This window comes from uncultured Chitinophaga sp., assembly GCF_937898475.1.
Taxonomy (GTDB): Bacteria; Bacteroidota; Bacteroidia; order Chitinophagales; family Chitinophagaceae; genus Chitinophaga.
Genome location: NZ_CALEJS010000025.1, coordinates 230,686 through 275,356, shown reverse-complemented (window position 1 = coordinate 275,356; position 44,671 = coordinate 230,686). Strand labels below are relative to the sequence as shown.

At 49.9% G+C, this 44,671-nt stretch carries 27 protein-coding genes; 18 read left to right on the top strand and 9 right to left on the bottom strand.

The window, feature by feature from the left end; translation table 11 throughout:
• Window positions 1-142: 142 nt before the first annotated feature.
• The 5 genes from Q0577_RS17255 to Q0577_RS17235 form a co-directional block, all read right to left on the bottom strand.
• Complete coding sequence (locus Q0577_RS17255; protein ID WP_298738370.1) at window positions 143-1,483, bottom strand: tachylectin-related carbohydrate-binding protein; 1,341 nt, start codon at window positions 1,481-1,483, stop codon at window positions 143-145.
• Window positions 1,484-1,578: 95 nt separating this feature from the next.
• A complete protein-coding gene (locus Q0577_RS17250) occupies window positions 1,579-3,099 on the bottom strand; it encodes a glycoside hydrolase family 30 protein (protein WP_298738369.1) in 1,521 nt (506 codons plus the stop codon).
• A gap of 102 nt (window positions 3,100-3,201) precedes the next feature.
• Window positions 3,202-4,875, bottom strand: coding sequence for a RagB/SusD family nutrient uptake outer membrane protein (locus tag Q0577_RS17245; protein WP_298738368.1), 1,674 nt, complete (start codon window positions 4,873-4,875; stop codon window positions 3,202-3,204).
• Window positions 4,876-4,893: 18 nt separating this feature from the next.
• Complete coding sequence (locus Q0577_RS17240) at window positions 4,894-7,995, bottom strand: TonB-dependent receptor (protein WP_298738367.1); 3,102 nt, start codon at window positions 7,993-7,995, stop codon at window positions 4,894-4,896.
• 111 nt (window positions 7,996-8,106) lie between these two features.
• Window positions 8,107-12,195, bottom strand: coding sequence for a two-component regulator propeller domain-containing protein (locus tag Q0577_RS17235; RefSeq protein WP_298738366.1), 4,089 nt, complete (start codon window positions 12,193-12,195; stop codon window positions 8,107-8,109).
• A gap of 169 nt (window positions 12,196-12,364) precedes the next feature.
• Between Q0577_RS17235 and Q0577_RS17230 the strand changes: the two genes are divergently transcribed.
• Both Q0577_RS17230 and Q0577_RS17225 read left to right on the top strand, forming a co-directional pair.
• A complete protein-coding gene (locus Q0577_RS17230) occupies window positions 12,365-12,745 on the top strand; it encodes a family 43 glycosylhydrolase (RefSeq protein ID WP_298738365.1) in 381 nt (126 codons plus the stop codon).
• A 492-nt stretch (window positions 12,746-13,237) separates the two neighbouring features.
• Window positions 13,238-13,777, top strand: coding sequence for a hypothetical protein (locus tag Q0577_RS17225; protein ID WP_298738364.1), 540 nt, complete (start codon window positions 13,238-13,240; stop codon window positions 13,775-13,777).
• Here Q0577_RS17225 and Q0577_RS17220 read toward each other — a convergent pair.
• On the bottom strand, window positions 13,762-16,089 hold the full coding sequence (locus tag Q0577_RS17220; RefSeq protein WP_298738363.1) for a DUF5703 domain-containing protein: 2,328 nt from the start codon (window positions 16,087-16,089) through the stop codon (window positions 13,762-13,764). The two genes, Q0577_RS17225 and Q0577_RS17220, sit on opposite strands and share 16 nt — an antisense overlap.
• A 68-nt stretch (window positions 16,090-16,157) precedes the next feature.
• Between Q0577_RS17220 and Q0577_RS17215 the strand changes: the two genes are divergently transcribed.
• From Q0577_RS17215 to Q0577_RS17155, 13 genes are all read left to right on the top strand, one after another.
• Window positions 16,158-16,748: a Crp/Fnr family transcriptional regulator gene (locus Q0577_RS17215; RefSeq protein ID WP_298738362.1), complete on the top strand. Its 591-nt coding sequence runs from the start codon at window positions 16,158-16,160 to the stop codon at window positions 16,746-16,748.
• A gap of 123 nt (window positions 16,749-16,871) precedes the next feature.
• Complete coding sequence (locus Q0577_RS17210; protein WP_298738361.1) at window positions 16,872-18,329, top strand: hypothetical protein; 1,458 nt, start codon at window positions 16,872-16,874, stop codon at window positions 18,327-18,329.
• Window positions 18,330-18,389: 60 nt separating this feature from the next.
• Window positions 18,390-18,881 carry a hypothetical protein gene (locus Q0577_RS17205; protein WP_298738360.1) on the top strand — a complete coding sequence of 164 codons (492 nt, stop codon included), beginning with the start codon at window positions 18,390-18,392 and terminating at the stop codon, window positions 18,879-18,881.
• A gap of 536 nt (window positions 18,882-19,417) precedes the next feature.
• Window positions 19,418-20,395 carry a pectinesterase family protein gene (locus Q0577_RS17200; RefSeq protein WP_298738359.1) on the top strand — a complete coding sequence of 326 codons (978 nt, stop codon included), beginning with the start codon at window positions 19,418-19,420 and terminating at the stop codon, window positions 20,393-20,395.
• Between the two features lie 53 nt (window positions 20,396-20,448).
• On the top strand, window positions 20,449-22,440 hold the full coding sequence (locus Q0577_RS17195) for an acetylxylan esterase (protein ID WP_298738358.1): 1,992 nt from the start codon (window positions 20,449-20,451) through the stop codon (window positions 22,438-22,440).
• A gap of 79 nt (window positions 22,441-22,519) precedes the next feature.
• Window positions 22,520-24,304, top strand: a complete 1,785-nt coding sequence (locus Q0577_RS17190; RefSeq protein ID WP_298738357.1) for a family 16 glycoside hydrolase — start codon at window positions 22,520-22,522, stop codon at window positions 24,302-24,304.
• A 9-nt stretch (window positions 24,305-24,313) separates the two neighbouring features.
• Window positions 24,314-26,296: a plastocyanin/azurin family copper-binding protein gene (locus tag Q0577_RS17185; RefSeq protein ID WP_298738356.1), complete on the top strand. Its 1,983-nt coding sequence runs from the start codon at window positions 24,314-24,316 to the stop codon at window positions 26,294-26,296.
• 88 nt (window positions 26,297-26,384) lie between these two features.
• The gene (locus Q0577_RS17180) at window positions 26,385-30,191 is read left to right on the top strand and encodes a glycoside hydrolase family 95 protein (protein ID WP_298738355.1); all 3,807 of its coding nucleotides are present in this window, start codon (window positions 26,385-26,387) and stop codon (window positions 30,189-30,191) included.
• Window positions 30,192-30,195: 4 nt separating this feature from the next.
• Window positions 30,196-30,939, top strand: a complete 744-nt coding sequence (locus tag Q0577_RS17175; RefSeq protein WP_298738354.1) for a DUF1080 domain-containing protein — start codon at window positions 30,196-30,198, stop codon at window positions 30,937-30,939.
• A 46-nt stretch (window positions 30,940-30,985) separates the two neighbouring features.
• Complete coding sequence (locus tag Q0577_RS17170) at window positions 30,986-31,492, top strand: hypothetical protein (protein ID WP_298738352.1); 507 nt, start codon at window positions 30,986-30,988, stop codon at window positions 31,490-31,492.
• Window positions 31,489-32,322, top strand: coding sequence for a hypothetical protein (locus Q0577_RS17165; RefSeq protein ID WP_298738351.1), 834 nt, complete (start codon window positions 31,489-31,491; stop codon window positions 32,320-32,322). The genes Q0577_RS17170 and Q0577_RS17165 overlap by 4 nt, the downstream gene beginning before the upstream one ends.
• Before the next feature lie 49 nt (window positions 32,323-32,371).
• Window positions 32,372-33,076, top strand: a complete 705-nt coding sequence (locus Q0577_RS17160) for a FecR domain-containing protein (RefSeq protein WP_298738350.1) — start codon at window positions 32,372-32,374, stop codon at window positions 33,074-33,076.
• Between the two features lie 25 nt (window positions 33,077-33,101).
• On the top strand, window positions 33,102-35,951 hold the full coding sequence (locus tag Q0577_RS17155; protein ID WP_298738349.1) for a glycosyl hydrolase: 2,850 nt from the start codon (window positions 33,102-33,104) through the stop codon (window positions 35,949-35,951).
• Here Q0577_RS17155 and Q0577_RS17150 read toward each other — a convergent pair.
• From Q0577_RS17150 to Q0577_RS17140, 3 genes are all read right to left on the bottom strand, one after another.
• Window positions 35,948-36,490 carry a sigma-70 family RNA polymerase sigma factor gene (locus Q0577_RS17150; protein WP_298738348.1) on the bottom strand — a complete coding sequence of 181 codons (543 nt, stop codon included), beginning with the start codon at window positions 36,488-36,490 and terminating at the stop codon, window positions 35,948-35,950. The two genes, Q0577_RS17155 and Q0577_RS17150, sit on opposite strands and share 4 nt — an antisense overlap.
• 345 nt (window positions 36,491-36,835) lie before the next feature.
• The gene (locus tag Q0577_RS17145; RefSeq protein ID WP_298738346.1) at window positions 36,836-37,993 is read right to left on the bottom strand and encodes a FecR domain-containing protein; all 1,158 of its coding nucleotides are present in this window, start codon (window positions 37,991-37,993) and stop codon (window positions 36,836-36,838) included.
• A gap of 84 nt (window positions 37,994-38,077) precedes the next feature.
• Complete coding sequence (locus tag Q0577_RS17140; RefSeq protein ID WP_298738344.1) at window positions 38,078-38,392, bottom strand: hypothetical protein; 315 nt, start codon at window positions 38,390-38,392, stop codon at window positions 38,078-38,080.
• A gap of 306 nt (window positions 38,393-38,698) precedes the next feature.
• Here Q0577_RS17140 and Q0577_RS17135 point away from each other — a divergent pair, with 306 nt between their 5' ends.
• Genes Q0577_RS17135 through bglX form a run of 3 tightly spaced genes read left to right on the top strand, consistent with a single transcriptional unit; the run spans window position 38,699 to window position 44,658 of the window.
• The gene (locus Q0577_RS17135) at window positions 38,699-41,077 is read left to right on the top strand and encodes a TonB-dependent receptor (RefSeq protein ID WP_298738342.1); all 2,379 of its coding nucleotides are present in this window, start codon (window positions 38,699-38,701) and stop codon (window positions 41,075-41,077) included.
• A 47-nt stretch (window positions 41,078-41,124) separates the two neighbouring features.
• Entirely contained in the window at window positions 41,125-42,300 is a 1,176-nt protein-coding gene (locus Q0577_RS17130; RefSeq protein ID WP_298738340.1) for a PepSY-associated TM helix domain-containing protein, read from the top strand.
• A gap of 48 nt (window positions 42,301-42,348) precedes the next feature.
• A complete protein-coding gene (gene bglX / locus Q0577_RS17125) occupies window positions 42,349-44,658 on the top strand; it encodes a beta-glucosidase BglX (RefSeq protein WP_298738338.1) in 2,310 nt (769 codons plus the stop codon).
• The last annotated feature ends 13 nt before the right edge of the window (window positions 44,659-44,671 follow it).

The following is a 44,671-nucleotide window of genomic DNA, read 5'->3' as shown; positions in this document are numbered from 1 at the left end:
AAACATAAATCCAAATAGCCGAATCTTGAAGATGCTGTCTACCGGGAGCTTACAGGACAAAGATCATTACAGACAACCTGAAACAAATATTCAGTGAAATAAAATCAAGATCCGGAAGAACCTAAGCCGGATATAAAACATATCAGCGCGCAAACACTGTCTTAAACCCCCATCCTTCCCCTACCTTTTTAGGCTGGGGAGCGGCCCAGTTACTCCCGCCATCAAGATATCCGTCATGGCGGGACCACAACAGCTCATTCTTGGGATTAACCGCGTAGATCACGCCGCCTCCATCAGAGAATACCTGTTTGAAACCCCAGCCCGTACCGATGGTCTTCCCTGAACCTGCCGCCCAGTTGAAAGAACCGTTACCGCGCCCGGTATGGCGGTACCAAAGCAATTCGTCATTGTCTTTGACCAGGTAGATCACGCCGTCGCCGCCGGAGAAAACATGTTTGGCGGTCCAGCCTGTACCAACAACGTTCCCTGATCCTGCCGCCCAGTTCGCGCTGCCGTCTTTGTGCCCGGTATGTTTGTACCACAGGAGATCGCCGTTGTCTTTAACAGCGTAGATCACGCCATCACCGCCTGAAAACACATGAGGGAAGTCCCATCCTATTCCCACCACATTACCTGATCCTGCCACCCAGGCATTACTGCCGTTCCCATGTCCTGCATGACCGTACCACAGCAGGTCGCCATTTTCTTTGATGGCATAGATCACGCCATTTTCACCGGGGAATACCTGTTTGAAATCCCACCCTACGCCTACGGCCCTGCCATCAGTGGCCCAGCTGATGGCGTCGTTATCACGACCGGTATGATGGTACCACATCAGGTTTTTATTATCTGCCACTGCGTAAATTATGCCATTGGAAGCGCCCGAACCAGCGGGCAGATTTGCCACGGGCGCATTATTATTTTGGTTGCTCATCACCCGGTCTCCGGCGGAGGCCGCTTTGAGCGGATACTCCATTACTGCGGATGTAAGCACAAGCTCACCCGGATCGATCTGGCTATCAATACCTGTTGGGAATATCACCTCCAGCTGCAGTAAAGTTCCGGGAGCCACGGCGCCGGGTGGGTTCCAGCTCCACCTGTTGTTGGAATTTGCGCTTTTAGTGAAATCGCCGCTGAGATGGGTTTGAATGCGTAACCGGGTGGATGATCCGTAGCGCAGCTCCACTTTGCGCAGGGAAGGACCGGATCTGCTGGTGCGGAAGTGCAGGGTAAGTTGCTGCATATTGGGCGCTGCTTTAGCCGCCGGGGGCAGCGGCACTTTCGCACTCAATACCAGCTTTGCCGCCGGCTTGCCGCGAAAGCGCCTGCCATCGGCCACATCGTCGATAACCGCCTGGCTGGCGGATCCGACCAGTGAAAACGAACGGCCGGGAATCGTTACCTTGAAAAGAGATTGAGCGTACAACAGCGGCTGGATGAAAGGAAGGATCATGAAAAGCGCTGTTAACAACATCTTTTTCATAATGGGGTTTTTACAAATGGAGAACAAAAGTATATAACAAACTATGCAGTCATACTGTCTGTCTGGTGTTGTTAAAGTTAAACAATTCCCCCGGACTAAAGTACCAGCGTAACCACCGACCTGCCCGGAATATTGACCGGCTGGTCAGCATTTGCATACGTACCCGGTTGCAGGCTGCCTGCTGCAGATGTGGTATAACTGCGTACCTGTTTTCCTTTTGCATGCTGATAGTTCAGCTTAATATCTACCGCCTCTGCTTTGCTGTTCACCACTACCAGGTTCACTGAATTGTCTGTGTTCCGGTAACCGGATACCAGCAGGCCGTTATGTGCAGCGCTGTCCTTTACAGTGGCCTGTATACGTTTGGCGCCCGGGCGGATAAACCGGCTGTAGTTGCCCAGCACCCATAGCATCTTGCTGTCCTGCAGCTGGCCGTCTGTTGCCTGTTTATCGATGTATATGAGGGCGTCTTTGTAATCATAGGGAGAGATAGCCAGCCAGTATTGCCAGGCAGCTGCGTTGGCTACGGTGAGATCGTAATGGATCACACGTGCCAGGTAGAGAGCCGCTGTCATTCCCAGGTCTTTTCCGCTGCCGTTGATCTCACCGTCATTGTCGCCCAGAATGCAGTATTCTGACTGCCAGAATTCGAGCCCCGGTATGGTGGCAATGCTGGCAGCCAGCCGGCGTCTCATGGCTACCTGGTCTTTTTCGGGAGAGGTAGTGAAGTAGCTGTGCGCCGCAATGCTGTGTTGTACATTGGGCAGATTGCCCAGGTAATTGGCAGAGCCTTTGCCGAAGAAGTTTTTTACCTGTTCACCTTTATCCTTTTTATCGTGCAGCTCATAGAGGTAATTGATTTTTCCGGCTTCAGCAACAAGTATGCGGGTAGACAGTTGCTTAGCTGCAAAAGTGGCGCTGAGCGATTTTACCAGGCCTGCCAGCTGTTCATTGTTATAGGGGCATCCTTCCTGTCCGCCATCGCTCCAGTCCCATTGCGGCTCATTTACCGGGCTGATATAGTTGAACTGTACGCCCGTGGCCGCTTTTACTTTTTGGATGGCTTGTACCAGGTAGGCGGAAAGATCTGCATACCTGTCTGCACTGATGTTACAATTGCCATTGGTAGCAAATGCTTTTCCATTCGTGGTAAACTGTACGGGAGGGCTGTTCAGGAAACCGAGGAACTGCTGCACTCCTCTTTGTAGTGCCGCCTGCAAAAACCAATACTGGCCTTCCAGTTTCTTTTTACTGCTGTTATCAGCTGCTTCCAGGGAAGGTGCGCGGCGCCATTCGTCTTTGATACCGCTGGCTGCTCCCTGTTCAGCGCTGCCTGCACCAATGTTGAAACGCCACATCGAAAGACCAATGCCTGCAGGCTGTCCCGTAGCGCTGGTGTCTGTGCTGAACAGCCAGTCGGCCATCCTGTTGCGTTTACTATCCGGCCAGTTGCCGGCAAACTGGCAGGACCATGCGTCAGAGGCGGCGAAATTATGAATGGTCTGATAACTGATGGCCGGGTCAATATCTACGGTAACGCTTGTACGATGTTGCTGCTGTGCCACAACTGATTGTAGGGCCAGCGCGCCGCACAGTAATAATATAACATGCTTCATAGCCTGCATTCAATTTTAGGATCTGTTGCTATAAACCGCCTGCACTGAAAAACAGCAGTGCAGGCGGTGATCACTGTACTATACTTAGAAGATAAAGGAAGATCAGTAACCGGTGTTCTGGTCGAGGTTGCCATTGGAAGACAATATCTCAGAACGGGGGATGGGCAGCCAGTAGTGCTTCTCTGCAAATGCACGGCCGCTCAATGCTACTTTACGTGTGTACGTAGTGGTGGCGCCACTCCGGGTAACGTCTACGCCATAAGCAGGTACGTTCTCCGTTACATTGGCAATCTTCCAGCGGCGTACATCGTAGAAGCGGTGTTCTTCAAAGGCCAGTTCTACCTGGCGTTCCCTGCGGATAGCCTCTCTCATCTGTGCCTGTGTAAGACCCGTCGGTAGCGCCGGTTGCATTACACTGGATCTTTGCCTTACCTGGTTAACGGCGTTGTATACACTGGCATCCGGACCAGCGGCTTCATTCTGTGCTTCTGCATAGTTGAGCAGCACTTCTGCATAGCGCAGGTAGATCCAGGGTTGCAGCCCTGCAACGTCCCAGGGATTATCGATCGGGTTGTTATCATCCATGAACTTGCGCAGGTAGTAGCCTGTTTTAGTAGTGTTCCAGTTGGAAGGACCATCTTTACTGTCCTTTCCGCCGGGGGTGTAGATGTCTACGGTACTGCCCCTGTAGGAAGCGCCATTATACAGGATGGTGGCATAGAAGCGGGCATCCCTGTTAAGGTAAGGCGTTTGCTCATTATAACCTGATGTGGCGTCGGTGATCACTTTACCGTTGTTCATCTCATAGGCATCAACCAGGTTTTGCAGGGGTGTATTACCTGCCCAGCCGCCGTAACCATTGGGCGCATTGGAGATCTCCAGGCAAACGTGCCGGGCGCCGATGGCGTACAGCCTTTCAAAAATGATCTCGTTGCTGGTGGGTGTGAGGAACAGTTTGGCGTAATCGGGCGCCAGTGAATAAAGGTTCAGGTCTATCACTGCTTTGGCGGCAGCAGCGGCATCTGCCCAGCTGCCTGCATTATACAGCGGACTGGCAGCATACAGCAGCAGGCGGGCTTTCAGGGCTAATGCAGCGCCTTTGGTAGCGCGGCCCAGGTCCCAGCTCTTATCTGCATTGGCCAGGGGAAGGTCTCTTGCAGCAGCGTCCAGCTCAGCGATGGCATAGTCAAGTGATTCCTTGATAGTGGCGCGTTTGAACAGCGCCTCATCGGTAAGGTTGTCTTGCAGGTTGTATACTTTTTCGCCTGCCAGTACAACGCCGCCGTAGTTGCGGATCAGGTCATGATAGCGGTAAGCGCGGATAAAGCGGAGCTCTGCACGCAGCAGGGTGCGTTTGGCATCGCTCATCTGTACGCTGTCTATATGAGTGAGTGCATAGTTACATTCACGGATGCTGCGGTAGCTTCTTCCCCAGATGGTACCGGCAATACCGAGGTTTTCCGGGGCCAGTTGCCCGCGTTGTATTACCCAGGTATTATCGTCATTGTTATAGATAGACTCGTCGGTGAGCGAGCTCCATAAGCCGTATTCAAAGCCGCGGCCAAAGCCGGGAGGCGTGCCCTCCGCTTCTTTGTCCTGCAGCCTGACACCCATGTAGCGGTTGATCACAAAGTCTTCAAAAAGCGCGGAGTCTGCCAATAAGGCCACATCTGATATACGGTCTGTAGGTACGATGTCCAGGTAGTTCTTTTTACAGGAAGATAAAATTCCCGCGGCTACGAACACCAGGATATATAGTAGGTTGCTTGTCTTCATTGCTTAGGTCTTTACGGTTTAAAACTTAACATTTGCGCCAACATTGATGATGCGTTGCTGCGGGTAGAATTGTCCGCTGCCCTGGATGCCTTCCGGATCATAATCTTTTACAGGCGTGATGGTGAACAGGTTGAAGGCGCTTGCGTAGATGCGGAGCCCTGCAATTTTGATCCTGGATAAAATATCTGCATTGATCGTATAACCCAGTTCTATGTTCTTAAGGCGGAAGAAGGAGGCATTGTTCAGCCAGAAATTGTTCCTGTAAAGACCACCATTGATGGAAGAGGAAGCACGTTCATCCACACGGGGATAAGAGCCGTTTGGATTGGTAGGGCTCCAGCGGTTATCTGCCCAGCTGCTGTAAAAGTTGCCTATCGTACCGGATTCCGGCAATACATACTGGCTTACGTTTGTTTGCCCGGCAAATACGGCAGACAGGTCAAATCCTTTATAGTCGGCGCCTAATACGATACCGTAGGTGATCTCCGGAATGTTGCCGTATTTGGTCCTTACCTGGTCGTCAGCCGTGATCTGTCCGTCGCCATTGTAGTCGCGGTAGATCAGATCGCCCAACTGGGCCTGTGGCAGGTGTGCGTATTTGTTAAGGTCATCCGCTGTTCTGAAGATGCCGATTACATCATACAGCAGGTCGGTGTTCAGCGGACGGCCTGTCTGGCGTTGATGTGCCAGTGTACCGGATGCTTCATCGATATCTATGATCTTGCTTTTTGCATAGGTGAAGTTGCCGCTGATACGGTAACCAATACCGCTTTTGGTGCTGTTGCTATATCCCAAAGAGGCTTCTATACCGTTGCTGTTGATCTTGCCGATATTTTCAGCGGGCACCAGCGGATCGCTGTCGTAAGGATTTACGATGCCGGAGCTTTGCGGGATGGAAGCATTACGCTGTGCCAGGATGTCTGAACGTTTCTGCTGGAAGTAGATAACCTCCAGGTTAAAATGGTTAAGGAACAGCGCATTGATACCCACATCAAGTTTCCTGGCCCTTTCCCAGCCGATGTTAGCGTTCGCCAGTTTGGTAATATCAATACCGGGGCGTATGGTGCCGTTGCTTCCCAATACATACCGGTTATTGAAAGAGTAGTTGTCAAAATACTGGAACAGTTTCACGTTATCGTTACCCAGGGTACCGTATGAACCGCGCAGTTTCAGGTCGTTGATGAATGAAACGGAGCCGAACCATTCTTCTTTTGAGATACGCCAGCCTGCAGATACAGAGGGGAAGAAACCATACTGATTGCCCGGCGGGAAGGTAGACGATCCGTCAATACGGGCCTGCAGTTCCAGCAGGTATTTCTCTTCGAAGTTATAGGCTACCCTGCCGATGTAGCTTTTGCGTGTAAAAGTATAGCTCTTGCCTTCGCTGCCCTTGTCTGCCGCAGCAGGACCACCTTGTGACAGCTCCGGTGTTTGTGTGGACGGGAAGTTGAGCCTTGAAGCGCTCAGGCTGTCCATCACTGTTTTGCTTTGTTCGTAGGCAACAAATGCATCTACATTATGGCTGCCGAACTGGCGGTTAAAATTCAGCTTGATATTGGATACGCGCATCTCCTGGTTCTGTTGTGTTTGAAACAGGGTAGCCGCCTGGTTGGAGCCGCCTACCACCACCTTGTTGTACGCATTACCGGTGGGATCGTAGTTATAGAGTATATAAGGCTGGGAGAAGGATTTGCTGAAGGACCAGGATTTATCTACCGACAGGAAACCATCCAGTGAGAGGCCATCAATGCCCGGGATGGCGTAGCTGCCTTTCAGGATGCCGTTGAAAACCTGGGTAGGGTTACGGTTGGTACCGCCAATATCTGTTACCTGCATGGCCGGGTTATTATTTTCTATACCGCTGGTAGGCAGGCCGTTCGGATAAAATGCTGCCACGGTAGGATAGGCGCGGTAAATGGAACGGAAGATATCACCGGCGCTGGTTTGCGGATAGATACGGTCTTCCTGCCTGCCCGACAGGTAAAGGCTCACTTTCAGGCGTTTGGTCACATCCGCATCGATATTTGACCTGAAATTGTACTGGTCATACTGGGTTACCCCCCTTTTGTACAAGCCATCCTGGCCAATAATGCCCAGGGAAAGGAAATACCTTACATTGTCACTGCCCCCGCTGATAGAAAGGTTGTGCTGATGCTGCCGCGCCGTATTTTTCAGCGTGGCTTTCTGCCAGTCGGTGTTCGGGTAGTTCAGCGGGTCAGACCCATCCCGGAATTTTTGTACCTGGTCTTCAGTATATACCTGGTTAAGGCCACCTGCCTGGTTATTATAATATTGTATCTCATTTCTGAGGGTGGCATACAATGCAGCGTCCGCCATATCGGGCAGGCGGGTAGGAGAGGTGAATCCCTGGTTGAAGCTGTAGCTGATGGAAGGTTTACCGGTCTTACCCCTTTTGGTGGTGATCAGTATAACCCCATTGGCCGCCCTGCTGCCATATACGGCGGCGGAGGCGTCTTTCAGTACGGTCATGCTCTCAATATCATTGGGATCCAGTCTTTGCAGGCCGCCTATCTGGCCGGGCACCCCATCTACCACCACCAGTACATCATTATTACCTGTGGTGGCAAGGCCCCTGATCAGGAGGTTGGAGCCGTCAAAGCCCGGTTCACCGGACCGGTTATTGGCTATCAGGCCGGAGAAGCGTCCTGCCAGGGAGTTGGATACGTTGGGCTGCGGACTTTTTACGATCTCCGCACCTTTCAGCGTGGAAATGGAACCGGTGAGGGTAGCCTTTTTCTGGGTACCATATCCTACTACCACTACTTCGCCCACGTTCTGGGTATTAGGTGCCAGCGAGATATCCAGCCTGTCGTTCCCGGTAACCGGCACCTCCCGCGAGATATAAGAAATGTGGTTGAATACCAGGGTATCCCCGATGGCTGCCTGTAAGGAGAACTGTCCGTTCACATCGGTGGTGGCTCCCTGGCTGCCATGTTTCACCCGAACGGTTACGCCGGGCACCAGCTCACCGGCAGCACTTACCTTTCCGCTGATGGTGGTACGCTGTTGCGCCCGGGAACTTACTGATAAAACAAGGAAGAAAAGGAAAAAGGACAAAATAGACCTGTATTGTCCCGACAATGGTCGATTTTCTTTCATAACGAGAATTTGTTGGTTGAATGTATGCAATTTAGGCCGCCTGAACAGAGCGGTAGAGGGGGTAAATCGTTTAAAAAAGGGGGTAGAATCGTATTTGGCAACAGCTGGGAGCTAGCAGCTGTTTTTAATTACATTGTAGTCTGCGTTAAAGGAGTGGCGGTATTTCCTGATGTAGTCGGAAGGGTTCATGCCGAATAGTTTGACGAACTGCTCCCGGAAATACTTGATATCCCCGATGCCTACCTGCATGGCTGCCTGGTTAATGGTATAATTCTCTTTCAGCATTAACATGGCGGCTTTTCTTAAACGGATAGACCGGATAAAGGAGTTGATGGTTTGGCCGGAGACCGCTTTTACCTTTTTATAGAGGCTGGAATGGCTCATACCGATGGCCTGGGTGAATGCTTTAATGGAAAACTCATCGTTATCCAGGTTCTCCTCTACGATGGAGATACACTTTTTCAGGAAATCCTGGTATTCGGCAGGTACACGTATACCACTGTTCTTTAATGTGATCTGGTCCAGGAAGAATTGGCGCAGCAGGTTCCTGGTTTTCAGGATGTGCTCCACTTTGGCCAGGAGGAGATCCTTTTCAAAAGGCTTGGTGATATAATCATCTGCTCCGCCTTCGATCCCCTTGATCTGGACATCGGGGGAGGAGCTGGATGTCAGCAGGATGACAGGAATATGGCTCAGGTGATCCGTTTTACGGATACGGCTGCAGAGCTCCATGCCGTCCATCCCATCCATATGCACGTCGCTGATCACGAGGTCGGGCATGCATTTGTTGACCATGGCAAAGCCGGCGTTCCCGTTATCGGCTTCGTAAATGATGTATTTATGTCCGAAGATCTGGTGGAGGTATTTCCGGATCTCCTGGTTATCATCCACCAGCAGGATAGACCATTTACCGGTGACCAGCTCCTCTGCCGCCGGTTCGCGTTTGATCCAGTCTTCCTTTTCTTCTTCCTGTGGCTGCGGACCCGTTTCGGTGTTCAGCTCTTCGAGGATGGCTGATTTGGGGGCAGCATCCGCCACTATCCAGGCGGCAGGCAGGTGGGCCGTTCCCTTCTTCAGCCGGATAAAAAAGGTAGTGCCTTCCTGCAGGCGGCTTTCATAGCTAACCGTGCCCCGGTGGCCTTCGATGAAATGTTTTACCAGGTAAAGACCGATACCAAAACCGGTTTGCAGGCGTTCAGCGCTGCCGTTGGCACGTTTGAACTTCTCGAACACCGCGGCCCCTGCTTTCTCATCGATGCCGCAGCCGGTATCCCGGATGCTGATCAGCACTTCTTCGTCCTGGTTTTCCAGCCGGAAGGTAATGGCGCCGCCTTCGGGTGTGAACTTGAAAGCGTTTGAGAGGAGGTTGAAGAGCGCTATCTCGATCTTCTCATAATCCGCATAGATATAGTTTTCTGTATCCGTGCTTTCGAATTCATAGCGGATATGTTTTGCTTTGGCCTGCTGGCTGAAGCAGAGGTAAACTTCGTTGCAGAGCTCTACGATGTTGGTACGGGCAATCTTCAGCTGATCGCCGCCTGCATCCGCTTTGCGGAATAGCAGCAGCTGGTCTACCAGGCTCAGTAAGCGGCGGGAGTTGCGGTATACCACGTTAAGATCGGTATGCCTGATCTGTTCATCCTTGTTGGCAATAAATTCTTTCAGGGGGTTGATGATGAGGGTGAGCGGCGTTCGCAGCTCATGCGAAACGTTGGTAAAGAAGCTCAGTTTTCTTTCGTTCAGCTCTTTCTCTTTTTCATTTTCCAGGTGAGCGATCTTTATCTCGTACTTCAGGCGTTCCTGGCGTGTTTTGTATTGTATATAAAAATAGATGGCGGCTGCGAGGGCGGAAATATACAGCAGGTAGGCCCACCAGGTTCTGTACCAGGGCGGGAGGATGATGATCCTTACCGTGTCGGCTTCCTGGCCCCAGGTACCGTCTGTATTGGTGGCTTTGATTTTAAACAGGTAATCGCCTTCCTGCAGGCGGGTATAGTTGGCAGTGCGTGCTTCGCCAACATAGTTCCAGTCTTTGTCCCACCCTTCCAGGTGATAGGCATAGCTGATCTTGTCTGGCGAGGTATATTCCAGCGCTACGAAATCCAGTGAAACGGAGGCTTTGTCATATGGTATCCGCAGCTCGGTCACATCTTCCCCGGTACGCCCGGAAACGTAGGAGGGATCCTGTTCTATGGGTGCGTTTACCACCTTGATACCGGTGAGCAACACAGCCGGGGTGTTGGCCTGTTCATATACGCTGTCTGGATGGAAGATGTTAAAGCCTTTGATGCCGCCTACCATCATTTCGCCGTTGCGCAGTTTCATCGCTGCGTTGTAGGTGAACTGGTTGCTTTGCAAACCGTCTGACTGGGAGAAGTTGCGGCAGGTGCTGTTTACCGGGTCAAAGCGCGACAAGCCGTTGTAAGTGCAAAGCCAGAGATACCCGCTGTTATCTTCCAGGATGCGGAGAATGGAATTGTTGGGTAATCCGTCTGCTTCGGAAAAGCGGGTAAAGCGCCCGCTCTCTACATCAAAAAGCAGCAGGCCGCCTGCATCGGTGCCCAGCCAGTAATTGCCCCGTTTATCTTCATGAATGGCGCGTATGGTGTAGCCGATGTTATACACCTTATGATGTTTCCTGTTGCGGTCTATCCTGATCAGGGAAGAATAGTTGCCGCCCCAGAAATTGCCTTTACGATCTTCCAGCAGGCATTGTATGTTGGAGATGGTATTGTCGAATATCTCGAATCGGTTGGCAGCCCGGTTAAAGGTGTATAACGTACCGTTGTTGGTGGTACTGGCCCAGAGGGTTTGCCGTGCGTCTTCATACAGTAGCCATACATTGTTCTCTTCTGCCTTGGTGTAAGGATTGAAACAGGTGAAATGTTCAAAAGTACCCGTGCTTTTGTTGAAGCGGTTGATGCCGCCAAACCAGGTAGAGAGCCAGGTATCTTCCTGCTTGTCTTTTAAGATGGTGGTGATGAAATTACTGCTGACGCCTTTGTTGTTCTTTGGATCGTAGGTATAATCTTTCCAGGTATTGGTTTCGCGGTTCCAGTATTTGAGTCCGCCGCCGTCGGTACCTATCCAGAAATAACCGTCTTTGTCTTCACAGAAAGAGAAGATAAAATTATTGGTAGGGCTGTGAGAGCGGTTGTTGTTGAAAGCGTAAAGCTGGAAGGGCGCCCGTTTAGGTTCAATGATGTTTACGCCGCCGCGTAAGGTGCCGATCCATTTTCGCCCGTTCTTATCTTCATAAATAGAGTAGACCACATTACTGCTGAGCGGATGTTTATCATCCGGGAAAGTAAAAGCAGCAGCCTTGCTTTCACCCGGGTGGAGCAGAAATACACCATTGCCATCGGTACCTATCCAGAGTACGCCTTTATTATCTATACAGAGGTTCACTACTTTTAAATTCTCTTCCATGTAGCTGGAAGAAAAAGTATTGGTATGGGGGTTGTATTTGAAAAGACCGTTATTGGCGGCCAGCCATACGTCGCCATGGCTATCTGTTTTCAGGGAATTGCAGCGGGTAATGCTGTTGTTAACCATGGTGAGGGTTTTGCTGCGGACATGGTAGCGGCAAAGGCCTTTGTTTTGTACGAATACCCATGCATACTGTTTGGCGGCATCGAAGTCTATGCCCATTACCTCGTAGTCTGCCAGTTTCTCTGCGCCGTTATAGAGAATGATCTGGCGGCCGGTTCCGCCACCGGGACCAAACAGCACGAGGCCGTTATTCTCGGTACCGGCGAGGATGATGTCAGCCTTGTCTGATCTGATCACATGGATGTTGCCGCTCAGTTTTTTGGCTGTGGCAGCGCCGGCGGGGATGTAATTAACGGCAGAGAACCGGTCGTTAACAGGATTGAGCACGCAAACACCTTTCCGTCCGCCTACCCAGAGGCGGTTGGTTCCATCCTGTTCTATGGTCCATATCCCGTTATCGATCAGGGAGGTGCTGTCACCTATTTTATTGCGGTAGATCTTAAACCGGTAACCATCGTACCTGTTTAATCCATCGTAGGTGCCAAACCACATAAAACCTTTATTGTCCTGGTATATGTTCACAACGGCATTATTGGAAAGGCCGTTCTCTATTCCCAGGTACCTGATCGGATAGTCGGCAGCGGATAGGGTTTTAGTTAATATCAGTAATACCGGGAATAACCATAGTTTTCTTGTCCACGCACACATACATCGATTTTAGATGCTGTAAAAATATTGAAAAAGCAACAATTGAAATACGAAGCTGCTTTTGTCCCCTTTTTTATTAAACTGTCAATTTAACACTTTTTGTTATTATTTCAGAGCACGTTTTAGCAGTGAATTTATTTAAATCTTCCAATAAAAAAATAAGTACGTTATGGTAAAGAGAGGGCTTTGCTTACAGCTGCTGGTAGTGATAGCAGTCAGCGCTTTTGCGCAGCAGCGGCGAAACCCCGTATTAAAGGGGTATTTTGCAGATCCTGATATCATTTATGCGGAGCAGACCCGGAAATTTAATATCTATCCAACCAGCGACGGGTTTACCAACTGGAGCGGTACTTATTTTAAAGCATTTTCCTCTCCCGGCCTGGTTCACTGGAAGGATGAAGGCGTGATACTGGATATTGGCAAAGAAGTGAGCTGGGCTAAGAGAAATGCCTGGGCGCCCTGTATCATTGAAAAGAAGATCAACGGGAAGTACCGGTATATGGAATTAAGATGGGCGACGCCGTGGGGTATAACCGCGAAGTGTGTATAGATCAACTGGAGTTTGACAGGCTGGGCAGGATTGTACGTGTAAAACCTACACATGAGGGAGTTGTAAAAGCAGTAGTTCCGCATTAAATTATCATCGTTCAGATAAGGCAGTTAATTCCGAAGCATGAAAAGTGTATGCGCTTTTCACTCAGCTTGCCTGCGCCTATACCTAACTATGTATGCGCTTTTACCATAGATAACACTAAGGTAGCACTAAGCACCCACCCGGTGTTTACTAAGATACCATGCGGGAAGGTTGCGGATAACATACGGTAACAACAAGGTTCACACATGGACTCACTGCGGATAAACTGTGGTATTCACAGCCTGCTGATGTGGTAAAAACGCTCATTTCTGATGATTCAGGTGAAAATGTATCATCTTGTATATAAACGTACTTTTAGTGACGTTTTAGGTTGTAATATTTGGATGATATTGCCTGTCGTAAATACCTTTGTTCCGTTAATTAATTCTTTACTTTAAAAACAAGTTTATGAGTAAACAATGTGGGCCGGTGTATATCACCGGCACGGTAAAAGGCATCTGCTATTACCGGATGAACGGGAAGTATTATGCCCGAAGAAAAAGCACCTTAAGCAGGAAACGGGTAAAGCGCGACAGGGCTTTTGCACTCACACGCAAGTATGCGGCATTACTGGGACAGGCATCGGCTATAGCGGCGCAGGTGTACCGCTTGTTACCGAAGGCGCAGAAGAAACTGGACTTATACCGGGCGATGACGGGCCAGGCAATCGGGATGCTGAAACAGGGGATGAATGAGGGTGAAATTAAGGCGCGGCTGGAACAGGATATGAACGGGACGAAGGTGACGGTTGCTGCAAAGCCGTTGGTACGGATGCATAGTAAGACGGAAGGGATGCATGTGGTAAGAACGGTATGGAGAAAGGGTGGGAAGGGATTGGTGGATGAGGGAAAAGGAAGGAAGGTGCCGCCGCCGGTATGGCGGGTGATGACGGGGAAAAGGGAGTATGAGGTGAAAGTAGGGTCGATAAGCAACTACAACTGGTTGTAGTTAACCACCTCAACATCCTTCGCTCTTTCTTCCGGAATCACTTTTAGGGAGATAACTTTTCCATCTTTCAATACCCCTTCCACCGTCGTATTATAAGGCGCATGCAGTTTGAAATGTACATTCCAGTTATGCGGCCATGCAGGGAAAAGATAGATCTTCTTTCCATCGGTCTGCATCAGCATTTCCTGCAGACCAATCATGCCTGAACCTCCCTGGTTATGATCCGGTGTCCAGTCAAATCCCGGGCCCCAGAATGCGGGGAACCTGGTGGCGGCATTTTTCAGTTTTTCAACGGTGTAATGGGCGGCGGTATCGGTGAGGCCTAATCGTGCACAGAAGATATTGTCCTGTTTCCAACCAATATAGCTCCGGTGTTTAACAGCGGTGGTATCATACAGCCAGGTATTGCGGGCGGTGTCCAGTCCGGGTTTACCGATGCCGAATATTCCGTAGGGGAATACGGGGTAGAGCTGCGGCGTTTCAACGTTGTTGATCCGTTCCCATGTCCTGGCGGGAGCAATGGTGGTATGTCCCTGCACCTGGCGATAGGAAAGCGGCGGAATGCGTTTCAATAAACCAGTCAGCCGGGTGCGCGTGCTATCAGGTAGATAATGTGCAGGCAGTTCCAGCATCCTGGAGGTAACGGTATATAGTCCCGCAACAGTGGTAACGGAGTTGTACGTCATTTTGTAAGTCTCGCAGGCGGAGCCGGGATATAGCACCAGGTGGCCATCCCCGTCCAGGGCTTTGGAACCGCGACGTTTGGCCAGGTATTGATAATGTTCATCGAAGAAGGTGAGGCTGCTTTCGATGAGCGGGAGGTAAGCGGAGATATTGGTTCCGGAGAAGCGTTCCATGTCGAGTATCATCAGGCAGAATTCCAGTACGGTATCCCATTCATATTCCAGCCAGCTATTATACTCTACCCCGGGATCTGCGTAAGGCGGGCGTTTCCAGCCGTATTCACTGGCAGCGGGCAGGCCAAAGTTTTCCATTTGTTCGGCAAAGCAGGCGCCGTGATGGCCCCAGTAAAACTGGCTGCGGATCTCCGCGTTTCGCAGCAGGCGAAGGTAGAAATCAAACTGTGACCGCATCAGGTCAAAATCACCGTTTTTGAGCATGGGCCAGTATACTAGCCGCTGATTCTGTGCGGTGAAGGTACCGCCGCCCCAGTTGCGATGATCGGGGGTGAAGGGATATTTCGGGTTAACGAATACAGGATCGTAGGTGAAAAGTCCGCCGTTGAATTTCGTAGGGTAGGCACCGTAGGCATTACAGCCCAGCATATACCTGAAGAGCTGGTAGTTCCGCCCGGTTTGCCATGCAGCAGATGCAGTATCGTTGCCGATGAAGATATAGCTTCTGCTCCAGTATTGCCGCCACCAGGATTTGGTTTGCTGAAAGGCTGTTCTTCCGGCAGCTTTGGTAGCTTGCTGTTGTTGATCGAGGCCATGTGTCCATGCGGCATAAGAGGGCGCCTGTGCGGTATACAGCAGCACCTGTATGTGGTGTTGCCGTGCAGGACGGACGCTTTGCAACTGCCAACCCGTATAGGGTGTATTGATATACTGACCGGAGGAAGTGCCGGCGGGTTGCATATTATCGCCCCACATCATCCCCCCGGAAGTAAGTCCCTGCAGCGGGTTCCATAGTTGAGACGCTACCTGTTGCAGACCCTGTTGCTGTACGGTAAAGTTAAATATAAGCGCTTCGTTCCTGTTGCGATGACAGAACAAAACCGCTTTATCACGGAAGGCGATGCTGTCGCGGTAAGCCGTTACGGTTACCGGCGCTCCTTTGTATCCTGCGCAGGCCACCAGTTCGGCTTTCGCCAGGCGGCGGTCTGCCGTTCTCCAGCTTTCGTAGGTGGCGGTAGCACTGAGAGGAATATTGCTGTTCACTTCTATATGGGACAGGGGATGGTGAACATCTGTCCATACCCTGATGTCTGTACGTAGTTTACCTTTTTGTGCGGAGATAGTGATATAACCTTCTTCGAGGTGCAGTGTCTGGCGGAAAGTAGCGCCTGTTTCAAAAGGGTTAGGCGACAGTTTCACCCTGATGCGGCCGGCTTTCAGGAAAGTATTGTTTTCGTCAAACGAACCGCTGCGGGAGAGATAACAGAGCAGTTCTCCGTTCTCCATCCATACATTCATACCAATGTCACCGCCACCGCAGGGCATGGATTCGCTGGAATTCTGGCTCTGGCTATTCCATGTGATATTATAGTTGTTGAGTGCAGGACGCTGGGCAAACAACGGCAAAATACCGGTTGCCAGAACAAAAAGACAAAAGATTTGTTTGGTATACATCATAGCGGCGTATCCTCTGTGAGAAAAATAGTCATTAATTTCAACAAAACCATCCTTGTAAATTAACCATGAAACCTTTTGAGAAGCTGTTTACAGTCTTAATGGCTGTGTATCCATTGTCTGATGAATTAAAAGAGTATCTCTCCCAACATGTAAAATTACTCAGGTTCAAGAAAAAGCAGATCCTGCTGAAACCCGGTGAAGTAGCCAATCACATCTATTTTATCAGCAAGGGATTGCTGCGTGCCTACTATACGGACGGAGATGGTCCGGAGCAGACATTCTGGCTGATGAAGGAGCTGGACATGATGGCTTCTGCATTCAGCTTTTTTACGCGGGTACCTGGCGATCTGACAATAGAGGTGATCGAGGACTGCGAGCTGATAGCGATTGATTATGATACGCTGGAGGAAGTTTACAGAACATTTATAGAATTTAATGTGGTAGGAAGGGTATTGACGCAGAAGTACTATGCGCTGAGCGACGAAAGGGCAATGATCTTACGAATAAAGAAGGTGCCCGACCGTTACCGTTATATGGAGCGTCATCATCCTGACCTTTTGGTCAGGGTAAAGCAGAAATATATCGCTTCCTACCTGGGTGCAACCAGCGAAACGCTTTCAAGAATCAAGAAAAAAAAGCAAAAACCCCGAATTTAATGATCTGGATCAATTTTTTTCTCGTTTAAGCATCTTAGCTTTGCATTACTGTTTTAGCTAAAACAAACGTACAGCGTATTTTATTACCCCCGGACCATATCCCCGGTAAACCAAAATCTTGTTATGAAAAGGATACCCCTTTTTTTGTGGGCCATTGTTTGCCTTGTTTTTAGCTATTGTCGGAAAGATCATCCTGTAAAAGGAACAGATAGCTATCAGATCACTATTGATGAAGCCAGGAAATTCTTTGATGAAGAACTGGCTAATACCACCAAACTTACGAAACGGCACGAGCTGATGGAACGGCCCGACTGGCAGCATGCTGCGGTAAAGCAGGCGGGCGGCAGGGAAGTGGTGGTAGTTCCCCTGGTATTTAAGCAGGATCTTACGATCCGTTCAAATGGAGACAGCGTTGCGTTGTCGCTTCAATCACTCACCAAATTGTTACTTTATAAAAAAGCCAGTGATCAGATTGTATCGGAGCTAGTCACTACCATTCCAGATAAAGCTTTCCTTAGTAATAAGGATGCTGCCACGAGGTTTACGGGCATGGTCTGGATTGAGGCCTGGAATGGTAGTGCTATTGGTGGCAACCGGTATGCGGCGGATGGGAGCATTACAGGTTTTGAGCTGGGCGCTGAGCGATGGGAGGATTCGCTACTGAAAGAGGCTGATTTTGAAGAGCAGTGGTGTTATGTAGATTTCTTTTATTGTGTGGATGCATCAGGGTATGTGACTTGTCGTTATAATTTTTCGCAGGCATATCGTTGTGGAGGAGGGTCTGTACCATATGGGCAATTGCCTGGGGGACTTTACCCGGTGTATGGAAGTGGGGGAGGGAATGGCAGTGTGGGAAGTATGCCGCAACCGGATGCAACGATAGGGATTGGGTTGAATACGGTGATTTTGGCGGCGCCGGATAAGCCGATAGTGGATCCGTATCAGTATAAGAGGTGTTTTAATAGGGATAGCAGGAATACATATAAGATAATTTTGTATGTGGATCAGCCGAAAGCAGGGACGAGAGCATTGGTATCGGATGATGACGGCAACACAGATCTAAAATCAGTAAAGAATGATAGTAAGAACTTTGGACATACGTGGATCACTTTTGAAGAGAAAAGACCAAATGGAGCGATTGTCCGAAGGTCGTTAGGATTTTGGCCAAGTACGGATGTTGATTTAAGAAGCCATGCGGCCCCGGGTATCCTTAATGATGATGGAGGAAGAGATTATGATGTAAGTTTGGAGATAGGATTAAGAAAAGATGCATTTTTTGATCTATTAGATGATTGTAGTTTGGGAAATTTAGAACGATACAACCTTAATATTAATAATTGTACAGGATGGGCAATTGACAAGCTTTACAACAATGTGTCTATTTCTTTACCGAAGACTATTGCTTCTTGGGGATTAGGACGTGGCGAAGGACCTACACCAGGAAATTTAGGCGAAGATATCCGACAACTCGATTTAGGAAGTATTCTTTACAATTCAAAGGTTACAAGTGTAAAAAGGGATGTATTAATGGGTATAAGTTTGAAAAATTTTGGAAACTGTCCAATTTCAGCTGAGCCATAGTATATAATGCCAGGGCATGAGTTCAGTTATTCTATTGTAACTACAAAAATTCAAAGCGACATGAAACCAATTTCCGTTGCTGCAACACTTATTCTCTTTACAATTTTTTCTTCTTGCCGTTTTTTCAATTTCACCTCAGAACCTAAATGGGATAATTTGACAAGCTTCAAAATGTATGCATTCAACTATGCAAAACCTTTGAACGAGCTTAAAGATAGTGAAATGGACACTCTTGTCTCTATTGATATACCATTAGAGGAGGCGAAGAAAATATTTAAAGACAGAGTAAAACCTACATATAGTTTTTCATTGTACAAAACAATGATATTGTGTAGGTTAACATTTAAAGATGCTCCTGATAGACGCTTTATTATTAGTAGTTATGGCGCATTTTTTACTGACTTATATGCAGATCGTTTATATAAGGTTAAGCCGGAATTCCACGAGGAATGGAGGAGTTTTGTGTCCGGTTATGAGCGCATGCTGCTCGATAAGAACTATCGAAAACATTTTCCGAATGAAGATACCACCCAATGGTATCGCGGAGATTGACTAACCATCCTTTTTTCCAACGCTATATACTTATACCACACGAGAGGTTTCCACCTCTCTGGAAAAATATTGACTTGAGGGTTTTCACACGAAAAGCACAAAAGAAAACCCGGGGGGTATCTACCCCCTGGTATCCTATTATCCTCCTATACCCATGTATCTTTTTTCAATGGTGTAAACAAATACGATGTAAAAAGGGTTTCTACCCTTTTATAGCTTTTGTTTCATACTGAATGTAGGGTGTAAGATAAGGAGGGTGTCCACCCTCCTCCATTTTAACTCATGATACAAAATAATAACGGCATTTTGGTTGATCATAGTTAGCATATCAAAAACAGTAAGCGTACCAGGGAGGGTGTCTACCCTCCTCTGGTTTTATTTTGAGTTGTTAAAGTTTAATCATGGAATAGTTTAACAAACAGGCGGAGTATATACTCCGCCTGACTTATTCCGGCAACGTTTGCGTAAAAAAAATTCCCTTTTACCTGCATATTTCCGTAGCTTAACCCACGCCGCCAGCTTAAAATTCCATGTTGATGAAAGTACTTGCCATTAGCATTCTTATATTGTTCCGCACTATGCTGCTGTCTGCACAAGACAAGCCATATACTATTGTGGTAGCCGCAGACGGAACAGGCGCATTTACCTCCATACAGGCTGCCGTTAACAGCATCCGCGATTTTACTCCCCTCGCCCCCGTAAAGATCTTCATTAAAAAAGGCGTATACCGGGAGAAACTGGTGATCCCCACCTGGAAAACAGGCATCCATCTTATCGGCGAAAGCCGCGATAGCACCATCATCACCAATGCGGATTTCTCCGGTAAGCCCTTCCCCGGGAAGGATTGGATGGGCAAAGACAAATTCAACACCTTTACTTCTTATACCGTGCTCCTGGCAGGCGATGATTGCCGCCTCGAAAATCTAACCATCGAAAATGCCGCCGGCCAGGTGGGACAAGCCGTTGCCCTCCACGTAGAAGGAGACCGCTGCATCGTCAGCAACTGCCGCCTGCTGGGCAACCAGGATACCCTGTACGCAGGCAGAGCAGGCAGCCGGCAATATTTTACCGGCTCCTACATAGAAGGCACTACAGATTTTATCTTCGGCGCCTCCACCGTGCTATTTAACAATTGTACTATCCACAGTAAAAAAGATTCTTACATTACCGCTGCTTCCACCACCAGCCGCCAGCCATATGGATTTGTGTTCCTGCATTGTAAACTGACAGCCGTCAACGCCGCTGCAAAGGTGTACCTCGGACGCCCCTGGCGCTCCCACGGGGCGGTCATATTTGCGGAGTGCTGGCTGGGCGCCCACATCCTCCCGGAAGGATGGCATAATTGGGACAATGCAGCGAACGAACAAACCGCCCGTTATGCAGAATACAACAACAACGGGCCGGGCGCCGGTACGAAGGGGCGCGTAAAATGGGCGCATCAGCTGACAGCTGCAGATGCCCAAAAATTAACGGCAGCAACCATTTTTGGCGACTGGGATCCTTTGCAGCATTGACAGCTGAAAAGTGCCCCGCTTTATTATTGAAACGTGAATATGTTTTTGTCCTGATGAATAAGTGTTATTGTAACAATTATATAAAGATTGCCTTCGGCATATTACTGTTATTCGCTTCAAACGTACACGCCCGTCAACAGCCGGTTATCGATTGGGGAGGAGATAAGCTGCTGAACGCCTATCTTATGCAACATCTGCATCAGCGTTATGATGTGCGTACACAGCAGGTACAGAAGGCCCTGCAATCTCCCGCAGGGGTCAGATCCTATCAGCAGCATGTACGAACCGCTTACCGTGCTCTCCTCGGCGCACTGCCCGTTAAAACGCCGTTGCAGGCGGTTGTTACGGGACAAATACAGCAGGATGGATACCATATTGAAAAGATCATCTATCAAAGTTTTCCTGGACACCATGTTACGGCCAATCTTTATGTGCCGTCTGGCAGCGGACCGTTTCCGGGGCTGCTGTTGTTTTGCGGCCATGAGCCGGAGGCAAAGGCCACGCCTTCTTACCAGCGGTCAGCGATTCTCCTGGCCAGGAAAGGTTTCGTGGTGTTAGTGATCGACCCGGTGTCCCAGGGAGAACGTCACCAGTTAACGGATAGCAAAGGACATCCGCTTACCAGGGGCGGCACCACTGAACATACTTTGCTGAATGCCGCCGCAGCACTGGTAGGATCCAGCGTAGCGGCGTATGAGTTATGGGATAATAAACAAGGCCTGGAATACCTGCTGAGCCGCAAGGAAGTAGATACCACGCGCATCGGCTGCCTGGGCAACTCCGGCGGCGGTACACAAGCGGCCTGTTTTATGGCATATGACAGCCGTATAAAAGCGGCCGCCGTCTGCAGTTATATCACTACCCGGGAAAGAACGTTTGAATTGGCAGGGCCGCTGGATGGTTGTGTACAGCTACCCAAGGAGGGAAAGATGGGCATAGAGATCACGGATTATATGCATTTGATGGCCCCCAGGCCATTGCTGGTGCTCTCCGGCAGGTATGATTTTGTGGATTATACCGGGACTGAGCAGGCTTACAAAGAGGCCAAACAGTGCTATCAGGTATTGGGAGCTGCAGATCATATACAGCTGGTAACGGTAGATGATGGTCACGGCATCTCCCAACCCAAACGCGAAGCAGCCGCCCGCTGGTTCAGGAAATGGTTCTACAATGATGATCAGCCGGTAGCAGAAGCACCCGCTGCCGTATTAGCGCCTGCCGCTCTTTTTGCCAGCAAAACCGGAGAAGTGAACAACAGCTTTGCCGGAGAGATAACGGTGCAGCAACATATCCTGCAGCAGGCTACAGCGTTCGCACAAAAGCGCAGGCAATTCCTGAACAATACTAACGGCAACGCTTTTGCCGATACCCTGCGCCATCTGCTGGGCATTGCGCAACAGCGCGCAGGCGTACAGGCAGCGCGGCTAAAGCCTGGAGCCGGACAAACAGAAAGGCTGTTGCTACGATCTGAAGGTGAGCCGCCGCTGCCGATTGTTATTGTCCGCCCGGCGCCGCAGCTGCCGTTGAAAGGAATAGTTGTATTGCTGCACGATGAAGGGAAGCAGCGATTGCAGGACAGCAGTGCACTAATTCAATCTTACCTGCAAAACGGATATGCACTGGTACTGCCCGATCTGCGGGGCATGGGCGAAACTGCCGATAATCCTGCATTCAACCATACAAAGTTCTATAATAAAGAATACCGGAATGCTATCTCTTCGCTTCACCTGGGAAAACCTTTGATGGGACAACGGGTAACGGATCTGCTACTCGTGCTGGACTATCTCCGGGCAGATAGTTTACTCCGTACATCCCGCATCACCGTGCGTGCCTCCGGGCTGAGTGCGCTGGTAGCACTGCATGCAGCGGCGATAGATGATCGTATCGATCATCTGCAGGCAGATAAATACCTGCCCTCTTTCCTGGATATCCACCGGAATGTAATTGAAAAGAACTGGTACAGCTATGTTATACCAAATGTGTTGCAGTATTATGATGTTCCGGACCTGGTCAGGATAGTTGATAAGCGGTTTGCATTTCCGTAATTATCCGGTTATGTTTGTAGGTAGTACACTATAGTATAGATACGTTGTGAAAAATTTTTAATCTTTCGATCAGCATTCAATGTCTCTCAGATCTTTTTTATTGACCGGTATAGTTACGATCATGGTGTTTGGCTGTTCATCACCGCCCGCACAGCAGGAAGAACAGATACAAAGCCTGCCGATGGAGATCCTTTCCCTGGATCAGCTGGATGCATTTGCTCCTGCAAAGGGCGCCTGGCAGCTGGCAGGCAATGTATACGCTAACCCGGATCAGCCTTACAGCATGGAGCTCGCAGAAGGAAGCGGCATACTCGCGGGTATTCATCCCTCCAACGCCGCTGATACCACAGCGATCCATACCAAATGGGAACATCGTGATATGGACCTGGAACTGGATTTTATGTTGTCTGCAGGTGCTGCGGGCGCGATTGTTTTCCAGAATGATTATCCTTTGTTATTAACAGACAGCTGGCTGAAAGACAGTGCTACGGCAGATCTCTGTGGTGCTGTACCCGGGCAGCCGCCGCTGTTAAATGCGTGCAAAGCGCCGGGTCTGTGGCAACACCTTGAAATAAAGTTCCGGGCCAAACCCGCAGGGCAGCAATATGCAGCGCAATTTGAAATGGTGAAGCTGAATGGCAGTATCATTCATGATACTACGCTGCAACGCATGCTGCCCGCTGAAGGAACATTGGGATTTCGTGTAACGAAGGGCAGTATCGCTTTCCGCAACATCCGCTACAAAACATATAACGATGAACGGGTAAAACTGGCGGATGTACAGTATCGTGTATACAAGGGCGTATTCAAGAACCATGATACGCTACAGCAATTTACGCCTGTGAGAACAGGACGTACTGATTCACTGACGTACCGGGTGGGTGATAAGCGCGGCCACCTCTTACTGGAAGGTAAGCTGATTGTACCTGTAACAGGACAGTATGTTTTTCGTATACAGGCCGGCGGCCCTATCTGCCTGAAAATAGATACGGTGGAGATCGCCAGCAACGGTGGTACCAGGGATTTTCAGCGGCCGTTCTATGGTGATACTGTTTTACAACAAGGCGAACATGCTTTCCAATTGAGCTATGCTAACTACGATGAAAGCATGGTACTGTTATATGAAGGTCCGCATATCCCTTTCACTGCTTTAACAACGCCGGCGTCTGAACGTAGCGTGGAAGCAGATCCTTTAATGGAGTACGTGGTAAAGCAGGAGGCGGTTACACAGCGCGGTTTTATGCGGCATCACGGCAAGGTGAACCCTTACAGCATGGCCATCGGTATACCGGGCGGATTGAACTATGCATACGATATGGTGAATTACAGTCCGCTGATGGCATGGCGCGGTCGCTATTTAGATGTGGCGGAAATGTGGCATGAACGGGGAGAGAAACAACTGGCTAAACCTTTGGGCGCCGTACTGGAGCTGGCGGGCGTGCCCTGCATTGCAGCACTATCTTCCCCGGATGCTGACTGGCCGGATGCTATCCGGGAAGACAGCAGCAGCTATACCAATCGCGGCTACCGTTTACTTCCCAATGGCCTGCCTGTATTCTTCTATACCTTGCATCAATGGCAGGTAGAAGACCAGTTGTCGCCCCGCGAAGATGGTAAAGGGCTGAACAGGGATGTTACTGTTATCACGCAGGAAGCTGCGAAAGAAACGGGCTACTGGCTCCTGGCCAGCGGCGGTTTGATTGAACAGCTGCCGGATGGCAGCTATGCCGTAGATGATAAAAGCTACTATATAAAAACAGACGGCGATGTGCAGCTACAGCAGCACAACCATCAATACCGTTTGCTGGCGCCTTTGCCATCCGGCACAGGGTCTTTTAAAATACATTATTCCATTAGCTGGTAAATGATCATGATGAGGAAGTTATATAGTCCCATTTGCTTATTGCTCTGTATTGCACTGCTGCCGTTTACAACGAATGCACAGTCGGAGATGAAGGCCAGGGAAAGTAAATACTACACTATTTCGGATGTACCCATACCTGATAGCGTGATCCTGGAGGTAGGCGGACTGGCATTTACGCCGGATGATAAACTGGGTGTGGTTACTCGTCACGGCGAGATATGGGTGATCGCAGATCCCTACCAAAAGAGATCCAGGCAACCGCAGTACACCCGTTTTGCAAAAGGTATGCATGAAACGCTGGGTCTTGCCTGGCATAACGGTTCCTTCTATACGACGCAGCGGTCGGAACTCACCCGTGTAACTGATACAAATGACGATGGTAAAGCGGATGTATTCCAGACTATCGCTTCCTGGCCTTTGTCGGGCAACTATCATGAATACTCTTATGGTCCGCTGTTCATGCCGGATGGCAATATGATCATTACGCTCAACCTCTCCTGGATAGGAAGGGGCGCCAGCCTGGCCAAATGGAGAGGCTGGATGATGCAGGTAAAACCGGATGGCAGTATGCGCCCGTTTGCAGCGGGTATGCGCTCTCCTGCAGGTTTTGGATTGATGGAGAACGGTGATCTTTTCTTTGCTGAAAACCAGGGCGACTGGATAGGATCAGGCAGGATCACTCACATAAACTATGGTGATTTTGCAGGGCATCCCGCAGGGCTGCGCTGGGCGGGAGAGTATGGTTCGCCCATCAGATTAAGGCCGGAACAGTTCCCGGATTCTATTGGCCTCATGCATGATTTTGGCCGCGGCAAACCAGGCTTCAAAGAGCCGAGTGTATGGTTTCCGCACACACTAATGGGTATTTCCACTGCCGATATACTGGCCATCAATACAGATGCATTCGGTCCCTTCCGCGGCCAGCTGCTGGTAGGCGATCAGGGCCACAGTAAAGTGATGCGTGCCTTTCTTGAAAAAGTAAATGGTCAGTACCAGGGCGCCTGTTTTCCTTTCCTGGAAGGTTTTTCATCCGGCGTACTGCGCCTGGCCTGGGGCAGCGATCACTCTTTGTTTGTGGGAATGACCAGCCGTGGATGGGCGTCTACGGGCCCCAGGCTGTACGGCTTGCAGCGCGTTTCCTTCAAAGGCAATACGCCATTTGAAATAAAGGCAATGCGTGCGCAGAGCAATGGCTTTGAACTGGAGTTCACGATGCCGGTTAATAAACAACAGGCGGCGAACGCGGACCTGTACAGCATTACCGGCTTTACCTACAGTTATCACAGTAAGTATGGAAGCCCTATTATCAATCAACAACCCTGTGAGGTTGTTAAAAGCGAAGTGTCGGAAGATGGACGCCGTGTGCGCATTTATGTAAATGGCCTGCGGGAAGGCTATATTCATGAGCTGAACGTAAAAGGGCTGCGCTCACAATCAGGAATGACGCTGTTGCATAATGTTGGCTACTACAGCCTGAACGCTATTCCCAAGGGCAGCGGCCCTGCCTGTGCGATCACACCGCAAAGCCTGGCAGCAGCGGGTAGTAACAAAGGCGGCTGCGGCAGCGACCCGGAAAAATGTGTCACCACACAACCGGCTTCCTGGACAAAAGGGGCAGATGTAGTGATACAGATCGGCACCAAACCGGGATTGAAATTTGACATAGAACAGATACAGGTGCCTGCAGGCAGTAAAGTGAAGCTGGTGTTCAATAACAATGACGACATGCTGCACAACCTGGTGATCGTAAATCCGGGTAAAGGTAACGATGTTGGAAAACTGGCAATGGATATGGGCCTCAGCGGCTCGCAGCAGGCATATGTACCGGCATCAAAGGATGTGTTGTTCAATACGTGTCTGTTGCAACCGGAAACATCACAGACCATTTATTTTACAGCGCCCAACACACCGGGCGACTATACATATGTATGTACTTTCCCCGGACACTATGCCGTGATGAAAGGTATCTTAAAAGTTGTAAAGAAAGTTTAACAGTTTGAGCGTTTGAAAGTTGGAAGCTGCCCGGTTATTTCAACCTTCTTCAAACTTTCAAACCCTCAAATCTTCAAACAAAATCTGTATGAAGCGTATTTTGCTGAGCTGTTTTTTTCTTTGGTCGTTTGCGTATGCACAGGATAAGGCGGCGGTATTGAATACCGGCAAGCTGGATAAATATGTGCGCTATTTTAACGGGATGGATAAAGAGGAGGTGAAGAATTATGTGCCGGATGAGCAGGCGTCCCAATGGCTTGGACAAAACATTCCTTTACTGGATTGCCCGGATTCAGTGATTGAGCAAACCTATTATTATCGCTGGTGGAGCTTCCGTAAACACCTGAAGCAAACACCTGCGGGATTCATCTTCACAGAGTTTATCATTCCTGTTAAGCATGCAGGACAGTATAATGCATTAAGCTGCGCTACAGGTCATCATATTTACGAGGGGCGCTGGCTGCGTGACGGGCAGTATATTGATCAGTACATCCGTTACTGGCTGGAGAAAGATAAGCTGCAGCAACGCCCGCGCTTTCACCAGTTCAGCAGCTGGGTGGCAGATGCCGTTTACAACCGCTACCTGGTGAATGGCGACAGCGCCTTTGTGGTGAGCCTGCTGGATTCGCTGGATAAAGACTATCGTTTGTGGGAGCAGGAAAGAGCCTTGCCCAACGGGCTGTTCTGGCAGCATGATGTGAAAGATGGTATGGAAGAATCCATCAGCGGCGGCCGCAGGGAAAAGAATATCCGTCCCACCATCAACAGCTATATGTACGGCAATGCCAGAGCGCTCGCCATGCTGGCTGCGATGGCAGGTAATGATACCCTGCAGCAACGTTATACCCGGCTGGCGGCACAGCTTAAAAAACTGGTGCAGGATACGCTGTGGGATCAACAGGCGGCTTTCTTTAAAGTCCGTAAGCAGAAAGGTGGTGCACTTTCAGACGCCAGGGAGGAGATCGGGTTTATTCCCTGGTATTTCAATCTGCCGGATGATGATCCAAAGTATGCAAAAGCCTGGCAACAGTTAACAGACCCTGAAGGATTTAACGCACCCTGGGGCATCACTACCGCAGAGATGCGTCACCCGGCCTTCCGTTCTCATGGCAGCGGCGGCTGCGAATGGGATGGCGCTATTTGGCCCTTTGCCACTACACAAACGCTGAAAGGCCTGGCTAATCTATTGACCCGTTACCGTTATCATAACGGCCTTACGGCGCAAAACTATTTGCAGGCATTACACACCTATGCGCGTTCACATCAGAAGAATGGAAAGCCCTACCTGGGAGAATACCAGGACGAACAAACCGGTTACTGGTTGAAAGGAGATGATCCGCGCAGCAGCTATTACAATCACTCCGGCTTTTGCGACCTGGTGATCAGCGACCTGGCAGGTATCAGGCCCCGCAGGGATGACAAGCTGGAGTTATACCCGCTGATACCCGCTTCATGGGATTGGTTTACGCTTGACCAGGTGCCGTATCATGGCCGCCTGATCACCATCATCTGGGATAAGACGGGTAAAAGATATGGAAAAGGAAAAGGTGTTCACATACTCTCCGATGGAGAGGAGATCTACAGCGCTCCGCAGTTGAAGCATATGCTTGTTCAGCTTCCGGCTAAGCAACAGGCACAAACATTATGGTATAACAGCCCGGCAAATAAATGGACCAGCGCATTACCCATCGGTAACGGCCGTTTAGGTGCAATGATCTACGCAGGCGCACATACAGAGCATATACAGTTCAATGAGTCTACACTGTGGACAGATGGCCCCCGTGAGCATGCCCGTCCGGGTGCGGTAAAATACCTCCAGCAGATCAGAGACCTGCTGGAGGCCGGTAAACAAAAAGAAGCAGAAGACCTGGCAGGAGAGCAGTTTATGGGGTTGAAAAGTGCGCCACCGGCGTCCCGATATGAGGCCGCTTATCAACCCTTTGCTGACCTGTGGCTGCGTTTTCATGACACCATGGCAACGCTAAGTAATTACCGCAGGGAGCTGGATCTTAATACGGCCATCTCACGTACTTCTTATACGGCAGATGGAGTAAACTACACGCGCGAATACCTGGCCAGCGCTCCGCAACAGGCCATCGTAACACAGCTGAGAGCCAGTAGCCCCGGTCACATCAGCTTTACAGCGCAGCTCACCACCCTGCACAAGGAGTATAGCACCCGCAGGATAAATGACAGTACAATAGCGCTTTCATTGAAAGTGGCCAATGGTGTACTGAAAGGAGAAAGCTGGCTGAAGGTCAGCACCAAACAGGGAAAGGTAACTGTTAACGACAGCAGCATAGTGGTTACTAACGCCAATGAAGCTACGTTATATTTGACAGCAGCCACAAACTTCTGCAATTACAAAGTGGTATCGGGTAACCCGGCTGCGTTGTGCGGGCAGACTATCGCCAAACTGTCCGGACTAAACTATAACAGTATTCGTAAAGCGCATATTAAAGACTATCAGCGGTACTTTAATACTTTCTCGCTTAACCTGGGCAATGGCCAGGTGCAGCTGCCTACAGATCAGCGTATCAGGCAGTTCAGCGCTGCCACCGATCCTGCGCTTGCGGCGCTGTATGTACAGTATGCCCGCTATCTCATGGTATCCGGCTCCAGGCCGGGATCGCAGCCGCTGAACCTGCAGGGTATCTGGAACGATCTGTTGTCGCCCCCCTGGGACAGTAAGTATACTACCAACATCAACCTGGAAATGAACTACTGGCCGGCGGAAGTGTTGAACCTTTCCGCCTGTACAGAACCGCTGGTGCGGCTGATCCGCGAAGTGTCTGAAGCAGGCCGCGTAACAGCCAGGGAACATTACGGCGCCTCCGGCTGGGTACTGCATCATAATACAGATCTGTGGAGAGGTACGGCCCCTATCAATGCATCCAACCATGGTATATGGGTAACGGGCGGCGCCTGGCTCAGCCATCATCTATGGGAGCATTACCTGTATACCAGGGATAAAGCATTCCTGCAGCAAACGGCTTACCCGGTGATGAAGGAAGCGGCCCGTTTCTTTGTGGACTTCCTGGTAAAAGATCCTGCAACGGGATGGCTGATCAGCACACCTTCCAATTCACCTGAACAGGGAGGTTTGGTGGCTGGCCCTACCATGGACCATCAGCTGATACGCGATCTGTTTGCCAACTGCGTACAGGCCAGCGAAATATTACAAACGGATGCAGCCTTCCGTAATACGCTGCAGGCAAAGTATAAGCAGATAGCGCCTAACCAGGTAGGTAAACATGGCCAGCTGCAGGAGTGGATGCAGGATATTGATGATCCGAAGAATGAACACCGGCACGTATCTCATCTCTGGGGTGTATTTCCCGGTACGGATATCACGTGGGATCGTTCACCTGATCTGATGAAGGCTGCACGTCAATCGCTCATCTACCGCGGTGACGGCGGCACCGGCTGGAGCCTGGCCTGGAAGATCAATCTCTGGGCGCGTTTCAAAGATGGCAACCATACGCTGAAGATGATCAACACCCTGTTAACACCGGCGGAAGATCCGAATGGAAGAGTACATGGTGGTTCTTATACCAACCTGTTTGATGCACATCCGCCTTTCCAGATAGATGGTAATTTCGGCGGCGCTTCAGGTATTGCAGAAGCCCTGCTGCAAAGTCATATGGAGTATATTGAGCTGCTGCCCGCCTTGCCGGATGCATGGCCTGCAGGTGATGTAAAGGGCATCTGCGCCAGGGGAGGATATGTACTGGACTACAGCTGGCAGCGCGGACAGCTGCAGCAACTAACGGTAAAGGCTACTGCAAACGGTAACTGCGAGTTAAGATATAAGCAGGAAAAACTGCGGTTTAATGCGCAAAAGGGAAAGGCCTATCACTTCCGTATAGCAGATGGCAAATTCGTAAAATCCTGATGCTATGCTGAGACTGGCTTGCCTTACATTTCTTGTACTATATTCTGCTGGCTTATCTGCACAGCAGGTAAAACCGGAAGCTACAGAAGACTGGTCGTACAAACCACCGCTGGTTATGCCGGGTAAAAAGGGCCGTCCGCCTTCTGATGCTATTGTACTCTTTAGCGGTCAGAAAGACCTGGATCAATGGGAGCACCCGGACAGCAGCGCTGTAAAATGGAAAGCGAAAGGGCGTACACTCACCATTGTGCCAAAAACAAAGGATATACGTACCAAACGGGCTTTCGGTAATATGCAGCTGCACATAGAATGGAAAACGCCGGATCCGAAGGAAGATAAAGGCCGTAATGACGCAGGTAATAGCGGCGTACTGTTTATGGGCCTCTATGAGCTGCAGATCTATGAATCATATCAATATGCTACCCGCATCTATTATAATGGCCAGGCGGGCAGTATCTATAAACAGTATGCGCCACGGGTAAATGCCTGTTTGCCGCCTGAAAGCTGGCAGGTGTTTGACGTGGTGTTTGAAGCGCCGGTGTTTAACCCTGATCAGACCCTGAAAACACCCGCCTGTATCACGGTCTTTCACAACGGTGTACTGATACTGCATCATGTGGCTATCAAAGGCCCCATGGTATATGCCGGCTATCCGCAGTATACGTATCATGCCAACAAACTGCCGCTGGTACTGCAGGAGCATAACAGTCGTGTGAGCTTTCGCAATATCTGGGTAAGGGAATTATGAAATACGGGAAGTTTTGTATATTGAGTGTGAGGTACCCTTTTATCCCATGAACCATTTTAAGACCGCTGTACTCCCGCTCCTGCTCGTGTTGTTTTCCCTGCAAGCTTTTGCCCAGGAGGAAGGTTTCCCGGAACACGTAGGTGAAATATTATTTGACAGCCTGCAGGATGACCCCCGTTTTACTATATGTAATGCGAAACAGGTGTTCCAGTACTACAACACCAATTCTTACTACAAGGAACATAAGCAGGAGATCGTAAAATATTTGCTGAGCCACTATGAGCCTGAGGGCGACCTGGATGATCAGAACGGTTATCTCACCGTTAAGTTCATTATCAACTGTAAAGGTGAAACAGGCCGTTTCCGCATTTTTGAGATAGATAATAATTATCAGCCGGTATCATTCAACAAGGCTTTGTCGGGCCGCCTGCTCAGCCTTGTAAAACAACTTCGCGGATGGCAGCCGGCTGTTTATAAAGGACAGATATACGATAGCTACCAGCATATTACTTTCCGTATCAGGAAGGGTAAAATAATCAGTATTACCCCATGAAACACCTATACCTCCTCCTTTGCTGCGGTATGATCAGCGTAGCGGGAAAAGGCCAGCTGAACTGCGATGCATTTACAGATTCCGCCTCCGTACGTGGCTGCAGGCTGTATAACTATGCCATCACGTTTTACCAGGGCTCCAGGCTTAACCAGCAATACCTGGACAGTGCCGTAGGGGTATGTCCCACCCTGGCAGAGGGCTGGCGTGCACTGAGTGTGCCATATCTTAAGAGAGGTGATTTTGCTGCCTGGCGCAGGTACCTGGATAAGGCAGTAGCATTGGAACCCCTGAAAACACTGGATGTGCGCGGCTGGTGCAGGTTCAAGTTCCTGCGCGATTACGAAGGCGCGCTGCAGGATCTGAAACGCTTTGATACCCTGTCTGGCTTTGCCCACCGGCATACAGGCGATGGCACTTACAGCCTGTATGTAGTGATGGCATTATGCGAAAGAGAGCTGGGAAATTATGATGCCGCCGCCCGTTATTTCGCCAAAGGAATTGACAGCATCTTTTATATGAAAGGGAAGGACTTTATCGGGCTCTTCGATTTCCTGCACCGGGCGGTAATGAAGATCAGGATCGGAGATTATAATGGCGCGCTGGCAGACCTGGAGCAGGAAGAAAAGATCTGTAAAAACTACGTGGAGGTAGCTTATTACAAGGGTGTTGTTTACCGCGCGATGGGCAAACATCAGCATGCGAAAGAACAGTTCGAAGCCGCCCGCCGGCGGTGCAGGGACGGTTTCCGCATGACGGATATCTATTGTGAAATGCATGACGCAGTTTATCCTGCGGATATAGACGAAGCGCTGGCGCAACGCGAACTATGATGGAGTAGGATGAAATCCTGCCGCAAATTGCTTATATTCCAACACTTGTATGGATTATTCACGTTACGAAGCGGAAGATTTTGCGGCCAATGCGTCGTATCTGCGATATTATTTCAAACTAGACCCGGTAGATGTATTTTTCTGGCAGAACTGGATCAGCACGCATCCCGAAAAACTGGATGTGATCATGCGGGCAGACCGCCTTATCCGGTATACGGCCATGCATTTACCGGAGGGAGAAGCAGCGCAGCAACTGGAAAACACGCACCGTACACTGGCCGGAGATGCTCCCCGGGAACTGGCGCCCGCTGCACCCACTATGCAGAGCCGGCTCACCCGCCTGTTTGCCGTAGCGGGCATTTTGGCCGCTGTGCTGGTGGGCATTGCGTTTATGTTCCATTACAGTACCCGTCTTTCAAAAGCTGCCCCATCCGGTATGCAGCACAGCATCAACAACAGTCATACGCCACTCACTATTCACCTGGAAGACAGCAGCAGGGTTATCCTGCAGTCAGGCGCCAGGCTTTCTTATCCGCGAAAATTTGCCGGCGATAAAAGGGAAGTGTTCCTGGAAGGAGACGCTGTTTTTGAACTGCGTCATGATGCACGGCGTCCTTTCTATGTTTCCAATAACAGGCTGATGGCGCATTTGCAGGGAAGCAGCTTTTCTGTTAGCACCAACCGCCGGCGTGGCACGATAGCCGTCAGCATCAGCAATGGCAGGGTGGAAGTGCATGAAAGAAAGGATCAATAACAGCAAGGGAATGATATCAACACGCATGATCAAAGTTATTTGTTGCCTGGCTTTACTTATACAGGGTGCATTGATGGCCGGGGCCCAGGAACTTAATGAAAACTATTTTCAGCAACCGCCGTCTGCCTACGGCATCCGCTGCTGGTGGTGGTGGCTCAACGGCAACGTCAGCAAACAATCCATTACGCGCGACCTGGAGGCGATGAAGGAAAAAGGTTTCAGCGGCGCCAGCATTGTAGACGCTGGCGGACAGGATCAGCGGGGCAATGCCACGGTGCCTGCGGGGCCGATGTTTGGATCGCCCGCCTGGCAGGAACTGTTCAGGCATGCAGTAAAAGAAGCAAAGCGGCTGGGCCTTGAGCTCAGCCTGAATATACAGAGCGGCTGGAACCTGGGCGCCCCGGATGTGCAGCCGCAGGAGGCCGCTAAACACCTCAGCTGGTCTGAAACAATAGTAAGCGGCAACGGCGTACATACACTGCCGTTACCCCGGGCCGTACATGGGTTTTATAAAGACATTGTAGTACTGGCCTTTCCCTTGGGAGATACCGCAGGTATAAAACCCCTGCATCATCTGCGGCTGAAAGCTGCTTTTGATGAAGCAGGTATATCTGCTCCCGACACCCGTTACCTGCTGGAAGAAGATACTACCGCAAATTATCGCGTACATGCAGACAGCAGGAAAGTGATCGACATTTCCCGTCTGATGGATAGTACGGGCAGGCTTTCCTGGAAGGCGCCCGCAGGTAAATGGGTGGTGATCCGCATGGGGTATACGCTCAACGGCGCGGATATCTCTACTTCCAGCGATCAATGGAAAGGGCTGGTGATCGATCATATGAGCCGCCGGCACTTTACCCGTTATTGGGACACGCACGTAAAACCGCTGCTGGAAAGCATAGGCCCGGATGCGGGCACAACACTCCGTTACCTGCAGACAGACAGCTGGGAGCTGGGCGGCATTAACTGGACGGAAGATTTTATGCAGGAATTCCGTCGCAGGAGAGGATATGATCTGAAGCCTTTCCTGCCTGTAGTAGCAGGTAAGATCATAGACAGCAGGGAGGCGAGCAACCGTTTCCTGGCAGATCTGCGTAAAACGATCAGTGATTGTATAGCTGACAATCATTATAAAGTGTTCAGGGAAAAGGCCGCTGCCTATGGTATGGGTTTACAGGCGGAATCAGGCGGGCCGCACGCCGGGCCTTTTGACGGGCTGAAGAATTTAGGGCATAGCGAGATCATGATGGGCGAGTTCTGGTCGCCATCCCCCCATCGCCCGCGGCCGGAAAACCGCTTTTTTGTAAAACAGGCGGCCAGCGCGGCGCATATCTACAATAAGAAGTTGGTTGGAGCAGAAGCCTTCACCACCATTGGCCGTCACTGGGATGATGTTATCTGGGAGCATATGAAGCCCAGCTTTGATCATGAAATATGCGCCGGGCTCAATCTGACGGTACTGCATACCTTCACCAGTTCGCCGGCAGAGATGGGCGTACCCGGACAGGAATATTTTGCAGGCACGCATATTAATCCCAATGTTACCTGGTGGAAATATGCCGATGCTTTTTTCCGCTACATGGCGCGTACGCAGTATATGATGCAGGAAGGCCGTTTTGTAGCGGATGTGCTGTACTACTATGGAGATCATATACCCAATATTGTGCGGCGTAAAGAAGATGATCCCGCCGGTGTGCTGCCCGGCTATGATTATGATGTGATCAATGAAGAACGTCTGCTGGCGCTGCAGGTAAAGGAGGGACGGCTGGTATTGCCCCATGGCATGCAATACCGGGTACTGGTATTACCCGCGCACCGCGTGTTATCATTGGCTGCACTCCGCAAAGTACATCAGCTGGTGTTGGCAGGAGCAACGGTGATCGGTTCGCCCACACAGCGGATCATAAGCCTGGAACAGGGGCAGGCAGCACAACAGCAGTTACGGCAGCTGGTGGCAGCGTTATGGGGAAGGGATACTTTAAGCCGGGGCAGCCGGCAGGCAGGGAAAGGGCGTATGGTTTGGGGATATACCGCTGCAGCGTGGCTGTCGTCACAGGGAGTAGCGGCAGACTGCCATTTTGATGCGCCTGATACCGCATTTGGATATATCCATCGCCGTTGGAATGATGCCGACTATTATTTTGTCAGCAGCAGGCAGCGGGAAGCCTCTGCCGCGAAGGTAAGCTTTCGTGTAAGCGGCCGCCTGCCGGAGCGCTGGGATCCGGTAACCGGTCATACACAGCCGTTGGCAGCCTATACGCAGGCCAATGGCATTACTACAGTGCCGCTGTCTTTTGCGCCGTATGGGTCCTGGTTCATAGTGTTCAGGAAACCCGTTCCTGTTACGCAGCAGGGAACTGCCGTCGGCAACTTCCCGGAAATACGCCCGGTGGATACATTACACGGCCCCTGGCAGCTGCATTTTGACGAGCGCTGGGGAGGCCCGGCATCAGTAGTGTTCCCTGCCCTCAGCAGCTGGACCGAACGGCCGGAAGAAGGGATCCGTTATTACTCTGGTACTGCGGTATATCGCAAGGAATTTTCGGTAGATACAGGTAAACTGCAGGCAGGAAAGCCGCTGTACCTGAACCTGGGAAGCGTGAAGGATGTAGGCATTGCCAGTGTAACGCTCAATGGCCGGAAGCTGGGCGTACTATGGGCCCCACCATACCGTGTATCCATTAGCGGTATAGTGCAGGCAGGCAATAATGTACTGGAGATTGAAGTGATCAACAGTTGGCGTAACCGGCTGATAGGCGATCGTAATAAGCCCGAAGCGCAGCGTTTCACAAAAACAAATATTACTATCCGCCCGGAGTGGGCTTTGCAGGAATCGGGATTATTGGGACCGGTAACACTGGAAGCAGCGCACTAAGTATACAATTTTACACGTTCAAGTAGGCCGCGCAGGATCCTGAGCGCGCGCGCCAGCTGATGTTTCACCGTGGAAGGGCTGATGCCCATCAGCTCAGCCACCTCCTTGCGGGTAAAGCCTGAAACATAAGTAAGCTGAAATACCTTGGCAGACATAGGAGGCACTTTAGGGAGCACCAGTGACAGTTGATCCCATAGTTCGTCATGTTGTTCCTCATAGCCGGCGCTTGTTTCTTCGCCCACCAGGAGCTTTTTCAGTTTCTTTTTCCTGAGGGCCTCATTCCTGAGTTTGTTGAGGCACCTGTTACGGATAGAGCAATGCAGGAAACTCTTCAGCGAAACGTTGACACTGGTAAACAGTTTTCGTTCCCAGCAGTCCATAAAGAAATCCTGTACGGTGTCGTGAGCTTCCGTCTCATCATCGAGCATAGTAAGGGCTACGTAGACAAGCCACCTGCGGTACAGTTCGAAGAGTTGGGCAAACGCGGTGTCATCGCCATTCTGTAACCTGTTTAATAAAAGCTGGTCGTTTGTGTTCATGCAGCAGATATGATTGGGTTGGTAGATTAACATAATACACCAATCGCAGTCAATGCTATCAGCATGGAGGGAGGGCAGTAAAAATCACGGGCAGTTGGTAGAATTAAGAATTAATGACTAATAATTAAGCATCAGAGGGGCTTGTGTCCGGATGGGCACAATGGCATTGGAATTATTAACTATTAATTGTTAATTCTAGATTAATATACGGAGGAATGGGGAAGGCGGATTTTGAGGGATGGTAGAAATCGGGCCAAATATGAGAAATTGCGCAGTGCGTTAACAAGCTATTAACGTGCTGCGCAATTTTGTCCTGATGGGTGTGTTATATTGAGCAGTGCCAGTTTACCTGAAATGCAGAACGCCGTTATCATCAATATAGTAGTCTATGTTTACGGCGTTCTTCAGGCCTTCCATGAATGCTTCTACAGGTTCATGTTTGTCTACCATACCGCTGAAATGCTTTGTCTGTGCGGGTGAGCCGCTGTCTACTACAGCGGTGACGCCCAGGTGGCGGCCCAGGATGGTGCATATTTCTGCGATAGGCGCCTGTACAAAAAAGTGTTTGCCATCGCGCCAGCTCAGTACTTTCCCGGGATCGAAGGCCTGGGTAATAAGGCCTTTCCCGGCTGTATACACGGCTTCCATACCGGGTTTGATAATAGTGGTATGTTGGCCTGCGTTCATCTTTACAGCGCCGCTTACCAGGGATACCTTTACCTTATCCTGCTCATAAGCGTTGATATTGAATTCCGTGCCCAGCACCTGTATAGTACTTTGCGGGGTATGGATGATCAGCGGTTTGGAAGGATCTGGCGCTGCTTTCACATAGGCTTCCCCGTTCAGCAGGGTGATTTCCCTGGTGTTGCCATTGAAGCTGAAGGGAAACCGGAGGCGCGAATCTGCATTGAGCCATATTTCTGTGCCATCTGCCAGTATTACTTTATAATCTTTGGCAGCGGGAACGATCAGGGTATGTTGCCCGCTAACGTTGAATGCATCTTTCGCATCGAAGTGTAATGACTGCGCCCCGTTATACAATTGTACATCCCCCAGGCTGATCAGAGATGGGTGCTCCGGCAGGGGAATCGTTCGCTGGCTGGCGAGTTTGAGCTGAACATGCTCAGAAGCAGCATGCGGCGCCGTTCCTCTTGAAAAATAGTAATACCCCGCGCCGCTGAGTATCAGTCCGGCTACTACGGCGGCAGCCATCAGTTTACCGGGACGGAAAGATGGTGTGGCGGTGATATGTTCCGGGGAATGAGGTCTTATGTCGTGCAGGATATTATTCCATTCATCGTCGTGTTGAAGGCGGTCAAGGTCGAGGTCTTCTTCGTCCCCCAATGCAAAAGCCAGTGTCTGTAGCGCCTCCTGCATGAATTCGTCTTTGGGGACTGCTGCTTCCAGGTAGCGGAGGTCTTTCGGACTGATAATGCCGGCCATTTTTTCGCACATCAGTTGCCAGATATGCTCGTTTTGCTGTACGCTGAGCTTTGGTTTCACAGTAATAGTGTTTCGGTTGTACCATACAGGAATAACATACAAGTGTTTATATGGTCCTGCTGGCTGAAAATCTTATTGGGGTACTCAAGGGATAACCGGGTGCAACGCATGCTGTTTTCTGCAACGTTCGGTAAAGGCGCGGAACAGGAAAGTCCTTAGCGGTACATCTACATGTTTAAAGAGCTGCTGCTCCCAGCATTCAATGAAAAAGTCTTCCACCATTTTTTTTGCCTTTGCAATATGCGCCTTATCAGACACATCAACGTCGGGGATAGTAGCAGCGGCTACCATCAGCAGCCATACCCGGTATTGTTTGAAGGTATCATTTAATGCATTTGGGTCGCGCTTCTTAAGTTTACGTAAAAGCTGCCTGTCATCCTTCATGACTGTTGGTTTCATGCGATGAAGTTTGTTGATGTTATAATTTCCACACAGGTACCAGGGGGACTTTGAGGGAAGAGCGCATCTAAGTTCAGGACAGAACATTAGTGTTTATCTGACAGGCAAAAAAAGACCCATCTGTTTAAAAATACGCAAAATACCAGTTTACAGATGTTAACATGCCAGCAATTTTTCCGATATCGTAAAATCTTTTCCCGATTTCGTAAACCAAATTGTCTTAAGAGTAGGATTTTTGCGGCGTCAAATCAATTGTTTTAAAGAATGGGCTTTACAATGGGTAAGGGATTATTAGTGTTTATTTGCATGTTTTTAGGCCTGACTACTATCGCATTGGCCAGCGAAGAGGATCAATTTTCACATATTAAAGGAAAGGTAATTACAACTGACGGGAAACCGGCGCCTTACGTTAGTGTACAGATAACAGGCACCACCAAGGGGGCTGTTACGGACGAGAACGGTGAATTCAGTATCCGGAGGCTGGTTCCCGGTACCTATACCCTGCGTATTTCCTTGGTGGGCTTTGCCCCGGTAGAAAAGCAGGTTGCTGCAGTGGCGGGGCAAACCGCCGATGTGTCTTTTGAATTGCAGCTGAATGACAAGCAGTTACAGGAGGTAGTGATCTCCGGGCAAAGGAGGCTGAGGGCTTCCTCCAGCGACTATGCCAATAAAATGACCCTGAAGAACCTGGAAAACGCCCAGACAACTGTTTCGGTATCAAAGGAATTAATGAAAGAGCAGGTGGTGCTTACTGTTGACGACGCTATGCGTAACGTACCTGGTCTTACCAAAATGTGGGATGCCACCGGCCGCAGCGGTGACGGGGGCAGCTATTACAACCTCCGCGGCTTTATTGTACAGAGCCAGCTGCGTAATGGTGTAGCCGGTAACGTATCCAGCAGGATCGACGTAGCGAACCTGGAAAAGATAGAAGTGCTGAAAGGCCCTTCCGCCACTTTATTTGGTAACGTACTCACCAGCTATGGTGGCCTGATCAACCGTATCACTAAAAAGCCTTATGATGCATTCGGCGGTGAAGTGAACTTTACCGCAGGCAATTACGGGCTGTATCGTATGGGAGCAGATGTAAATGCTCCGCTGGATAAGGATCATAATGTGCTGTTGCGCGTGAATTCCGCCTATTCTTATGAAAACAGCTGGCAGGACAACGGTTGGGCAAGGAATTTCGTATTTGCGCCTAGCCTGTCTTATAAGGTAAATGATAAGCTGTCATTTTTATTCGATGCGGAGTTTGCGCAAGGTACCAATACCGGGATGAACGTATTTTTCTTCCCCTGGGGACAAACCATGACGGCCCTGGGATATGACCGTGCAGACCAGCTGAAGATCGACTACAAACGTTCTTATGTAAACGATGATATCTACCAGACTGCCAGGAACATCAACTTCTTCGGGCAGATGAATTATAAGATCTCAGGTAACTGGACTTCCCAGACCAACTTTACAATGACCAACAGTTTTTCTGACGGACCCTCACCGTACTTTTACCTGCTGCCAAACAACATGATCTCCCGCAATGATCAGTATACGAATAACAGTAAGGACCAGGTGATTGAGATCCAGCAGAACTTTATAGGTGATTTCCAGATCGGCAGCCTGCGCAACCGCCTGACAGCCGGTCTTGACTTCTTCTATCGTAACTCTGATCAGTTCTTTGGCGGTAACACACTGGATACGATTGATGTAAGCCTGGATGTTATTCCCAACTACGGCGATTTCAACCGTATTAACCTGGATAGGCTTTACCAGGAGAAAGGTAATTCTTTTGTTTACCCTTCTATATTTACCAGCAACACTTACAGCGCTTATGTGTCTGATGTATTGAACCTGACAGACAACCTGCTGGTGCTAGGTGCGTTACGTGCAGATCATTACGTTTACAACGGCGCATATGATGCCACTACCGGTAAGTCAGACGGCGCCTATAACCAGACGAAGCTGTCTCCAAAAGTGGGTATCGTATACCAGCCCATCAGGGATGCTGTGGCCCTGTTTGCCAACTATCAGAATGGTTTCACCAATAATGCGCCCGGACTTGATCCCAGCACAGGCAAACAGATCTCTTACAAACCCGAAAATGCCAACCAGTGGGAAGCCGGTGTGAAACTGGATCTGTTTGAAGGAAAACTGACCAGCACCATCAGCTACTATGATATCAAAGTGAAGGATATATTAAGACCATCTGACAGACCTAACGTATCTGTACAGGATGGTACCCAGTACAGCAAGGGTATTGATGTAGATCTGATCGCAAATCCTTTCCGCGGCATGAGCGTAGTGGCAGGATTTGCCTATAACGATTCAAAACTTGAAAAAGTCGCCGATAAGAATGTGGAGGGCCGTCGTCCCGGTACCGCAGGCGCTCCTTATGTAGCTAACCTCTGGTTGAGCTACCGTATACCTGCCGGTAACCTGAGCGGTCTTGGATTTGGTTTTGGCGGAAACTATGCTGCTGACAACAAGATCATCAACGACGCTGCACTCGGTGTGTTTACACTGCCTTCCTATACGGTCCTGAACGCATCTGTGTTTTATGATCAGCCTAAATTCAGGGTGTCTGCAAAAATGGATAACCTGACCAATGAAAGATACTGGATCGGGTATACCACGGTAAATCCGCAGAAATTAAGGAGCTTTGCAGCCAGTCTGGCGTTTAAGTTCTAGGCAGACCAGGAAATACTAACCTATATAATGCGAACCGCTAACCTGATATGACAAAAGAAAAGAACGTAAAATACTGGATCGGAAAGATCCACCTTTGGCTCGGACTCAGTTCCGGGCTATTGGTTTTATTCCTGGGCCTGACCGGCTGTATACTCGCCTTTCAGCGGGAGATAGAGAGCGTAACGCTTTCCTTCCGGGATATTAAAAATGAACAACGCGCCATGCTTGCCCCTTCTGAACTGAAAGCACTGGCAGAGAAGGTATTGCCGGGTAAAGCAGTACACAGCGTTAGTTTTTATAAGAAGGACAGGGCCGCAGAAGTGGCGTTCTTTAGTTTTGAACCTGCCTACTATTATACCGTATATATCAATCCCTATGATGGAAAAGTGCTGAAGGTGAAGGATATGAATAAGGATTTCTTCCGGGTTGTGTTGCTGGGGCATCTTTATTTATGGCTGCCGCCTACGATAGGTACACCTATTGTGGGAACTGCCACGCTGGTTTTCCTGGTGATGCTGATCTCCGGCCTGGTGTTGTGGTGGCCCAGGAACAAGGCGGCACGCAAGCAGCGGTTTTCTATCAAATGGAATGCAAAATGGAGAAGGGTCAATTACGACCTGCATAATGTAATGGGATTCTATATCACCTGGGTAATGATCTTTATTGTTATTACCGGTTTGGTATGGACCTTCCAGTGGTTTGCGAAGTCGGTATACTGGATCAGCTCCGGCGGTAAGAGTAACCTGGTGGCCTATTACGAGCCCATGTCTGATAAGGCTGGGAAAGCAACAGCATCCCTGGCAGATGCACCTGTAGAGGATAAAGTATACAACATCATGCGTGCGGAATATCCTGCTGCAGAAATGATAGAAGTGCATATACCTGAGAACGATACTGTTTCAGTGGCTGGTGTGGCCAACCCGGATATTGATACCTACTGGAAGATGGACATCCGCTATTTTGATCAGTATACTCTGAAGGATATTCCTGTGAAACATTCCTATGGGAAATTCGCGGAGGCATCTGTGGCGGATAAAGTGGCCAGGCTGAATTATGACACGCATGTAGGACAGATATGGGGACTGGCAGGAAAGATCATGGTGTTCTTTGCCAGTTTAGTGGCAGCGAGCCTGCCGGTGACGGGGTTCTATATCTGGTGGGGCAGGAAGTATAAAAAAGAAAAAAGAAAGCCGGTAGGGGTGAAGCAGGTGGCGGTGGCGTAGGTACGAGTAACTTATCTCCGTACCTTTACGCTCTAAATTTAACACGTCATGAAATGGAGCAACTTGCCTGAGTCCCCTGTGCGGAAACTGATCGGCTGGACATTCCTCGCCGCGGTTATTACAGCCACTATGCCCACACAGGCGCAGCAGCGCCCCTCACAGAAAAAGCAATTCATCACCAGCCTGATGGCGAAGATGACATTAGACGAGAAGATCGGTCAGCTGAACCTGCTTACCAGCGACATGGATGTGACCGGCCCCTTTATGAAACCCGGTTATAAAAAAGATGTTGAATCCGGTCTCTGCGGTGCTATCTTCAACGCATATACCCCGCAATATACCCGCCAGCTGCAGGAAATGGCTGTTAAAACCCGGCTGAAAATCCCGCTGCTTTTTGGCTACGATGTTATTCACGGGCATAAGACCATTTTCCCCATTCCCCTGGGTGAAGCCTGTACCTGGGATATGGCCCTGTTGGAAAAAAGCGCCCGTATCGCCGCGCAGGAAGCCAGCGCTGACGGCCTTCACTGGACCTACTCGCCTATGGTTGACATTGCCCGTGATCCCCGCTGGGGCCGCGTAGCAGAAGGAGTAGGAGAGGATACCTGGTACGGCACCCAGGTGGCCAAAGCCAAAGTAAAAGGCTACCAGGGGTCTGACCTTGCGGCTGCCAACACGGTGCTTGCGTGTGTAAAACACTTTGCCTTATACGGCGCAGTAGAAGCAGGACGCGACTATAACAGTGTAGACATGAGCCGCCGCCGGATGTACCAGGACTACCTGCCTCCCTATAAAGCTGCCATTGATGCCGGTGTGGCTACTGTAATGACCTCTTTCAATGATATTGACGGCATACCGGCCACCGGTAATAAATGGCTGCTGAAAGAACTGTTGCGCAAGGAATGGGGCTTCAAAGGTTTTGTAGTAACAGACTATACCGCTATCAATGAAATGATCAACCACAGCGTGGCCAAAGACGAATACGAAGCCGGCGGCCTGGCCCTGAATGCTGGTGTGGACATGGATATGCAGGGAGGGGTGTACGCAGGGCAGCTTAAAAGACTGCTGCAACAAAAAAAGGTAACGCAAAGCCAGATAGACAGCGCCGTATATCGCGTACTGGCGGCTAAATACGACCTGGGCCTCTTCCAGGATCCCTTCCGTTACTGCGATACCGCCCGGGCACAACGTGAGATCATGAGTGCAGAAAATCTACAGGCTGCCCGCGAGATCGCACAACGTTCTATTGTACTGCTGAAGAATGAAACACAGCTGCTGCCGCTTAAAAAACAAGGTACCATTGCCCTGATCGGCCCCCTGGCAAACAGCCAGCGGGATATGATCGGTAACTGGTCTGCCGCCGGTGACGCTTCCAAAGCGGTGACCCTCCTGCAAGGCATTAAGAATAAGGTGGGCGATGGAGTGAAAGTGCTCACTGCTCCCGGGGCCTATATTACCAGCGATACCGGTCTGCTGAAGAAGGCCTATCAGAAAGCCCGCATTGAGGCAGCCGATACTGCCAACGCGGCGCAGATGCTCAATGATGCAGTGGCCCTGGCCAAACAGGCAGACGTGGTGATCATGGCTCTCGGAGAATCGCAAGGTATGACAGGCGAAGCTGCCAGCCGCTCCAACATCAGCATACCGGAGAATCAGCAGCAGTTGCTGAAAGCGGTGCATGCTACCGGCAAACCCATCGTACTGGTGTTGATGAATGGCCGCCCGCTTACACTGGAATGGGAAGATGCTAACATCCCGTCTATACTGGAGACCTGGTTCCTTGGTACAGAAGCCGGTAATGCGATTGCAGATGTGCTTTTCGGCGACTATAATCCCGCAGGTAAGCTCACCATGACCTTTCCGCGCAATGCAGGGCAGATACCCATCTACTATAATCACCGCAGCACCGGCCGTCCGCTGGATCCAAACAATAAATACACATCCAAATACCTGGATGTATCCAATGATCCTTTGTATCCCTTTGGATACGGTCTTAGTTATACGAAATTCACTTACGGCACCCCGCAGATCGATAAGCAGCAGCTGAAAGCCGCTGAAACGCTGCGTGTGAGTGTGGAAGTAAGCAATACCGGTGATTACGACGGAGAAGAAGTGGTACAGCTTTATGTCAGAGATAAAACTGCCAGTGTTACCCGCCCGGTAAAAGAACTGAAAGGATTTGAAAAGATTGCCCTGAAAAAAGGAGAGAAGCGTACGGTTTCTTTTACTATTACCACGGACGACCTGAAGTTCTATGACAAGAATATGAAGTGGACCTATGAGCCGGGCGATTTTACCGTGTTTGTAGGTACCAACAGCAGGGATGCGGAAGGGGTTGATTTTACTTTGGTGCCATAAGCGCTGGTGTTTT

Excerpts from the sequence above, each read along its gene's own strand:
- Q0577_RS17130 (WP_298738340.1), top strand. The coding sequence starts at position 41,125 with ATGACAAAAGAAAAGAACGTAAAATACTGGATCGGAAAGATCCACCTT.
- Q0577_RS17140 (WP_298738344.1), bottom strand. The coding sequence starts at position 38,392 with ATGAAACCAACAGTCATGAAGGATGACAGGCAGCTTTTACGTAAACTT.
- Q0577_RS17185 (WP_298738356.1), top strand. The coding sequence starts at position 24,314 with ATGAGGAAGTTATATAGTCCCATTTGCTTATTGCTCTGTATTGCACTG.
- Q0577_RS17250 (WP_298738369.1), bottom strand. The coding sequence starts at position 3,099 with ATGAAGCATGTTATATTATTACTGTGCGGCGCGCTGGCCCTACAATCA.
- Q0577_RS17190 (WP_298738357.1), top strand. The coding sequence starts at position 22,520 with ATGTCTCTCAGATCTTTTTTATTGACCGGTATAGTTACGATCATGGTG.
- Q0577_RS17195 (WP_298738358.1), top strand. The coding sequence starts at position 20,449 with ATGAATAAGTGTTATTGTAACAATTATATAAAGATTGCCTTCGGCATA.
- Q0577_RS17245 (WP_298738368.1), bottom strand. The coding sequence starts at position 4,875 with ATGAAGACAAGCAACCTACTATATATCCTGGTGTTCGTAGCCGCGGGA.
- Q0577_RS17170 (WP_298738352.1), top strand. The coding sequence starts at position 30,986 with ATGAACCATTTTAAGACCGCTGTACTCCCGCTCCTGCTCGTGTTGTTT.
- bglX (WP_298738338.1), top strand. The coding sequence starts at position 42,349 with ATGAAATGGAGCAACTTGCCTGAGTCCCCTGTGCGGAAACTGATCGGC.
- Q0577_RS17205 (WP_298738360.1), top strand. The coding sequence starts at position 18,390 with ATGAAACCAATTTCCGTTGCTGCAACACTTATTCTCTTTACAATTTTT.
- Q0577_RS17150 (WP_298738348.1), bottom strand. The coding sequence starts at position 36,490 with ATGAACACAAACGACCAGCTTTTATTAAACAGGTTACAGAATGGCGAT.
- Q0577_RS17220 (WP_298738363.1), bottom strand. The coding sequence starts at position 16,089 with ATGTATACCAAACAAATCTTTTGTCTTTTTGTTCTGGCAACCGGTATT.
- Q0577_RS17160 (WP_298738350.1), top strand. The coding sequence starts at position 32,372 with ATGGATTATTCACGTTACGAAGCGGAAGATTTTGCGGCCAATGCGTCG.
- Q0577_RS17225 (WP_298738364.1), top strand. The coding sequence starts at position 13,238 with ATGAGTAAACAATGTGGGCCGGTGTATATCACCGGCACGGTAAAAGGC.
- Q0577_RS17135 (WP_298738342.1), top strand. The coding sequence starts at position 38,699 with ATGTTTTTAGGCCTGACTACTATCGCATTGGCCAGCGAAGAGGATCAA.
- Q0577_RS17165 (WP_298738351.1), top strand. The coding sequence starts at position 31,489 with ATGAAACACCTATACCTCCTCCTTTGCTGCGGTATGATCAGCGTAGCG.
- Q0577_RS17200 (WP_298738359.1), top strand. The coding sequence starts at position 19,418 with ATGAAAGTACTTGCCATTAGCATTCTTATATTGTTCCGCACTATGCTG.
- Q0577_RS17235 (WP_298738366.1), bottom strand. The coding sequence starts at position 12,195 with ATGTGTGCGTGGACAAGAAAACTATGGTTATTCCCGGTATTACTGATA.
- Q0577_RS17230 (WP_298738365.1), top strand. The coding sequence starts at position 12,365 with ATGGTAAAGAGAGGGCTTTGCTTACAGCTGCTGGTAGTGATAGCAGTC.
- Q0577_RS17155 (WP_298738349.1), top strand. The coding sequence starts at position 33,102 with ATGATCAAAGTTATTTGTTGCCTGGCTTTACTTATACAGGGTGCATTG.
- Q0577_RS17180 (WP_298738355.1), top strand. The coding sequence starts at position 26,385 with ATGAAGCGTATTTTGCTGAGCTGTTTTTTTCTTTGGTCGTTTGCGTAT.
- Q0577_RS17175 (WP_298738354.1), top strand. The coding sequence starts at position 30,196 with ATGCTGAGACTGGCTTGCCTTACATTTCTTGTACTATATTCTGCTGGC.
- Q0577_RS17210 (WP_298738361.1), top strand. The coding sequence starts at position 16,872 with ATGAAAAGGATACCCCTTTTTTTGTGGGCCATTGTTTGCCTTGTTTTT.
- Q0577_RS17240 (WP_298738367.1), bottom strand. The coding sequence starts at position 7,995 with ATGAAAGAAAATCGACCATTGTCGGGACAATACAGGTCTATTTTGTCC.
- Q0577_RS17215 (WP_298738362.1), top strand. The coding sequence starts at position 16,158 with ATGAAACCTTTTGAGAAGCTGTTTACAGTCTTAATGGCTGTGTATCCA.
- Q0577_RS17255 (WP_298738370.1), bottom strand. The coding sequence starts at position 1,483 with ATGAAAAAGATGTTGTTAACAGCGCTTTTCATGATCCTTCCTTTCATC.